The sequence below is a fragment of the uncultured Hyphomicrobium sp. genome (genome assembly GCF_902826555.1).
Classification (GTDB): domain Bacteria; phylum Pseudomonadota; class Alphaproteobacteria; order Rhizobiales; family Hyphomicrobiaceae; genus Hyphomicrobium_C.
The window spans coordinates 1-42,225 of record NZ_CADEFI010000031.1 but is presented as its reverse complement, the minus strand read 5'-3'; the positions used below and the strand labels follow the sequence as shown (position 1 = coordinate 42,225).

The following is a 42,225-nucleotide window of genomic DNA, read 5'->3' as shown; positions in this document are numbered from 1 at the left end:
CTCCGTGATGTCGGAGATGGGCGTCGCGGTCGAGAAGCACCACCACGAGGTCGCCTCCGCTCAGCACGAGCTCGGCATCAAGTTCGGCCCCATGATCACCATGGCCGACCACTTGCAGATCTACAAATATGTCGTGCACCAGGTTTCGCAGGCCTACGGCAAGACAGCGACCTTCATGCCGAAGCCGATCTTCGGTGACAACGGCTCCGGCATGCACGTCCACCAGTCGATCTGGAAGGGCAGCGAGCCGATGTTCGCCGGCAACAAGTACGCCGACCTCTCGGACATGTGCCTGTTTTACATCGGCGGCATCCTGAAGCACGCCAAGGCCATCAACGCCTTCACGAACCCGCTGACCAACTCCTACAAGCGCCTGGTCCCCGGCTACGAGGCCCCGGTGCTGCTGGCCTACTCGGCCCGCAACCGCTCGGCCTCGTGCCGCATCCCGGTCGTGACCAGCCCGAAAGCGAAGCGCATCGAGATCCGCTTCCCGGATCCCGGCGCCAACCCGTACCTCGCCTTCACCGCCATGCTGATGGCCGGCCTCGACGGCATCCAGAACAAGATCCATCCGGGCGACCCGATGGACAAGAACCTCTACGACCTGCCGCCGGCCGAGCTTTCCAAGATTCCGACCGTGGCGGGCAGCCTGCGCGAGGCGCTCGCCTCGCTCGACAAGGACCGCGGCTTCCTGAAGGCCGGCGGCGTGATGACGGACGACATGATCGACGCCTACATCGAGCTGCGCATGTCCGAGAACATGCGCTACGAGATGACACCGCATCCGATCGAGTTCGACATGTACTACTCGGTCTAAAGACCGCGACGCCCCGGGCTCAATCGGTCTGGGGCGCCGATCGCCGGTCTCGCAAGGATCTCGCGAGGGGAGCTAGACCATGATCATTCCGAGCCGCCGAGGCTCCAACGTGGATCATCGGTCGCGCAAGAAGAGGCCCGGCAGCAATGCCGGGCCTCTTCTTGTTTCGCCTGATCAATAGAACAGCAGGATACCGATGAAGACGCCCGCAAGCGTCAGCCGGTAGAAGCCGCGCTCATGCTGCAGCAGCCAGCCGGCGAAGCGGTGCGGCAGCTCCGCCCACGACACCCGCGCCAACCCCGACAGCACAACGCCGAGGACCATGCCGACGAGAAGCGAGCCGAGGTGCACGCCGGTTTGCGTCACGCCCATGGCCGCGTCGAGCGAAAACTCGCGCGTCGAGCCCGTGCCGACCACGGTTAGAACGCCCGCGGCGAGAAATCCGAAGGCGAGAAGCGACAGGAATCCAATTGCCGATCTCATGAAAGCCTCACGAAGCGTCGAGGGACGCCGCGGTGTGCAGTGCTCGAAGGACCGAGCTTGAAAAATCCGCTCGGCCGCATGCGGAGATCAATCGAAAATACGCCGACCTCTTCAATGTCCGGTTAACCGCACGGTGGACTTGCACATACTTCGTGAATTGACTCGCCCCTTGGCCAGGCGCAGACTTTGAGAACTTCCTGAAAGGAGGTCTAAGAAAATGTGGCCACCGGATCAGAATAAGCTGCTTGCGTCTTGATCCCGTCGCTCGCGGGCCGTGGCCGCGCCAGATCCTATAGATCATAGATCCTTATGATCTGACGCATGAGCCACGGGCTCCCATAGTCGAGACCGCCGGGAAATCGGCGAGCAGCACGAACAGAAAACCCGAACATTTGACGTGGATGCTTGGACGAGCTGCGGATTTCTTCGTTCGCGGCAGTGAGGTTTTTGACTCGGCCCTGGATCCTGATCAGCCCGAGCCCAGCACGGCTCGAATGCATCAGCGAAAAAGGATCTCGACGAACACCGGCGGAACCAGAGATCGGTCGCCGGACGAGATCGAGGGTCAGAGCGGTGCGGGCGCGCGAGCGACCCTGGCACCAGCCTCGAGAGCTGACCGACCGGGCAGGGAAGCCTGCGGAGCGCCGGGGATCCACGAATAAAAGATCGACGGCTAGGACAACAGAAAGGCGGACCAGTCCCGAGCATCGGAGAGGCAGAGCCTCGCGACCCCGAAGGCACGGGACCCCGCCGACAGCATAGTGCGCTGATCCTTGACCGTGATCTCGCGAGCCCGCTTCGGACCCCTCCGCCGGCGGGCTCGCGCATTTTGCGTTCCCCCAGCTCCCGAGACTCCCCGGACGTCGGTCCCCACGCAAAATTGCTGCGCGGGCGAACCGATCGCTCCTGCCAGCCGTCGCACGTCCTGGATTTGAATTACGGAAGTAATTATACGTACGTACCATGCCGGGATCCGGCTGGATTTTCACCGATGGAGCTTTTGAAATGAGGAAGTGGACGATGGCGGCGGCTCTCGTAGCAGTCATTCCGACTGCAGCGGCAGCCCAAGACGTTGAGGCAGGCGCTTCGATCTTCAAAAAATGCGCCGCATGTCATCAGATCGGCCCGACCGCGAAGAACGCCCTCGGACCCGAGCTCACCTGTGTGATCGGCCGCAAGGTCGCGTCCGTCGAAGGCTTCCAGTATTCCGAGGGGCTCAAGAAGGCTGCCTTCACAACCTGGGACGACGAGCACTTCCTGCAATGGGTCGAAAACAACAAGAAGCTCGTGCCGGGAACAAAAATGATCTTTCCGGCAGGGGTGAAGGATGAGACCGACCGCGCCAACCTGCTCGCCTACGTCAAATCCCAATGCGCGAAGTGAACGGAGACACGCCCACGACGAGTATATGTCGTTGAGCCGCCATGATTGAATGCGAGCGAGGTGCTGTCATGCGCCTCGCTCTGATCCTCCTGACCGCAGCTCTCGCATTCTCCAGCAACGCGCTCGCGCGCGCACCTTACGGCTGGCTCGCCCCCAGCGCCGCTCCCGCGGCAACCCTCGCCGGCCGCATCGCCCCGCCTGCGGGCTTCGAGCGGGTGCCGGCTGCGGACGGCTCGTTCGCCGCCTGGCTGCGCGGCCTTCCCATGCTCCCCGACGGCGCGCCCGTACTGACCTACACCGGCAAGCCCAAGTGGCGTCAGGACGTGCACGTCGCCGTCGTCGATATCGACATCGGCAAGCGCGATCTGCAGCAGTGTGCCGACGCCGTCATGCGCCTGCGCGCCGAATGGCTCTTCAGCCTCGGACGCGACCGCGACATCGCTTTTAACGATACCGACGGCAAGCGCCGCCGCTTCTCGGCCTATAGCCGCAAGGACCACACGGGCCTGCGCAAATACATGGACCTCGTGTTCGCCTACGCCGGCACCTACTCCCTAGAGCACGAGCTGGAGAAGGTCGCCCCGGAGACCATCGCCATCGGCGACGTGTTCATCAAGGGTGGATTCCCGGGCCACGCCGTGCTCGTCGCCGACATGGTCGAGAACAAGGCAACGGGCGAGAAGCGCTTCCTGCTTTTGCAGAGCTACATGCCAGCTCAGAGCATTCACGTCCTGAAGAACCCGGCCGCGGCCGACGGCTCGCCCTGGTACGCGACGCCCATCGGCGAGCAGCTCACGACTCCGGAATGGGTGTTCCTCCGCACCGCGCTGCGCCGCTGGCCCGAGCGCTGACCGACGACGCCTAGTAGCCGCCGCCGAAGAACGAGCTCAGAAAATCGTCGTTGGCGCTGGTCTGTCCGCGGGAAGCCTGCTTCACGGGCTTTTCCGCGAGATGGGCCTGATCGGGCACCACCGGCGCCAGATGATCGCGCCCCTTGGCAATCTTCTGCCATTGGCCGTCGAGCGCCTGGATCACACGCTTCTCGTGTCCGTAGATGTCGCTGAAGGTCTTGAGCGCACCGGTATCGTCCACCCACGCCGTGAAGTAAGCGATGTGCATCTTGATCTTCTTGTCCATCGCGATCTCGTTGTTCATCGGCCCGATCTTCGCCAGATCGTCGATCTTGGCGGCGTCCCAGCCCTTGTCCTCGGCAAGAATGATCTTTGCCACTTCGAGCGGATTACGCAGCCTCAGGCAGCCGTGACTGAGCGTCCGCTGCTTTGAATTGAACATCCACTTGTCAGGCGTGTCGTGCATGAAGATCGTGTGCTGGCTCGGAAACGAAAACTTCACGTAGCCCATGACGCTCTCGCGCCCCGCCGGCTGCACGACCTCGTACTCACGGATGTCGAGCGTCTTCCAATCCATGGTCCGCCAGTCGAGCCGGCGCCCGTCTTTGGTCTCCACCTCGAGTCCGTACTGGCGCATCAAGCCGCCGCCGCGCAACAGGCTGGGCCAGAGCTCGTTGACCTTGATGCTCTCCGGCACGCGCCACATGGGCCGGAACGTGATGCTCTTGAGCGGCCGCGTGAAGATGGAGCTTTGCTTGCCGATCTCGCCGACGACGATGCGCTCCGAATGGATCGACTTGCCGTCCTTGACCACGTCGATCATGTAGCTCGGCACGTTGGCGAAGAGGTGCACCTCGCCGAGGTCGTCGTGCATCCAGCGCCACATCTCCATGTTGGCGAGGATCCTCTTTGCCGCCGCGTTGGGCTTGCCGCCGGTCTTTCCGATCGCCTCCACGTACCTTTCCCGCAAGCGCTGGAACTGCGGATGCTGCGGATGCGTGCCGACAAGGTACGCAGCCTTGTCCGCTGCCGCGCCAAGCCCGTCGAGGACTTTGCCCGGGTCGAGCAGCTGCGGCTTGCGGTCGAGATTGGAGTTGAGCTGACCGGCCGGATCCATGATGCGCCCGCCGCGCGCATAGCGCGCATATTTCAAGACCGTCTGCGCCATCTCCACCTCTGCCGCCGCCTGAGCCTCGGGCGAGAGATCGGCGCTCGCGGTCTCGAGTTTCGGTGACGGAAAATCCACAGGATCGAGCCCCCAGTCGCCGGCCTTGCCAAACTCGACCGCGACCGCGTTGGCGTCGGCATTGAGCCCCTTGGCATCGACCCAGAGCGGCGCCCCCGCCCTCATGCCATAGAACGCGATCAACGCTTCGCGCTCCTTCTTGTCCTGCTCGGCACCGGTGTCGGGGATCGACGCGAGGCGCGCCTTGATCGCGAGGCCAACCGGGGTGTCCGGTACCGGCGACGGCGCGGCCGCAACAGGTGCGGAGCCGGCATCCGCTTTGGGCTCGGCCTCCGCGCCCCCCGCCGGCTCGGCTGGCGGCGTCGCATCGCTTTCGGGCGCCATCGATGATGCAGCAGGCTGCGCCGCTGCCGGCAGGCCGGTTTCCGCCTGGGCCGGCCACGACGAGCCGATGAGCAGAGCCAAAATCAGCGCTGGTAGCGGGAAGCGGCCCATCGCGGGTCTCCGAAAGCTCTTGTTACTTAAAACACTAGGCGATTCGGCCCGGTCCGCGATCCGGCCGTCCCCAACCCCAACGGTTCGCGCCCGTCGCCATGTGAATGACCCCAACCTACGGGTAGCCCAAAGTTGTGTCTGCATTGGGTTTTGCGAACCCCAGCGGAAACCGTGCCGCAAACAGCCGTGGGTTCCCTCGGCAAATCGGGCTTTTCCGCCTTGCAACCCGGCCCGACCTCCTCTACATCGCCCGTTTTCGCACGGGGCCGCCGTGAGTGGCCCCCTCGACGGATAAGCCGATGACCAAGCGCGGAGCGGAAGTAGGGATCATCATGGGCAGCCAGTCCGACTGGCCGACCATGAAGCAGGCGGCCGCCATCCTTGACGAGCTCGGCGTCGCATACGAGACCAGGATCGTCTCCGCCCATCGCACGCCCGACCGCCTCGTCTCCTATGCCCGCTCGGCAAAAGAGCGCGGCCTCAAGGTGATCATCGCCGGAGCCGGAGGCGCCGCGCACCTTCCTGGCATGACCGCCTCCATGACGCAGCTTCCCGTGCTCGGCGTTCCGATCCAGACCAAGGGCCTCAAAGGCATCGACAGCCTCTACTCGATCGTGCAGATGCCGGCAGGCATTCCGGTCGGCACCCTGGCCATCGGCGACGCCGGCGCGACCAATGCCGGGCTGCTCGCTGCGCAAATTCTGGCTCTAGCGGATCCCGGTCTCGCCGCCCGCATCGCCGCCCATCGCGAGAAACAGACCGCCGCCGTCGCGGAAAATCCGAAATCCGAATGACAGCTCTCGCGCCCGGATCGACCATCGGCATCATGGGCGGCGGCCAGTTGGGCCGCATGCTCTCGCTGGCCGCCGCCCAGCTCGGCCTCAAATGCCATATCTATTCCGATGTGCCCGGTGGCGCCTGCGACGTGGCCGCCGCATCGACCATCGGCCCCTACGAGGATGTCGACAAAGTCCGCGCTTTTGCCGCCTCCGTCGATGTCGTCACCTATGAGTTCGAGAACGTGCCTTTGCAGGCTGCGGCAGCAGCCGAAGCGGTCGCTCCGGTCCGTCCGGGACCGAAAGCCCTCGCCGTCGCCCAGGACCGGCTCGAGGAGAAGACCTTCATCAGCGCGCTCGGCATTCCCGTTGCCCCCTTTGCCGCCGTCGACAGCAGCTCCGCGTTCGAGACCGCGCTCGCCACCATCGGCCACGCGGGCATCCTGAAGACCCGCCGCCTCGGCTATGACGGCAAAGGCCAGGTCCGCATCCGGAGCGCCGCCGAGCTCGCCCCCGCCTTCGACGCTTTGCAGCGCGCGCCCTCCGTGCTCGAAGGCCTCGTCCCCTTCGCCTACGAGGTGTCGGTTCTGGTCGTACGCGCCGTCTCGGGTGAGGTCCGCTTCTACGACATCCCGCTGAACACCCATAAGGATGGCATCCTCGACACCTCGACCGTCCCCTCGCCGCTGCCGGCAGCCCACGCGACCCGCGCCACGGACATCGCCGGCGCCATCGCCGCCGCGCTCGACTACGTGGGTGTGCTGGGCGTGGAAATGTTCTATCTGCCCGACGCGCCGGAACCCCTGGTCGTAAACGAGATCGCGCCCCGCGTGCACAACTCCGGGCACTGGACCATGGACGCCTGCCTCGTGAGCCAGTTCGAAAACCACATCCGGGCTGTGGCCGATTGGCCCCTGGGTCCGACCGGCCGCCACGCCGACGTCACCATGACCAACCTGATCGGCGACGATGCGGCCCGCTGGCACGCCTTTGCGGCCGAGCCGAATGCCGCAGTCCACCTCTATGGCAAGCCGGAACCCCGCCCCGGCCGCAAGATGGGCCACGTCAACCGCCTCAGGAAGCGGTCATAACCCAAGAAAAAGCGCGAAATCCTTAAGCGGAGCCCGTGGACAAGCGCTGCGGCGTTTGATAGAAGCCAGCCAAATCATTCGCGCTCGGAGTGCCGGCGGCCACCGCCGGGGCTTTGGGGCGTGTTTATTTTCAATCAATTCAGATACCAGAGGTCACCGCTTGCAGGTACTCGTTCGCGACAACAACGTCGACCAGGCCCTCAAGGCGCTCAAGAAGAAGATGCAGCGCGAGGGTATTTTCCGTGAGATGAAGCTCCGGAACTACTTCGAGAAGCCCTCCGAGAAGAAAGCCCGCGAGAAGGCGGAGGCCGTGCGCCGCGCCCGCAAGCTCGCACGCAAGAAGCTCCAGCGCGAAGGCCTCCTGCCCGGCAAGCCCGCAGCAACGACGCGTGGCGGCCCCGGCGCCAAGGGCGCAGGCCGTGGCGGCCCCGGCGGCAGCCGTGGCCCGGGCGGCGGCGGCTTTGGCGGCGGCAGCAGCAACGGCAGCGGTGGCGGCTTCGGCAGCCGCTGATCGCGCCACGGCTCAGAGATCAATGTTCGCCGTCGGCTGATCGTCCGGCGGCGAATTTTTTTGTCTGCAACACGTCCGCCTTCTGGCTGCGCGCGCCAGCCTCGTCTAACGTTCGCGCATGACAAAGCTCTTCTTCGCCTCCCTCGTCACCCTCTCGCTCCTGACCGCCATGGTGACAGGAGTGGTGATTGCAGCCCTCGTCGCGGCCGGAAGCCTCGAGGTCGGCCCGGCAATGGTGATGGTGCTGATCATCAACACGGTGATCTTCTTCATCAGCCCGTGGCTCACGGATCTGATGCTGCGGTGGGTGAACAAGCTCGTCTATCTCGACGACGACGATCTCAAGGCGCGTCATCCGCACGTCCATGCCATCGTGCATGATGTTGCGCGCGAGTACGGCTTTACCGCGCCGTCCGTCGGCATCATCCCCGATCGCAATCCGACCGCCTTCACCTACGGCCTCTTCCGCTCCAACGCTCGCATCGTCCTCACCGACGGCATCTTCGAGTTCTTGAACGAGGACGAGACGCGCGCCGTCGTCGCCCATGAGCTCGGCCACATCGTTCACCGCGACTTCCTCGTCATGACCGTCGCCGGCACTCTCGTGCAGATGCTGTACGTCATCTACTCAAGCCTGACCCGCCGCTCGTCCGGCAGTTCGAACTCGAAAGGCAAGGGCAACCTCGCCATCGTCGGTTTTGCGGCCTACGCGATGTATCTGCTGGGCACCTATATCTTGCTCTACCTTTCCCGCACGCGCGAATATCTCGCCGATGCCTTCGCCGCCGAGCGCGTCGAAGCGCGGCATCTGTCGAACGCCCTGGTCAAGATCGCCTACGGCATCGCCGAGACCGCGGACACCGACGAGACGCGCGAGCTGCTCGCATCGACGCGCCATATGGGCGTCGTCGACTTCAAGGGCGCGAGCCACCTGGGGCTGGTCGTGGAAGCCGCCAAGATCAATCCCGATGCCACCGCGAACGCGATGCTGTTCGACATCTACAATCCATGGGCCAAGCTCGTGGAGTTGAATTCCACCCACCCGCTCACCGGCAAGCGCATCCACGCGCTCGCCGCCATCGCCGGCGAGAAGCGCCAGTCGTTCGCGGACATCGACATCGAGAAAGCCGCAACGCGCGCCAAGGTCGATCCGGCCGCGCTGTGGAGCAAGTTCGTGCGCGAGCTCACCCTGATCGCGATCCCGACTTTGATCCTGATCGTCGGCGGCTGGCTCGGCGCCACTTCGAATCTTCCGGCCCTCGCGCTTCTGGCCATTCCGGCGTCCGTGCTGGCCTGGGCGGCGCTGATCCCGATCACCTACCCGATTTCCCAGCCGGTCGACACCGATGTCGTAGCGCTGATGGGAGACGTCGCCGCCTCGCCCATCGTCGGCCGTCCCGTTCGCCTCAAGGGCGAGGTGATCGGCCGCGTCGATGCCGGATCCATCGTCGGCGAGGACACGATGTTTGCCGATCCGACCGGCCGCATGGCCGTCGACTTCCGTTCGCTGCTGGGTCCCATCGGCGATCTCTGGACGGGCTGGCGCCGCGTCAAGCCGCACATCGGCGCCAAAGGCGAGGTCACCGGATGGTTCCGCCGCAGCATGGGCGGCTACGTGATCCTGAGCGAGCTCAAGTCCAGCGCCGGCACCCTCAAGGCCTATCCCTATCTCGCCGGCGTGCTCTTCCCGCTGTTGGTCTTCGCTGTCCTGGCCTTGATCGGCATCGCCACCTTCGAGGGCTCGACGCTCTAGAGCGGACGCGCGACGACCGTGGGGCTCTAGCCCTGGCTTGCCCGCCGCCCCTCGCCGCCGAGCGTCTCGATCCACGCGTAGAGCGCATCGTACGACCCATACTTGTAGTGATCGTCGTGCCCCGCAGCCGGAAACGTTCTGAGCGTCTTCGGCGACTGCGCGAGCGCATGGATCTCGCGGCCCATTTCGATCGGCACGATATGATCCTTCTCGCCGTGGATTACCAGCAGCGGCGCGGCGACTTTCGCAATGTGCCGGCGCGTCTCGTAGCGGTCGGTCATGAACCAGCGGCCGGGAATGAAGGGATGATGGAGCCGCGCCAGGTCCACCATCGACGTATAGGGCGCATCGAGAACGACGCCCCTCACGCGCTTCTCGGCCGCCACCTGCACCGCGACGCCCGTGCCGAGCGACTCTCCGTAGATGATCACATCGAGCGGATCGACCGAGGCCGTCAGCGTGTTGAAGGCCTGTTTTGCGTCGGCGACATTCGCCGCTTCCGAGGGTTCGCCCGTGCTGCCGCCAAAGCCGCGATACGTCATCATGAAGACGCCGAGCCCCTGCGCCATGTACTTCCTGATGCGCTCGCTCCGCGTTTCGAGCGACCCGGCATTGCCGTGAAAATAGAGGATCGTCGGCCGTCCCGGCTTGGCCTTGGCGTACCACGCGATGACGCGCGCGCCATCCGGCGTCTCGAGCACCTGCTCGGCGACATTCGAGAGCCCGGCTTGAGCCGGCTTGGTGTAGGTCGTGTCGGGGAAATACATGAGATGGCGTTGAAGGGTCGGCACGATCAAAGCCAGCAGTCCCATCGCCAACGCCACTCCTGCCGCCGTTTTGAGGATCAGCCTCAAGCCCGCTCCGCCGCACTGTTTTGAACTGCGGGACGAGCCTACCACAGGCCGTCACACCGCGTACCTTAAGGCTCGGTTAACCAAAAGCTGTGCTTCCTAAACGCATATGCGTTAGCGGAGTATTTGTCATGCGTTCCCGTCACCGCGCGATCGGCGTCCAAGCGCTGATCCTCGCCTCTCTTGCCGCCATCCTCGCCGGTTGCAGCTCCGGCGGCTCCCAGGACACCCTCGCCAGCACCAGCCTCCGTCCCGAGCAAGGCGTCTACGGGAACGCACAGCGTCGCTATCCCGACGGCTCGACGAACGGCGGCTACTACACGAATGGCACCTCAGGCCGCCCCTATGCCGAGGCCCCGCGCCGCTACATCGATCCCGGCGAGCCCACCCCGCGCGAAGTCGCCGCCTACGACAGCGGCCATGGCCGGCTCGGACCGCCGAAGACCATCCAAACCGCCAGCCTCGGCCCGCGCCAACATGATCCGAATGCACGCTGGCAGCAGCCCGCTTCCGGCATCACGACCGGCTCCACCGGCCCCGCATACGGCTCGCGCTACCCTGGCAACGCACCTTATGTCGTAGAGGTTGCCGAAGGTGACACGCTCTATTCGCTGTCGCGCCGCTACAATGTGCCGATGGGCGATCTGATCACCGCCAACCGACTGTCGAGCGAGCGCATCACCATCGGCCAGCGTCTCGTCATTCCGACGCGCTACCGCTGAAGCTTTCGGGCCGGGACGCCGAGCGCCGCCGCAACGGGCTCGGATTCCGGCCTGTCGAAGCAGTTGAGGATATAGGCCTGGCGCTCCGGCCCAGGCAGATGCCCGAACTTCGACCCGTTGCTCCTCGCGAAGTACGGCGCCCACTCCTCGACGTCTTTGCGCACGAACAGGCCTGCCCACCGGCCATAGTTGGCCGACCAGCAATCCGCGTCGCGCTCGCTCTGCAGTGTCGGCTTGATCACGTGCCCGAGCACGTGATGAGCGCATTCGTGCATGAAGAAGAAGATCTGCAGCTTGGGCGGCAGGGCCCGCATGCGGTCAGGATCGAGCGAGATGATTGGCATGCGCGCAATGATCGACGCGCGTCCGACGTCGCCGAGCTCCGTCGTTTGCAGCGTCCGCACGACGGCGCCGCGGAAGTCGTAGCAGCGCATGGGGTTGCCGCCGATCACAGGCTCGAGCTCGAGCCCCTGGGCAGAGGCAGCCCCTCCGCCGAGCGCGAGCATCAGAAAGCCGATGAGGAGTGCCGAGGCCCTCATGCGCAGCCCTTTCGGATGAGATGGTGCCCTGAAGTCGTGACCACTGATACGAAGGCTAGAGTCTTCCCGATCTCTGACGCAAGGGGATAACTTCGCCGCACCCCGATCGGAAACGCCGCTCGGCCGACGCAAAGGGCCGAACGAGCGAGCCGAAATCCGGACTACTCCTTTTGCACCACAAGCCCGGGAACCGCCGTGCCTTGGGGCCCAATTTCCTTGAGCGCCTCCTGGCAGCTCCAGACATGGGAAAGCTTGCAGGGATTGGGGCCGCCGGCATTTTCACACCGTTGCGTCGCCTTCCACGCCTCCAGAACCTTGCCCGCCTGAGCGTCGAAAACGGCCAGCTCGGCGTCGTGGTATCTGTCCCTCAACGTAGCGGCGAGCGGCGTGGTCGCGAGGCCGTAGCAGACGAGCGCGGCGCCTGCGGCCTGTCCGTAGCGGGCGCCGTCGCTGGCGGCTCCGGATGTCGCCGTCCCGGCGTAGACCATCGATGAGGGAGCAAGCGCTGCAATCACCGCCACCAGAGCGGCGCATGGTAACGCACACAGAATTGAAGCTTTCGTAGCCATCCGATCCTCCCGACGCAGCGACCTCTTGCGACAACGCATCAAGGCGGCATCCGGATCACAGCGTCTACGCGAGGCCAGTGCCCGCCCCTTAGTGCGCCATCGCCTTCGCGATCTCCTCGGTCATCTTCTTGGCATCGCCGAGAACCATGACCGTGTTGTCGCGATAGAACACGGGATTGTCGATGCCGGCATAGCCCGACGCGAGCGACCGCTTGTTGAAGAACACCGTTGCGGCCTTCCACACCTGCAGCACCGGCATGCCGTAGATCGGCGAAGTCTTGTCGTCCTCGGCGGCGGGATTCACGACGTCGTTGGCGCCGATGACGTAGACGGCATCCGCCTGCGAGAATTCCGAGTTGATGTCCTCGAGCTCGAACACCTCGTCGTACGGAACATTGGCTTCCGCGAGCAGCACGTTCATGTGACCGGGCATGCGGCCCGCGACCGGATGGATCGCATACTTCACCTCGACGCCGGCCTTCTTCATGGCATCCGCCATTTCACGCAGCGCATGCTGAGCCTGGGCGACGGCCATGCCATAGCCGGGCACGATGATGACCTTGGAAGCGTTCTTCAGCACGTAGGCCGCATCCTCAGCCGATCCGAGCTTCACCGGCTTCTGCTCGCCGCCGCCGCCACCGGGTCCCGCCGTCTCGCCGCCGAACCCGCCCGCGATCACCGAGATGAAGCTGCGGTTCATGCCCTTGCACATGATGTAGCTGAGGATCGCGCCCGACGAGCCGACCAGCGCGCCGGTGATGATGAGCGCGATGTTGCCGAGCGTGAAGCCGATGCCCGCGGCCGCCCAGCCCGAATAGGAGTTGAGCATGGAGACCACGACCGGCATGTCCGCGCCGCCGATCGGAATGATGATGAGCACGCCGAAGAGGAGCGCGACGGCCGTGATGGCCCAGAACAGCGTCGCGTTGCCGCCCGAGATGCAGAATTGATAGATCAGCCACGCCAGGAGCAGGAACAGCGACAGGTTCACGATGTGGCGCAGCGGCAGGATGATCGGCGCTCCCGACATGCGTCCCGAAAGCTTGGCGAAAGCGATCACCGAGCCAGTGAACGTGATGGCGCCGATGGCGAGGCCGAGCCCCATCTCGACCAGGCTCGCAGGTGCAATTCCGCCAGGCTGTCCGATGCCGAAGGCTTCCGGCGCATAGAGCGCCGCCGCCGCGACGAACACGGCCGCGAGGCCGACGAGCGAGTGGAACGCCGCCACCAGCTCGGGCATCTGCGTCATCGGGATCTTCTTTGCGATCACCGCGCCGATGATGGCGCCGGTGCCGAGGCCGGCGGCGATCAACCCCCAGGTCAGCGCCTCCTGCGGGTTCGAGACCGCGAGCGTCGTCGCGATGGCGATGGTCATGCCGACCATGCCGTAGAGATTGCCCTTGCGGCTCGTCTCGGGATGCGAAAGCCCGCGCAGTGCCAGAATGAACAGCACGCCGGCGACGAGATAGAGGGAGGCGGCGATATTGGCAGTCATCTGCTATCCCTCTACTTCGCGGCTTTGTCTTTTTTCTTGTACATGGCGAGCATGCGGCTCGTGACGAGGAAGCCGCCGAAAATGTTGATCGACGCCATGACCAGCGCCAGGAAACCGAAGATGCGCGCCAGCGTCGTGCCTTCCATGACGAGCTCGACGCCGACCGCCAGCAGCGCGCCGACGACGATCACCGAGCTGATGGCGTTGGTGACGCTCATCAGCGGCGTATGCAGCGCTGGCGTGACGCTCCACACCACGTAGTAGCCGACGAAGATCGCCATCACGAACACCATGAGCCGGTAGATCGACGGATCGACCGGTCCTCCGATGCCCTCGCCCGACGCCATGGCCGCCGACGGCAGCAGCAGTGCCGCCAGAACGCCGAGTGCAATCGCTTTCGCTTTCATGGCTGGATCCCTCAGGCGGATGCGAGGTTGGGATGCACGATCTTGCCGTCTTTCGCGACCAGCGTGCCCTTGATGATCTCGTCGTCCCAGTTGACCTTGAGCGTCTTCTCCTTCTTGTCGAAGAAGAGCTCGAGAAACGCGTAGAGGTTCTTGGCGTAAAGGCTCGAGGCATTGACCGGCACGGAGCCCGCAAGATTGAGCGGCCCCACGATCTTGACGCCCGAGACCTCGACCGTCTGCCCCGGCACCGTACCCTCGACATTGCCGCCACGCTCGGCCGCAAGATCGACGATCACCGAGCCCGGCTTCATGGCCGCCAGCATCGCCGCGCTGACGAGCTTCGGCGCCGGCCGCCCGGGAATGAGCGCGGTCGTGATGACGATATCCTGGTTCTTGATGTGCTCGGCGACCAGTGCCGCCTGCTTGGCTTGATACTCGGCCGACATCGGCTTGGCATAACCGGCCGCCGTCTGCGCCTGCTTGAATTCATCGTCCTCGACGGCGATGAACTTGGCGCCGAGCGATTGCACCTGCTCCTTGGTGGCCGGACGCACGTCGGTTGCCGAGACGATGGACCCGAGCCGCCGCGCAGTGGCGATGGCCTGCAGGCCCGCCACGCCGACACCCATGATGAAGGTCTTCGCCGCAGGCACCGTACCGGCGGCCGTCATCATCATCGGCAGCGCCTGCCCGAACAGCGACGCGGCATCGACGACCGCCTTGTAGCCGGCGAGATTCGCCTGGCTCGACAGCACGTCCATGGACTGCGCACGGCTGATGCGCGGCATGAACTCCATCGAGAACAGATTTGCGCCCGTCCCGGCCAGCGGCTCGATGGCGGCCTTGTCGTAGGGATCCAGAATCGCGGCGACGATGGCGCCGGGCTTGAGCTGCCGGATCTCGTCGGCGGACGGGCGGCGCACTTTGAGCAGCATGTCCGCGCCCGAAAGCGCCTCCGCGGCGCCGGCGGCGATCTCCGCGCCTGCAGCCTTCAAGGCGTCGTCGGAAAAGCGCGAGCGTCCACCCGCACCTGCCTCGACCCGCACCTTGGCGCCGAGCGCCGAGAGCTTTTTCACCGTCTCCGGCGACACGGCGAAGCGTGGCTCATCCGGCGCTTCGGCCGTCACAGCTATGGTAACCATCGGACCATCCGTTGACACGCTCGCACACGAAAAACCCAAGCGATGAGTGGCACGCAAGCTGAGCGAACAGCTACGCCCGCCCGGTAAAATCCCCGATTATCGGAGGACAACCCGTTTCCGCAGCGGCGAGATGCGCCAGGGGTCGAACGTCAGCGCAGTCCGGATAGCGGAAACGCAGATGAGAAGATGAGGCTCAGGTGAGGAAGTACGCCATGCCCGACAGCAGAACGACCAGGAAGATGATGCCGGTCTTGGTCCAGGCGAGGAAGTTCTGATACGTGCGGTTATGCTCGGCGTAGTCCATGGCCGGATGACCGCCCGAAGTGTTGACCCCCATTAGTTCCTCCCGTGTTGTGCTTCGTTGTCACCTGCTTGGTAGCCCAAGCTTTGCGGCGCATCAAGCCCGAGGGACACCCCACGCCGGCCGGTTTTCAAGCTGCCGAGCCTAAATCTGGGCCCAATCGGGTGTCAGTACCCGTCCCGACCGACCAAAGGCGAAGCGGCCTTGTCCCAACACGGACCCTTAAGGACGGGACGGACAGCATGAGCGGAGAGATGTGCGACCGCATGTTCCGGCCGAACGCGAGAAGATGGCGCATCGCCTTCTCTGCCACCTGCTTTGCGCTGGCCGCTGCCGCGCCCGTCGCGGCGCTGGAGGAGCCGCCTGACGAGCTACCGGCCCTCAAGGCATGCGAGAAGCGCCTCTGTACCATGGTGCTCGAGAAGAAGCCCGTGGGCGACGACCTCACCTGCGACATCCAGAAGACCTGGGCCAAATCCTCGCTCGAGGGCGGCAAGAGCAAAGGCGTGTCCTGGGGCTTCGGCGACGCCCGCTGCACGGTTGATCTGAAGCTTCAGCGCAGCGACATTGTGGCGGCGCTGACCAAACCTTCGCACAAGGTGTTCGTCCCGGCTCATCAGGTCAAATGCGTCATCGAGCGCGACGGCGCGCTGAAGCCCTTGACGGCCCGCGTCGCACCGAAGCTCGAGTTCAAGAACGGCAAGGCCGACAAGGTCTGGATCAACCTCGAGGACATCGAGGGACCCGAGGACGTCAAATCCACTGTCTGGACCGCGGCTCAACTCGAGGACACGCTCGGCATTTTTCACCGCCCCATGATCAAGTCGATCAACAAGTTCCTCTTGAAGCAATGCGCGCAGCGCTATGGGCCGGGCGCCGAGGCGAAGGCAAAAGCCAAAGAGGAGAAGAAACTCGCCGCGGGCAAACCCGCAAAGACCGAAGCCTCCAAGGATCCTGTGAAGCCGCCCGGCAAGGACGCCGAGGTCAAGAAGCCCGAGAAGCCCGCCAAGGCCACGGCCACCACGCCCTGACGGCACTAAGCCGGCAGCGGAAAGAACGTGCCGTCGCTCCAAAGCCCTAATGCGCCGTCGGGGCCAGGCGCAGCCAGCTCGACGAGATCGTAGACGAGCGCCCGCGTCACCAGCGCCTCGAGCCTGCCGCGCACGTGCAGGTACGGCTTGAGCCCGTGATCGGGATCGCCCTCGACGAACCTGAGCGGATGATCCGCACCGCACTTGACCACATCGTCGACGTTGGTTCGGAACAGCAGCGCCTGCGCTTGCGCCACCCCCGTCACCTGCATCTCCACTGCCAGAAACGGCGCATCGGCGATGGCAACGTCCACTTTCTCGACCGGCGTCACGAGATAGTAGCGCCCGTCCTCATCGCGCCGCAAAACGCGCGCGAACAGGCGCACCAACCCCGGCCGCGCGATCACGCTCCCTTGATAGTGCCATTGCCCGTCACCGGTGATCGAAAGGCCGATGTCACCGCAGTAGGGCGGATCCCAGCGTTCGACGGGAGCGCTTCCCTTGACAGCGGCCTGTTTCAGGAGATCTTCGAGTTTGTCCATGCGCGTGTGCTGCGACCCCTCACCGTTCCCGCGAATTCACGTTCTGGAACATGACATTAATGCCGACACGGACGTATCTCCAGCCGGTCCCGCCCAAGCCGACAGACCAAAGCCGCTTTGGTTTTCGGCTCACAAACGCTCATATCAACTTATATGGTCGGCCCCCGGGGGCGTCTTACCGAGGTTTAACTTGACCGGAGCCCCGCTGAGCCAGTCACATTCGCAGGATATGCGCGTCCCGTCCTCGCCGACGCCGCAATCCCAGGAAAGCCGTAACCCCAGGAAAAGCTGAGAGCCGCGCAATCCATGAGCACCGTGATCCAGACCGACGAAGCCATCGTGCCGAAGCTTGAAGCCGCTGCCGAGCGCGTCAAGCGCGCCCACAAGGCGGCCGGATCCGTGATCTTCGGACAGGACGTCGTCATCGAGCGGACCCTGATCACCATCCTCTCCGGTGGACACGCGCTTCTGATCGGCGTTCCCGGACTCGCCAAGACACTGCTCGTCGAAACACTCGGCCGCGTGCTCGGCCTCGACGCCAAGCGCATTCAGTTCACCCCCGACCTCATGCCGTCCGACATCATCGGCTCCGAAGTTTTGGAGGATGTCCCCGGCCAGCGCCGCACGTTCCGCTTCATCAAGGGTCCCATTTTCACCCAGCTTCTGATGGCGGACGAGATCAACCGCGCGTCACCCAAGACGCAATCGGCCCTCCTCCAGGCCATGCAGGAGCATCACGTCACGGTCGCCGGCACGCGCCACGACGTCCCCCAGCCGTTCCACGTGCTCGCGACCCAGAACCCGCTTGAGCAGGAAGGCACCTACCCGCTTCCCGAGGCGCAGCTCGACCGCTTCCTGCTCGAGATCGACGTCACTTACCCGGATCTCGCCGCCGAGCGGCGCATGCTCTACGCCACCACCGGCACCGACGAGCGCAACGTCGAGAGCGTGCTCACCGCCGCCGAGCTCACGAGCATCCAGCGCCTCGTGCGCCAGATCCCCGTTCCCGACAAGGTTGTCGAAGCCATCCTGAAGCTCGTCCGCTCCGCCCGCCCGGGCACCGGCGCGAGCACCGAGACCGATCGCTTCGTCGCTTGGGGCCCCGGCCCGCGCGCGAGCCAGGCGTTGACGCTGGCGGTTCGCGCCAAGGCACTCATCGACGGCCGCCTCGCGCCATCGATCGACGACGTGATCGAGCTGGCCGAACCGGTCCTGAAACACCGCATGGCGCTCTCGTTTGCGGCCCGCGCCGAGGGCCAGGACTTGGCGTCGCTGATTTCCCGCCTCGCCCACGCGGTGGAGTGACGGGCATGGCGGCGCCCCGCGGGCACCTCCAATCGTCCGGGACCAGCGACGCGCGGGTGTTCACGCTCGAGCGCGATGCCCATGCGCTCGCCGACAAGCTCCCGGACCTGCTGCTCGAAGCCGACCGCATCGCTCAAACGGTCGCGCACGGCATTCACGGCCGCCGCCGGGCCGGGCCGGGCGAAACGTTCTGGCAATTCCGCACCTATGAATCCCAGGACGCCGCCCAGCTCATTGACTGGCGGCGCTCCGCGAGCTCCGATCATCTCTACGTGCGCGAGCGCGAATGGGAAGCTGCCCACACGCTCTGGCTCTGGCCCGACCTCTCTCCGTCGATGGCCTTCAGGAGCCACCTCGCACAGGTCACGAAGCGCGACCGCGCCCTGGTGCTGATGCTGGCCGCGGCCGAGCTTCTCGTGCGCGGCGGCGAACGCGTGGGCCTGCTGGGCCTCACCCAGCCCACCAGCAGCCGGCGCGCCTCGACGCGCCTCGCCGAGGCCATCGCCTCTCACGCCTCTTCGCCGCAGCTCGCTTCCGGCAGGCCGTCGCCGACGCGGATCAGCCGCTACTCCGGCGTCATTCTCATGAGCGACTTCCTCGACCCCATCGATGAGGTCCGCGAAAGCGTCGAGCTGCTGGCCGCGGGAGGAGCCTCGGGGCACCTTGTGCAGATCCTGGATCCGGCCGAAGAGACGCTGCCCTACGAAGGCCGCACCGAATTCCTCGCGTCCGAAGGCGGAGCGACCTGGATCGCGGACCGTGCGGAAAGCCTGCGCACCCGCTATCAGTCTCGCCTCAAGGCGCACCGCGACGCGCTGCAGGAGCTGGCCGTGCGCCTCGGCTGGTCGTTCATGGTTCATCACACCGACCGACCGCCGACGGAGCCGCTGCTCACGCTCGTCATGCGCCTCGAAGGGCGCGACCACGGCTACCGCTGGCAGGCTCCGGCCGCCACAGGGGGCACACAGGAAGCCGGAGGCGCATCATGACCCTCGGCGCGCTCGCGTTCCTCAATCCTTGGCTGCTGGCGGGCCTCGCCACGCTGCCGCTCATTTACTGGCTCCTCAAAACCGTCCCCCCGCGACCGAAGCAGGTCGAGTTTCCGGCAACGCGCATTCTCGTCGGCCTCGAGAACGAGGAAAAGACACCCGCAAAGACGCCATGGTGGCTGCTGCTGATCCGCCTCGCCGCCGCCGCTCTCGTCATTCTTGCCCTCGCCGAGCCCGTCCTCAATCCGGCGCGCGATCGTGCGATGACCGGCACCGGCCCGGTCGTCATCGTCATCGACAATGGCTGGGCTGCCGCTTCAGGGTGGTCGCGCCGCACGGCGCTCGCCGAGGAGATGCTCGCCGAGGCCCAGCGGCAGAACAGGCCCGCGATCGTGGCCGAGACCGCGCCGGCAACGAAATCGAGAACACTGACGCTGCAAACGCCAGGCGAGGCCCGCTCCACGCTGACCGCGCTCGAGCCGCGGCCTCATGCGCCCGATCGTAAAGGCACTCTCGCGGCGCTGACCGCCGTACTCGCACAGACCAACACCGCCACCGCCAATGTCCTCTGGCTCGCCGACGGCATCGATCACGACAGCGAAGCGGCGTCCTTCGCCGCGGGCCTTGAGAAAGCAGCCGGCCATGGCACGTTCGCCTTGGTGGAGGACGCGGGCGGCGACGAACCCCTCGGCATCACGGCCGGAGTAGGGCCCGACGGAAAACTGATGGCAACCGTGCTCCGCACCGGTGGCCCCGCACGCTCGGGACGCATCGATGCCTTCTCGGCCCGCGGCCAGCGGCTCGGAGAAGCGCCTTTCACGCTGACAAGTGGCGCCACCAAAGCGGACGTAGCCTTCGAGCTCCCGCTCGAGCTCAGAAACCAGGTCACCCGCCTCGAACTCACTTCAGAGCACTCGGCAGGCGCCGTAAGCCTCCTCGACGGACGCTCCCAATGGCAGCGCGTCGGCATGATCTCGGGCGAAAGCCAGGAGCAAGCCCAGCCTCTGCTCGCGCCGCTCTACTACCTGGAGAAAGCCGTCCAGCCCTATGCCGAGATCGTGCGCCCCAAAGATCACAACCTCGCCCAGGGCATCGACGCGGTCCTGAAACAGAAGGCGAGCGTGCTCGTGCTGGCCGACATCGGCACCTTGTCCGGCGAGGTGAAGGAGCAGGTGAAGCAGTGGGTCGAGCGCGGCGGCGTTCTCGTGCGCTTCGCCGGTCCCCGCCTCGAAAGCGGCGGCGACGACCTGCTGCCGGTGTCGCTGCGCATCGGCGGACGCACCCTGGGCGGGGCGCTCTCGTGGTCGACCCCGCAACCACTGGCCGACTTCGACGATACCAGCATCTTCGCCGGCCTCACCGTTCCCAAAGACGTGGCGGTCAAGCGCCAGGTCCTGGCCGATCCCGCGTTGCTGACCCCCGAGGTGAAGGTCTGGGCCCGCCTCGGCGACGGCACGCCTCTCGTCACCGCCACGACGCTCGGCACTGGGCAGATCGTGCTCTTCCACATCACGGCCAACTCCGATTGGTCGAACCTGCCCATGTCCGGCCTCTTCGTCGAAATGCTGCGGCGGATCACGGCACTCGGCAGCCTCGCCCCCCAGGGCACCGAGGAGACGGCTGAAACGGTCGCATCGGGCAACGCCGTTGCAGCAGCCCCGCCCGCAGCCGCATTCGCTCCGGTCCAGACCTTGGACGGGTTCGGCATTCTCCGCCCACCGCCTCCAACCGCCGAGGCCATTCCCGCAGCCGAGATCGTCAAGGTGAAGGCTAGCCTTGTGCATCCGCCAGGGTACTATGGAGCCCAGGGGAGTCCGCGGGCGTTGAACGTCCTCGATTCGAAGAGCGTTCTCGCGCCGCTTCCCCGCCCGACGGGAGCCGCGCGCATGCTCTATGAGACCCAGCCTTCGACACCGCTCGCACCCGCGCTGCTCACGACCGCCCTCGCCCTTCTCTTCGCCGACATCATCGCCGTGCTGGCACTGATGGGGGCCCTCGGAGCCATCGCCTCCTGGAGCAGGGCGCGCACGCGCACCGCCGCTGGCGCCGGCGCCCTGATCCTCGCGGTGTCGATCTCGGTCTCTGCGTTGCTCCCCCAACCCGCTCGTGCGCAGACCCCTGCCGACGACATTTCGCAGTTGCCCGGCGGCATGACCGCCCAGAAGGCCACCGACAACGTTACCCTCGGCTATGTTCTGACCGGCGACGCGAGCGCGGATGCCACCAGCAAAGCCGGGCTCGAAGGGCTCTCGCGCGTTCTCGCGCTCCGCACCGCCGTCGAGCCGGGAGACCCTATTGCCGTCGACATCGTGAAGGACGAGATCTCGTTCTTCCCGGTCCTGTACTGGCCGGTCATCGAAAGCGCGAGCGCACTGCCCCCGCCGGCCCTCGCCAAGATCGACGCCTACATGAAGCAGGGCGGCATGATCATCTTCGATACCCGCGACTTCGGTACCGGTATGCCCACCGGCTCGACGCTGGAGGGACGCAACGGCATGGCGCTGAAGCGCGTGCTGGGCTCGCTCGACGTGCCGCGCCTCGAGCCGGTGCCCGAGGACCACGTGCTGACCAAATCCTTCTATCTCCTGCGCGCGTTCCCGGGACGCTGGGACGGTGGCCAGCTCTGGGTCGAGGCCACATCCGACAGCGATGGCGACAACCGCAGGGCGCGCCGCGCCGACGGTGTGACCTCGATCATGATCACATCGAACGATTTCGCATCCGCCTGGGCGCTCGATGCATCCGGGCGCCCGCTTTATCCGGTGGTGCCCGGCGGCGAGAACCAGCGCGAGATGTCGCTGCGCACGGGCATCAACATCGTCATGCATGCGCTGACCGGCAACTACAAGGCTGATCAGGTGCACGTCCCCGCTCTGCTGGAGCGCCTCGGGCAATAACAATCGCGCCGGACGCTCGCGATGAGCGCCGCGTGAGGAGAACGGAATGAGCTGGTCGATCGAGTTTGCGCCGTTGGTCCCGGTCCCCCTCTTGTGGGCCGCCGGCATCGTTGCGGCATTGCTCGTCGTCGTGCTGCTGTTCCGCAAGAGCCGCGGCGCGCTCTGGCGCGGATTGGCGCTTGCCGCCCTCATCGCCGCACTCATGAACCCGACCCTGCGTGAGGAGGAGCGCGAAAGCCTCGCCAACATCGCCCTCGTGGTCGTCGACGAGAGCACCAGCCAGGCGCTCGACAAGCGGCCGGAGCAGAAGGCGGCGATCCGCACCGAGCTCGAGGCGCGCCTTGGCAAGATCAAGAACCTCGAGATCAAATGGGTGACGTCCGCCAAGAGCGAAACCGCCACCGGACAAGGCACGCAACTCTTCTCGGCCCTCAATTCGGCCCTGACCTCGACGCCGCCCGATCGCATCGCCGGTGTCGTTCTGATCACCGATGGACAGGTCCACGACATCCCGAAATCCGCCGCCGCCCTCGGCTTCGACGCACCGGTGCACGCGCTCCTCACCGGTACGCCGCACGAGTTCGACCGCCGCATCGAGACCATCGAGGCCCCGCGCTACGGGCTCGTCGGTCAATCGCGCGACATCCAGATCGCCGTGCGCGAGTCGGGCCGCGGCGCCGGAAGCGGAACCCCCGTGCAGTTGCGCGTCCGCCGCGAAGGACGCCCCGACGAGGTCCGCACCGCCGCCATCGACGAGCATGTCGCAATCGAGATGCCCTTCCCGCACGCCGGCACCAACATTCTCGAGGTCGAGCTCGAGCCCGCTGAGGGCGAGCTGACGCCGGCCAACAACCGCGTTGTCATTGTCGCCGAGGGCGTCCGCGAGAACCTGCGCGTGCTCCTCGTCTCGGGCAAGCCCCACGCCGGCGAGCGCACCTGGCGCAACCTGCTGAAATCCGATGCCGCCGTCGACCTCGTCCACTTCACCATTCTGCGCCCGCCGGAGAAGCAGGACGGCACCGCCATCAACCAGCTTTCGCTGATCGCCTTCCCGACCAAGGAGCTCTTCTCCGACAAGATCCGCGACTTCGACCTGATCATCTTCGACCGCTACGAGCATCGCGGCATCTTGCAGCTCGCCTATTACGACAACATCGCGCGCTACGTGGAGGGACACGGCGGCGCGGTGCTGATCGCCGCCGGTGACGACTACGCCGGCATGACGAGCCTCTATCGCACGCCGCTCTCACCCATACTTCCAGCCGCTCCCACGGGCCGCGTGCTGGAAGAGCCGTTCCGCGCCAAGATCACCGACGAGGGCTTCCGCCATCCGGTCACGCAGGGGCTTCCCGGAGCCAACGCCACCGGCCCCGACCACGCCGCCACCTGGGGGCACTGGTTCCGTCAGGCCGAGGTGCGCCCGAGCCGCGGACGCGTCGTCATGGAAGGCGCCGAGAACCAGCCGTTGCTCGTCCTCGATCGCATGGGCAAGGGCCGCGTCGCGCTCCTCACCTCCGATCACGCCTGGCTCTGGGCGCGGGGCTACGAAGGCGGCGGCCCGCACACCGACCTGCTGCGCCGCCTCTCGCACTGGCTGATGAAGGAACCGGACCTCGAGGAGGAGCGCCTGATCGCCTCCGCCCGCGGACTGAAGCTCACCATCGAGCGGCGCACGCTCGAGGATCAGGTGGCGCCTGTGACCATCTCCGCACCCGGCGGCGAGCGCAACGACGTGACGCTCGAGCAGGAGCGGCCCGGCGTCTGGAAATCGACCATCGATGTCAAGCTGCCCGGCCTCTACAAAGCCGAGACGCAGGCGCCATCGGGACAGCTCACCGCCGTCGCCCATGCCGGCATCGAGGATCCGCGCGAGATGAGCGAGGTGGTGGCGACCGACCAGAAACTGAAGCCGCTCATCGAGCAAACCGGGGGCGGCCTCTTCTGGACCCGCACCAATGCTGCCAGCGACGGCAACGCCGTGACGTTGCCGCGCGTCTCGCTGATGTCCGGCGCTCGCGTCCTGGCGGGTTCCGGCTGGATGGGCCTGCGTGACCGCGAAGCCTACGTCACCAAGGGCGTCAAGCTGACGCCGATGTTTACAGGCCTCCTCGCGCTTGCCGCGCTCCTGGCCCTCATGGCCACCGCCTGGTGGCGCGAAGGGCGTTAGCCCGCGGCCTGCCCGGTCTTGACGATGACGCGGTAGCCCTTGGCTTCGAGCTGCGCCAGCACGCCTTCGAGATGCGAACGGTCGCGCGTCTCGATGACGAGGTTGAGCTCCGTGCCGCGCGCCGGAAGATCCGTGAACACGCGCTGATGATAGACCTCTACGATGTTGGCGCCGGCTTGGCCGAGCACCGCCGACACGCGCGACAGCTCTCCCGGCCGGTCCGGGATGTCGATCGTGAGCCGCGACAGCCGTCCTTCGCGCGCCAGCTCCCGCGTCAACACGCTGGCAAGCAGCCGCGGATCGATGTTGCCGCCGGTGAGAGGCAACCCGAGCTTGCGCCCCTTCCAACGCTGGCGGTCGGCCATCACGGCGGCAAGCCCGGCCGCACCCGCACCTTCGACCACGGTCTTCTCGATCATCAGCAGTGCGAACGTCGCCCGCTCGAGGTCCGTCTCGCTGACGAGCACGATGTCGTCCACCAAGCGGGAGATGATCTCCGTCGTCAGCACGCCAGGATTGGCAACCGCGATGCCCTCGGCAAGTGTATCGCCGCGCGTCGGCAGATTCGTGCCCTTGATCTTGTTGTAGATCGATGGATAGAGCGCCGCTTCGACGCCGATCACTTCGATGCCGGGTTTGATCGCCTTCGCCGCCACCGCCATGCCGGCAACGAGGCCGCCACCTCCCACCGGCACGACAAGCACATCGAGGTCCGCCATCGCCTCGAGCATCTCGATCGCAACCGTCCCTTGCCCGGCGATGACGAGCGGATCATCGAATGGATGCACGAACACGAGCCCATGCTGCTCGCAGTACCCCCGCGCGAAACGCGCCGAGTCCTCGAGCGTCTTGCCTTCGAGGATCACATGCGCGCCCCAGCGCTTCGTGTTCTCGGCTTTGACCGCGGGCGTCCCCTCCGGCATCACGATCGTCGCCGGAATGCCGAGCCGCCCCGCATGATAGGAGACGCCCTGCGCATGATTGCCCGCCGACATGGCGATGACGCCGCGCTTGCGTTCGGCGTCCGAGAGCGCGGAGAGCCGCACGAGGGCGCCACGCTCCTTGTAGGCCGACGTGAACTGCAGGTTCTCGAACTTGAGACAGATGTCCGCGCCGAGATCGTGGCTCAAGGTGAAGCTTAGATCGCACGGCGTCCGCACCACCGCCCCTTCGATGACTTTCGCCGCGCGCTTCACGTCCTCGAACGTGACATCGGCAGCCTGCGTTCTATCGGCCATATGTCCTTGCCTTGCGTGGAGCGTCGGGTTTGAGAGCTGAGCCGCGGCCATGATCGCTCAGGCCCCGCGGCGCACTCCTTATGCATCAAAACCAATCGCGCTCGGGGTCGGAATTCGATACAACGGCCGCCGAACGAAAAACAGGGCTGGCAGAATGGCAAAGGTTGCATGGATCGGCTTGGGCGTCATGGGATACCCTATGGCGGGGCATTTGCTTGCCAAGGGCGCCCACGAGCTGGCGGTTTACAATCGCACGCGCGCCAAAGCCGAGGCCTGGGTCACGGCACACGGCACGGGCACCCATCACGCCACTCCGGCGGACGCGGCGAAAAATGCCGACTTCGTCTTCGCCTGCGTCGGCAACGATGACGACCTGCGGCAAGTGACACTCGGCCCCGACGGCGCCTTCTCGGCCATGCGGCGCGGCGCCATCTTCATCGACCACACCACCGCCTCGGCCGACGTGGCGCGCGAGCTCTCCGCCGCTGCCGCGGAGCGTGGCCTCGGCTTCATCGATGCGCCCGTGTCGGGCGGCCAGGCCGGCGCCGAAGCAGGCCAGCTCACCGTCATGTGCGGTGGCGACCCCACCGTGTACCGCGACGCAGAGCCGCTGATCCTCACCTTTGCCAAGGCGGCGCGGCTGATGGGCCCCGCGGGCAGCGGGCAGCTGACGAAGATGGTGAACCAGATCGCCATCGCAGGGCTCGTGCAGGGCCTCTCAGAGGCCATCGCCTTCGCCGAGAACGCGGGCCTCGACGTGCCGGCCGTCATCGACACCATCTCGAAGGGCGCCGCCCAGTCCTGGCAGATGGTGAACCGCTGGGAGACGATGCACGCACGCCGCTTCGATTTCGGGTTCGCCGTCGACTGGATGCGCAAGGACCTCGGCATCTGCCTCGCGGAAGCGCGCCGCAACGGCTCGGCGCTCCCGATCGCCACAACCGTCGACGGCCTTTATGCCGAGGTCCAGGACAACGGCGGCGGCCGCTGGGACACTTCGAGCCTCATCACCTTGCTGCCCTCCCCGGCTATCCAAGGCGCCAAGCGCGATCCGCATGCAAAATGATCTGATATCCTTCTGAGACTCGGGTCCCAACGACCGAGGCAATCGGGAGGAGAAGACATGCCCATTACGGCATTCTACGCATCGCTGTTGGCATTCCTGTACCTGCTGCTCTCGGCGCGCGTGATCACGCAGCGTCGCGAGGCCCGCATCGAGATCGGCACCGGCGAGAGCGCGGAGCTTCTGAGACGTACGCGCGTTCATGCAAACTTCGCCGAGTATGTCCCCATGGCACTCCTGCTGCTCGCCTTCGCGGAGAACCTGAAAGCGCCGTCAATCGTCATGCATCTTTTGGCGGTCGGCCTCGTCGCAGGACGCATCATCCACGCCTACGGGCTGTCGCAAACCCCGCACATCCTCAAATGGCGGAGCCTCGGCATGATGCTGACGTTGACCGTAATCGGGCTCGCAGCGTTCCTGTGCTTCGTCTACGGCGGGATCAACCTGATCGTCTGATCAACCGCTCTTGCGCTTGTCCGACACTGGCCGCGCAAAGGTCAGCGGCAGCGCCGTCGTATGCTTGATCTCCTCCATCGCGAAGGCCGACGATACCTTTGCGATCTCGATGTTGGAGATGAGCTTTTTGTAGAAGATGTCGTAGGCGTGAATGTCGGGCACCGCCACGCGCAAGAGATAATCCACGTCGCCCGACATGCGGTAGAACTCGACCACCTCGGGAAACTCCGCGACCGCCCGATGAAAGCGCTCGAGCCAGGCCAGACTGTGCTGGTCGGTCTTGATCGAGATGAAAACGGTGACGCCCGCGTTCACCTTCATCGGATCCAGAACTGCCACCCGCCGCTTGATGACTCCGAGTTCCTCGAGCTTCTGAATGCGCCGCCAGCAGGGCGTCGTCGAAAGCCCGACCTCCTTGCCGATCTCCGCCACCGGCCGCGTGCAATCCTCCTGCAGGATCGCGAGAATTTTGACGTCCATGTCGTCGAGCATAAGGAACCGCACGGTTGAAATGGAATTCCCGATATTCGGGCTTCCGTAACATCAGTTTGTTCGCCCATCCGGGTCAAGCGATTTGCTCGGTTTATTTTTGCCTGCACGTTGGGTAAGCCCCGCAACTTCCCGCCGCAGCACCGGCAACAGCTCGTCCTCGAACCACGGATTACGGGTGAGCCAGGCGTTGTTGCGCCAGGACGGATGAGGCAGCGGAAAGAACCGCGGGCGGCCGGGAAGCGCGAGAACGCGCCGAAAATCGCGCACCGTTTCGCCAAGGCTCGCACCGCACTGCTCCGCCAGATGCCAGCGTTGCGCATAGATGCCGACCAGCAGCACGAGATCGAGTTGCGGAAGCATCCGGAACAGCCGAGGCCGCCACAGCGGCGCACATTCCCGCCTGGGCGGCAGATCGCCGCCCTTCGCATTCAAACCCGGAAAACAGAACCCCATGGGCACGATGGCGACGCGCTCCGTGTCATAAAACACGTCCTCGCCGATCCCCATCCAGGACCTGAGACGAACGCCGGACGGATCGGTGAAGGGCAAGCCCGAGGCATGCACGCGGGTTCCCGGCGCCTGCCCGACAACGGCCAGCCGCGCCGTCCCGGACACGCGCAGAACCGGACGCGGCTCATGCGGAAGCGGCGCGCCGGTGGGCGCCTCCACGCACCGCCGGCACCGCCGGATCTCGCCTACGAGGCGGTCGAGCACACGCGTCACGCGAAAAGGTCTTCCCTTGGATCCCCGAGCCCTTAGAGCTCCAGTTGCAGGCCGTCCTCGGCGAGGTTCACCTGAGGATGGCGCATGGCATCCCGGTTGGCGAGCGCTTCCGGACCGAGATGGGTCAGCAGCACCCGCCTGGCCCCGAGCTTCGGAAGATTGGTTTCGATCGTTCGCCAGTTGAGATGATAGCGGGCCTCCCGCTCGAAGGCGAAGCATTCGCAGATGAAGAGATCGGCCCCCTGCGCCGTCGGCACCAGGGTGTCCACCCATTCCGTGTCGCCTGAAAACGCCAGTACCTTGCCGTCCACCTCGAACCTCAGCGCATACGAGGTCGCGCCCGACGGATGGCTGACCACGAACGGCGTCGCCGCGACACCCGCCTCGTCGAGCCGTTCGAAATCGCGATAGGTGCGGAACGTGAGGTTGAAACGCCGTTCAGAGCGTGTCGAGCCGGGGAAAAGTGCCTCGGCCGCTGTCGTGAAGCGCTCTTCGATGCCGGCCGGGCCGACCACGGTGAGCGGGGCGGTACGCCCCGCCACATGCACGGCGTGGATCAGCCACCACACCAGCCCACCGAAGTGATCGCCGTGGAGATGCGACACGAAGATTGTAGATACCGAATTTGGATCAATGCCTTGGCGGAAAATGCCCGTCAGGGACGTGGCCCCGCAGTCGATCAGGAACTGGCCCCCGCTCCACGTGATGTGAAAGCAGGTCTGCAGCCGGCCCCCGGAACCGAAGGCGTCGCTTGATCCAACGATTGTGACTTTCATGTCGGCTTCCCGCGCGCTTCGCCGCCTTTTTTGCTTCACCCTGCAGCGCTGCGCGCCGTCCGACTGTTCCCAAGGGAACAGGCCAGGCCGCCCGGATTGTCTCGGGTAAACCCATCGTTAGCGAATTCTGGGGAGAGTAGCCCCTGGGCAGAGCCAACGACCTATCATTCTCGCATGCCGTGCCACAAGCCCTCGTGCCGCCGGTTGCGAGATGAATTGGCCGTCGTGAGATCTGCACGGCGGACGGAATGGACAAAGAAACCAGAGCCAAAATTCTCGCCGATTTGAGAACGCGTCACGCAGCCCGCAAACGCGCTGGCGAGGACGTGAAGGCCGCGCGCGACCGCCTCATGCGCGGCAGCGACATCAAGCCCGAGTTCGAGTTCGAGCTCATGGGCATCTTTGCCAGAAACGAGCTTTCCGCCGCCGTCACGATCTGGGCGCTCGCGGCCATCTTCGCCTTGGCCTCCATGTTCTGGGCACCGTGGGCGGAGGGCTGCTTGTGGCTCCTGCTCGTGATCGCCTCGAAGGTCGTCCTGCTCGAGCTTTGCCGCCGCTTCGTCGCTCAGGCCAAGATCGACGACGACCTTCGTCCCTGGCGTCGCAAGTTCTTCTTGGCCGAGCTGTTCTCGGGATTTGTATGGGCGGCATTCGCGCTCGTCGGCATCAACTCGCCGGATCAGGTCGTCCAGTCGGCGGTATTTTCCTCGCACGTCTTCATCTTCGCGTCGCTGATCGTGCTGCTTGCAGTCCGCATGACCTTCACGTCGACGATGATGAGCCTGCTCTACGTCGGCACCGTGCCGATGACGCTCGCCGTCTCCGCACGCCTCATCATGCTGCACGAGCCGTTCTATTACGCACTCGCGACCATGGCGGTCGGCGTCCACGTCTACTTCGTGTTTCTCGCCAAAGGCCTGCAGCAGACGACGCTGCAGATGCTGGCCTTCCGCGCGCAGAAGGACATCCTTATCGCCGAGCTCGACGAGGAAAGACTGGTGAGCGACGAAGCGCGCAAGCGTGCCGAGGCCGGCAGCAAGGCCAAGTCGCGCTTCCTCGCCACGATGAGCCATGAGCTCAGAACGCCGCTCAACGCTATCATGGGCTTTTCCGAGGTCATGAAGGATGAAATGTTCGGCGAGCACACGGCACCCATCTACCGCGAGTATTCGAACGACATATACGAGAGCGGCCGCCATCTGCTTCAGCTCATCAACGAGATCCTGGATCTGTCGCGCATCGAGGCCGGCCGCTACGAGCTTGTCGAAGAGCGTGCCCACCTGGGCGACATCGCACAGGATTGCCAGCGCCTCCTGATGCTGAGAGCCACCGGCAAAGGACTGCAGGTTCACCTCGCCGTCGCCCCGGATCTGCCTCAGGTCTGGATCGATGTCCGCGCCATGCGCCAGATCTGCCTCAACCTGCTGTCGAACGCGATCAAGTTCACTCCCAAGGGCGGCTCGGTCGCCATCACGGTGGTCCAGACCGCGGACGGCGGCCAGACCCTCATTGTCCGCGACACCGGTCCCGGCATTCCGGCAGACGAAATCCCGAAGGTGCTGCAGGCCTTCGGTCAGGGCTCGCTCGCCCACGAAACGGCCGAAGGCGGCACCGGCCTCGGCCTGCCGATCGTCCAGAGCCTGATCGAGCTGCATGGCGGCACGTTCGATCTCAAATCCGAGCTGCGCAAAGGGACAGAGGTCAGCGTCACCCTTCCGCCCCAGCGCGTCCTGGCAAAAGTCGCCCCGCTCCAGCCCCTCGGGGCCGAACGCCATCGCCAGCCGCCCGCGTCGAACCGCCAGCCGCGCCTGCGCGTTGCGCCGAATCCGACCACACCCACCTCGCGCCCGCCGCGCGTCGCTTGAAGCCATGCCCCTCGCTTCCGGACCCCAAGTGGAGAAGCAGAAGCAATAGAGGGGGCACGCGGCGGCGGAGGGAGCCACGATTCCCTCACACTTTTGGGAGAGGGCCAGGGAGAGGGGCGCACAGGCCACGTTCCCGAATGACGGAGCATCGGAAGTACCCTGCGAGCCCGTTTGCCGCGCCACTCCCCATTGAGCACCCGCCCCGGACTGCCTAGATTGCCGCCGATGGAAACACCCTGCATCAAGGTCTGCGTTATCGATCCCGCGAGCGGCCTCTGCGAAGGCTGCCGCCGCTCGCGCCATGAGATCGCCTGCTGGAGCTCCTATACCGACGCCGAGCGCCGCAGGATCATGGTGGAGCTCAAAAGCCGCCAGCCCGGCGCCAAGGTTCGGAAAGCTCCCTGATGCTTGCAATCCTGTTCGCCGTCCTCGTCGGACTCGTGGTGCTGTTCCTGTCGCTCAGCGGTGACACGGATCGCCTGACGGCCATCGCCGGCGATCACGCCGGATACATCATCGGCCTGCTGGCTCTGGGCGGTCTTTATCTCGTCTTTTCCGCCGGCGACTACCAGGGCCGCGCGCGCGACGCCATCCGTCACGCCCTCATCTGGCTGGCGGTGGGCCTCGCACTGATCGTCGGCTACGCCTATCGCGAAGAGCTGAGGACGGTCGCGTATCGCGTTGCCGGCGAGGTTCTTCCCCCGGGACACACCCTCCTCGTCGAAACCGCACCGACGGGCGAGCAGGCCGTGCGCCTGCGCCGCCAGGAGAACGGCCACTTCGTGGCACGCGGCACCACCAATGGCGTCGGCATGTCCCTCCTCGTTGACACCGGCGCCTCGACCGTCGTCCTGAAGCCCGCCGACGCCGAGCGCGCCGGCATCGACATCAAAGCCCTGTCGTTCACCACTCCGGTGTCGACGGCCAACGGCACCACATATGCGGCCCCTGTCCGCTTGAAATCGGTCTCGGTCGGCCCCCTCGAGGTGCGCGACGTCGAGGCCTTGGTCGCCCAGCCGGGCGCATTGACCGAGAACCTGCTCGGTATGAGTTTCTTAAAGCGTTTGCGCTCCTATGAGTTTTCCGGCGATTTCCTGACCCTCCGGGGTTGAAGCGCCACCATTTGGAGAGCCCGCGACATGGCCCTTTCCCCCGGCACGCGCTCCCTGCTCGGCGAGCTGGCGAGCTGGACCGCCGCGGCTGCCATTCTCGTTGCCGGCATCGTTCACTACGACACGTTGCGCTCGACGCTGGTCGCGGCCGTAGGCGTGGACCAGGCTCCGGTCAGCGATAAAGCGGCAATCGAGGCGCGCCCCGCCACGCCGCCCAGCGCAAGCGGCAGCGAGGAGCTTAAGGCGCACGCCGATGGCCACTACTACGCCCGCGCCGAGATCAACGGCCGCTCCCTCGACGTCATGGTCGACACCGGAGCCTCTATGGTTGCATTGACATACGAGGACGCCGAGCGCGCCGGCTTGAGACTTCGCCCGTCCGATTTCACCGCCCGCGTCTCGACGGCCAACGGCTATGCCGCAGTCGCGCCCGTCACCCTGGACCGCGTGAGCATCGGGCGCATCACCGTCCGCAATGTGCACGCCGCCGTCACCGAGCGCGGCCGCATGGATAAAACCCTGCTTGGCATGAGCTTTCTATCCCGGCTCGAGCGCGTGGACATTAGCGCAGGCCGCCTGCTCCTGGTCGAATGACATCCCCGCGGCCCGACCATCCGCACTCCTGAACGTTCAAGCCGGCCAGGCGTTTACCCATAAAAGCGTATGACAAAAGAGCGCGCCGTCCGAGCTTGGACGGGGACCCCGGAGTGCGCATAAACTGCGCGTACACGAACTTACGAGGGCCGCACCGCTTTTCGCCGCAATCCATTTGCATGACCGCGCCGCCCGTTCCCCGCAGCACACATTCGGCACCCAGAGACAAAGGCCCGTCGATGTTCCCCAAGCCCCGCGCCGACCTCAAGCCCAACACCGCTGACTTCGAGCGCCTGCCGCTCGTCAAGCCCACCGGCTTTCGCGAGTACGACGCACGCTGGCTGTTCCCGCAGGAAATCAATCTGATGGGCCTCAATGCCGTGGGGCTCGGCATGGCCGCTCTCTTCGACGAGCGCGGTGTCCCGAAGCGCATCGTCGTCGGCCACGACTATCGCTGGTATTCGGCGTCCGTGAAGCAGGCGCTGATCACCGGCCTTCTCGCCGGCGGCTTCGAGGTGCACGACATCGGCCTCGCGCTCTCGCCCATGGCCTACTTCGCCCAGTTCGAGCTCGACGTCGAAGGCGTGGCCATGGTCACCGCCTCCCACAACGACAACGGCTGGACCGGAATCAAGATGGGCCTTGCCCGCCCGCTGACGTTCGGCCCCGACGAGATGAGCCGCCTGAAGGAGATCGTGCTTTCGGGCGCGGTCAAACCGCGGTCCGGCGGCATCTACAAATTCGTGCCCGACCTTGCCGAGCGCTATGCAAAAGCGCTGACCAGCCGGGCGAAGATAAAGCGCCCCCTCAAGGTGATCGCCGCATGCGGCAACGGCACGGCCGGCGCCTTCGCACCGAAAATTCTCGAGGCCCTGGGAATTGAGGTGGTGCCGCTCGACGCCGAGCTCGACCACAGCTTCCCGCGCTACAATCCCAACCCCGAGGACATGAAGATGCTGCATGCCATCGCCGAGGCGGTGGTGGCCCACAAGGCGGACGTCGGTCTCGGCTTCGATGGTGACGGCGACCGCTGCGGCGTCGTCGACAACGAGGGTCACGAGATCTTCGCCGACACGGTTGGCGTCATGCTGGCCCGCGACCTGTCGCAACTGCATAAAAATCCGGTCTTTGTCGCAGACGTGAAATCCACCGGCCTCTTCATGACCGACCCCGTTCTCCAGGCCGCCGGCGCCAAGGCGCTCTATTGGAAGACCGGTCACTCCTACATGAAGCGCTACACCTTCGAGCAGAAGGCGCTTGCTGGCTTCGAGAAGAGCGGACACTTCTTCTTTCAGCCGCCACTCGGCCGCGGTTACGACGACGGCCTCGTCGCCGCCATCGCCGTTTGCGACATGCTCGACCGAGCCGAGGGCAAGACCATCGCTGATCTGCGCCGCGCGCTGCCCAAGACCTATCAGTCGCCGACCATGTCGCCGCACTGCGACGATGAGAAGAAGTACGGCATCGTCGAGAAGGTGGTGGCCGACTACGAAGGCATCGCCAGGAGCGGCGGCACCGTGGCCGGCCAGAAGATCCGCGACCTGGTCACCGTCAATGGCGTGCGCGTAACGCTTGAAGACGGCACCTGGGGGCTCGTGCGCGCCTCCTCCAACAAGCCGGAGCTCGTCATCGTCGTCGAGAGCCCCGTTTCGGAAGAGAATAAGATCGCCATCTTCCGCGACATCGAAGCCCGCCTCGCCAAGTTCCCCGAGGTCGGCGAGTACAATCAGAAAATCTGACCGCGCTATCACGCCGACGTTCGACGCCGACCGGAACCCTAAAGCGTCGAAAGGAAGAGCCTGAGCGCCACGGCGGCGAGAAGGGCCGCGAACGCCAGCTCGAGCTTGCGCCGCGACAGACCATGCGCAACGCGCACCCCGAGGGGCGCGGCGACAACGCTCATCGGAATGATGATCGCCGCGCCGAGCACGCTGACGAACCCGAGCGAGACGGGCGGCAGCTCGGGGTTGCCCCATCCCGCCCACATGTAGCCGATCAGCCCGGGGATCGCGATAAACGGTCCGAAACCGCTCGACGTGGCGACAGCCTTGAGAATGGGCCAGCCGCAAAGCGTAAACAGCGATACCAGAAACATCCCGCCGCCGATGCTCATCAGCGTCGAGATGAGGCCGACCGCAAACGCGGCAAGACGAATCAATCCGCTGTCCGGCACGTCGTCCGCAAGACGCCAGTCATCCCGGCCCAGCGCCATCTTGAGAGCGAACAATCCGCCGAACACGATCCACACCCACTTCAGCGCCGTGCCGGAGACGGAGGAAACGAGCGCGATCCCGATCACGACACCCAGAACGACGAACGGGGCCAACCGCTTGAGCACGGCGGTATCGACCGCGCCGCGTTCGAGATGTCCGCGAAACGACAAGATCGCCGTCGGAACGATGACGGCGAACGACGTCCCGAGCGCCAAGTGCATGCGGATGCTGTCCGGCACACCGAGAAGTGTGAAAACCTCGAACAGCACCGGCACCAGAATGCCGCCGCCGCCGACACCGAGAAGTCCTGCGAGGAAGCCGGCCGCCAGCCCGCCGGCGAGAAGGGCGAGGACGAGCCACGCCAGATCACCGTTGGCCAGCCAGGGATCCACGGCGCCGCTCCCTACCCGGCAGCCATGGCATCGGCCGCGATCGCACAACCACGTCCCTCGACGAGCGCGATCGCCTCGACCAGAACATCGAGCCCGGGCCCCTCGCCAACGCCGTGTTCGGAGAGATGGCGGCGGAACTGCCGTGCCCGCGGCTGTCCGTGATAGAGCCCGAGGATGTGCCGCGAGACGGAATTGAGCCGGCCGCCGTCTACCAGATGCGCGTGCACATAGGGCACGAGCTGATCGAGCACCTCGCCACGGGCGAGCGGCGGCGAGGTCACGCCGAAAAATGCCTGATCCACACCGGCAAGCACGTAAGGAGTCTGATAGGCCGCACGCCCCAGCATCACGCCATCGACGTGCGCGAGGTGCTCAGCAGCAGCCTCCAGCGTTTCGATGCCGCCGTTGATGACGATTTTGAGATCGGGCCGCGCCGCCTTGAGCCGGTAGACACGGGCGTAGTCGAGCGGCGGAATCTCACGGTTCTCCTTTGGCGAAAGACCATCGAGCCACGCCTTGCGGGCATGCACGATGAACGTCGTCACGCCGGCGTCGGCGACCGTTGCGATGAAGCGTGAAAGATCTGCCTCGCTGTCCTGGTCGTCGATGCCGATCCGGCATTTCACGGTCACCGGCACGCGCACGCGATCTCCCATGGCGCGCACGCACGCCGCCACGAGATCCGGCTCGGCCATCAGACATGCACCGAACCGGCCCTCCTGCACGCGCGAAGAGGGACAGCCGATATTGAGATTGATCTCGTCGTAGCCGAAGGCTTCGCCAACGGCCGCCGCCTCAGCGAGCTTCACCGGATTCGAACCGCCGAGCTGCAGCGCCAGCGGCCGCTCCGCCGCGCTGAACCCCATGAGCCGCGCACGGTCGCCATGAATAACGGCATCCGCCGTCACCATCTCCGTGTAGAGCCGCGCGCCCTTGCTCATGATGCGGTGGAAGAAGCGGCAGTGCCGGTCCGTCCAATCCATCATCGGGGCGACGCAGAACCTATGATCTTGATTTCTCACGTATTTTGACGCAGTCTCAAAGGGCAAAGAGTGAACGTGTGCACTCGCGTGTGCACTCGTTTTCACGGAACGTCCCGCGAATTCTGCGCGTCACTGCACAGGATTCGCACACGCGGCGAGTGAGTGCACACGATGGCCACCTTCGCAAGACTGAAGTCCGGACACTGGCGTGCCCAAGTTCGTCGCAAGGGGCGCTATGCGTCCGACACATTTCTCCGCCGTCGGGATGCTGAGACCTGGTCGCTCGAGGTCGAGCGCGCGATAGATCTCGGCCAGACCACGCCGACCAAATCCACGAAGGCGCCGATGACCTTCGGAGACTTGATCCGCATCCACGAGAGCGACCTTCAAGAGGTCGGCAAGGCGATCCGCCGATCGAAAGCGGCTGTGCTGGCCGCATTGAAAGAGACCCTTGGCAATACCCGCCTGAAAGATCTGACGCGTGAGCGGTTGATCGAGTATGGCCGCCGGCGCTTCAAGCAAGGAGCGGGTCCCGTAACTCTGTCCATCGACTTTTCCTATATCCGGACCATCCTGACCCATGCCGCTGCCTTGCACGGTGTGAAGGTATCCGCAGAGGAAGTGCGTCTTGCCCGCGTCGCGCTCAGCCGACTTGGCCTTATTGGAAAGGGCAACGAGCGGGATCGGCGGCCGACCGATGACGAGATCGAGGCGCTCATCACCTACTTTGAGAGCAACTCCCGACAATTGATTCCGATGGGGCGGATCATCCGCTTCGCCATAGCAACCGCCATGCGCCAGGACGAATTGTGCCGCATCGAATGGACCGATGTCGACCTACAGAGAAAGACTGTCACGGTAAAGGATCGCAAGGACCCGCGCCGTAAGGACGGCAACCACCAAAAAGTGCCTCTCTTGAATCTCACCGGCTTTGACGCTTGGACCATCCTGCTCGAGCAGAAAATTGTCACCCGTGGCGTTGGCCGCGTCTTTCCCCACAACGGGAAGTCAGTCGGAACCGCGTTCCGCAGAGCTTGCCGAGAATTAGAGATCGAGGATCTACACTTTCATGACCTCCGCCACGAAGGGACAAGCCGTCTGTTTGAGGTAGGCCTATCGATTGAGAGGGTCGCGCTGGTCACAGGTCACAAGGATTGGCGAATGTTACGTCGCTACACCAACCTCAAGCCAGAGGATCTGCACCGCCTACAGAAGCAGGCTCAACTGTCCGAAGGCGAGCACATTGCATCCGTATTGAGCAAGTAGGGCGTAGGGCGATGCCAGCGTTTGCCGTACCGGTTGTAGATGTCCTTCTCGGGACCGGATTTGAGTAAGGAGAGCTTGCGCGTCGCTTCCGTCGCGTCCGTGCCAAACGGGTCGAGGGCATCGGCAGCAAGCGCCTCCATGCCGTGGGTAGCAGGGCGCGTGACGAAAGCGGATGAGACGCGGCAGAAGGCGCGATTGATAAGGCGAGTGATGACCCATGGGATAAAGCTCGCTCTTCGCGTTCTGGCTCTCAGCCATGATGAGGTATTGCGCTAGGGAAGCGCGCAATCACTCCTGGTGTCGCTCAAGGTCGCTCTGGTCTGCTCCCGCCGCTCAGTTCTCGCTCGGAGCGACGTTCTTCTTTCATCAGAACCACACTCATGCCTCGCCTCCTTCTTTTGCCTCAAGCGCATGAGACCCATTCTTGAGGCTTCCCCCCACGACCTCAATTGGGATAAGCGGGTAAACGCGTGCTCATGAGGCGGAGCCAACCAGCGGTGCCCTTCTGAGCAACAATGATCCGCGCCTCTCACGCCTTGGTACAGGATCCCTCAGATCCCCTCGGAGCCGCCGTCGCTCGCTTGCCCCGACCGGCGAGCGGCGGCGGCGGAGAGGGGCATCCCCTTGGTGAGCCAGAGCGCGCCGCTGCGCACAAGACCGTATTGACCTCTCTGCTCTGCTCTGCTCTGCTCTGCTCTGCTCTGCTCTGCTCTGCACTTCACTTGCGGAAACGACCGCAACCCGCATGGGCCGAGACCGCTTGCGGGCTCGGTCGCGCGCCGGGGCGCGCGATAGGGCGTGACCCGACCAACGGGAGGGAGCCGCCTAAAGGGCAGCGCATACTGGTCTAGCGCTTCCACACAGCCAACGGATTAGGGCGCGGCGCCCCCTATTGAGAGCTTTGCACCTTGCTTTGCATTTCGCTTGTGCGCGACGGCGTGACGAGATGGCGTTGGGGACGACAAATTCAAGTCGGCGTCAAACAGCACACAGACCGCGAACAGGAATTTTGAGCGGTAGCGTCATCGGCACTTTGCTGACGTCTGCCAAGTGCCCGTCGTTGTGAGCCTTGACGCTCGAATGACGTCAGTCCTTTATCCTGATCTCAGTCCCTACGCTCTGCCTGTCACCAATTCCTTCATGCAAGTGCATGCGAGTTCATGTTCACGCGTCATCACGCGAACTCATTCCGGGAGCGCACACGCACTGTCCATAGTCTCGAGTGCGCGGCCCGGCGTGAGAGACGGATCGGGGGTCAGCACACCCTGCTCTCAAGTTAAGCAAAAGCCCTCGTGCCGGGAGGGCACGAGGGCGAAGGGGAGAGCGTGAGCTCTTACTCTTGCGGGTTCCAGATCAGCGCATAGACGCTGTCATCGTCCTGGCCTGCCGCCCGGCCGAGGTTCGCGTAGAGCGTCCTCGACCCGAACTCCGGAGCGGCAATCGAAAGCGCGACGTACTCCTTGCCGGAGGTTTGACCCTTGCGGATCCACCCGGCGCCGATCTCGATGCCTTGCGACATCACCCGATAGTCGGGCTGGTTCGGCGACGACTTGTCCGAGACCGGCAGGAGTGCGATCTCGGCGCGGATCGACAGGGTTCTGAGCTCGCCTTCAAAGCGGCCATCTTCGCGCTTCGTGACAGATCCGATGGTAGCCATGTGACTGGTCCTTTCTATTGTCCGGCGAGAGACCATCTCCCGCCGGCGTGCAGGACCCAGCGGCCGGCTCAAGCCCGAGGAACCATCTTGGCCGGAGCGGGAGGACCCGAGCCCAAGGTTTTTTTGCAGCGGAAGCGGCGCGAGGAGCCGATCGGCAGAGCGGCGGGGAACAAAAACCGAGAGCGCGAGGGTTTTCTCCCAGGGCGCCGCCGGCCGTAGTTTGCACGACAAGGGGCGGGGGTGGCTGAGCGGACACGAAAGCAGGGATCGTCACGCCAGCTCGGATTAGATGGGAGCGCACCTCTGGACGCGAGGACGAGAGAAAACCTATCCGCAGGTCAGCACAAGCCAAACGGCTCGGAATAGGCGTCGAAGCCGTCCAGCCCCGGAGATGTTGCAGCATAAGGGAATAGGCTCTCTGTCCGCGTGGGACGCCAATGGACGGCGAAGGACTGCCACACTTTTAATGCCGAAGGGACGTGAGGCCGGGGAGGGACGAACCAAGGCAACGGGCCAGGGCAGGAGACGAACAACCGCCACCTTGATCTGGCCCGCAAGAGCAAGCGCATGCCTCGCCTTCGCGCCTTGGCCCCTCTGCGAGGACATTCGATCTCAACTAGGTTAACGCAAGCAGATTGCGGAACGAAGAGCTTCGCACGTCATCAGAGGCGACTTCTGCCCATTCGCTCAGGTGCCGATTATTGGAACGGCTTGTCGGAGGCCTCTCCGCAACACCGCCCCGTGCGACGCTCAAGGAGCATCTGAGGGTAGAATGAGACGACAGTGTCGCCCCGCCGGTTCTCTCCCACCGCTCCGACAACAAGGAGACCCCAGTCCGGGCGTGAGGTCTCGATCTTGCGCTCGGCCCAGGCACGAAACGTAATCGTCTCGCCCATGCCAACAGGCAAGTGCCACCGCAGGTGCTTCACTCCCACGGCGGGTCCGAGCAGAGGCACCGGCTTGGCCTGCCGTCGAAGTCGTGCGGCCTGATGCTCGTAGTAGCGCACGATGCAGTGCATCCATACTGCTGTCACATGCCACGCGAGCGCTGTCTCATTGCCACCGTATGTCATGCCCGGATGGATGGTCTCGTCATACGCACTTCCAGGCCCGTAACGTGCGCGGAAATCGGCGATCCTATCCATCGTGAAGGCGTACTCGCCAAGCGCGATCTCGTCCCCCGGTGCAACATCCTCAAAGTACTTGATAGCGTGATCGCCCGGTCGAGGGAGCACGCGCGCTGCCCGCCCTTTGCGTATTGGGCAGTCTTTCGGAATCTCGCGACGGGGATCTGTGGGCGGCGCGATCAGACAGCTCATCCGCCACTGCATCACGACCTCCCCGTGCTGATTGCGCACCCCGATGTCTGCTCCCCTGACCCTCGCTCCGCTACCACAGGAACAGGCGGCCTCCCGGGACCAGCGGATCCTGCCGCTCAATACGTCGCCCGGACGCACGGGCTTCAGCCAGATGATGTCATCGAGACCCGCAGTTTCCAAAACGCCCGAGTGACGAGCGATCGCCTCCTCGAGCAGACGCATGATGAGCGTGCATGTATGCCATCCGGACGCCGACAACCCGCCGAGCAGCGTCGCACGCGCAGCCTCCTCATCGGTGTGGAACGGCTGAGCGTCGAACTCGGAGGCGAAACGGACGATGTCATTCTGCGAGACATCTACACTGCCGAGATCGAGCTGCCCCCCGGTTTGGATGTCGTCCCAAAACGAGCAAGACATAGGGCTTCTCCCAAGAGATCACCAATTATTCCGCTCTATAGGAGGAGCCAAAGGGTCACTCGGCACTTAACAAACATCAAGCCGCTCGCAGAGAAAGTGCAGTCTCCATGTCTCACCCACGGCCTTATGCAAGGGCACCATGTGCACCCAGAACGGCCCCTGCCAGTGTCGCGAGGCTGAGCGAGAGGAGAAACCAATGAAGCCGCACCACGAGGCGAAATGTGCCGTCGGGATCGATTGCCGCGCGCTTGCGGAGCCAGCGGTGCAGAAAAAGAGGCTCGGCGATAAACAAGACGAAAGTGAAAATCACCCAGATCCCGACCATGGCATGCATCCACCAGAAGGCCGGATCGAGAAAGCGGTCAAATGCAGAAAGCCGCCACGTCATGTAGAAACCTGTAAGGCCGGCAACGGCCGTCGAGATTCGCGCCTGCCGGCCGAAGCGGCCCTCAATGACCTCGAACATCCGCAGACGCTCGGAAGCCTCAGCCAGGCGATCGATGGCGGGAAGGATAACAGTGGTCACCATGGCCACGCCGCCAATCCAATGGACGATGGCAAGAACGTGGAAGGCGCGCGCGACGGTAAGGTCGTCCATTTTTTAGGCCCGGTCGAATAACGGATCACTTCCCCCATAGATGACGCATGGAACTGCCCCGCCAATATTGACCAATGTCAGGTCAGCCCTACGGCATTAGCCAGATATCTGGCTGCCAGATCAGCCTAATTCGGCGTAAGTTTATATTTGGCATGGCACGCTGTGCAGTTGGCGAGGATATCGCCGAGCTGCTTCAACATTTGAGATTTGGATTCGCCCGCTGCGGCAGAGCGGGACAGAGCATCGAATTTCTGATGCGTGTCCATACTGAGCATAAGGAACTCTGGCGGCAGACGAACCGCAACTGAAGCTGGGACCCCGCTCAACATCCCCACCCCACCGTTTTTTGCGCTCTCTGATACGGCGACACGCTTGTTGTGGTGCAATGCTTCGACGATCCCTTGAACGCTTGCGAGATAGCGCTGCATGCCCTGACGCAGATGCTCGCTCTCCTTAACGGAGAGCCGGATGGCGACGCGCTCCTCGGAACCACGAAGAGAGCTATTGAGTTGATTGCCGCAGGCTCCCAGGACAAAACTCGTCGCGAGCATGATCACGGCGCACCGGCCCGTCGGCATTACAACTGGCGAGAGGTCTGCAACTATTTGCAGGGTCGGGCTTCGACGGCGCATCCCCACCCACTTCCAGCTTCTTCACATTTGACCGATTTGCTCGCGGCACGCGAAAACCTCGCCCAGTCGCTTCCATATTCGAGGTCCACAAACCCTGACCAGGATGCGATTGCCTCGACCTCGGCC

The 42,225-nt window shown here is 64.7% G+C and carries 41 protein-coding genes; 21 read left to right on the top strand and 20 right to left on the bottom strand.

Annotated elements, in window-relative coordinates; all coding sequences use genetic code 11:
• Positions 1 to 817: type I glutamate--ammonia ligase (gene glnA / locus QZV93_RS13060; protein ID WP_295559063.1), on the top strand; the 817-nt coding region annotated here is incomplete at its 5' end.
• A 174-nt stretch (positions 818 to 991) separates the two neighbouring features.
• On the opposite strand, the gene QZV93_RS13055 is transcribed toward glnA, so the two are convergent.
• Positions 992 to 1,300, bottom strand: coding sequence for a hypothetical protein (locus tag QZV93_RS13055; protein ID WP_295559062.1), 309 nt, complete (start codon positions 1,298 to 1,300; stop codon positions 992 to 994).
• A 1,005-nt stretch (positions 1,301 to 2,305) separates the two neighbouring features.
• On the opposite strand from QZV93_RS13055, the gene QZV93_RS13050 reads away from it, so the two are divergent.
• The gene (locus QZV93_RS13050) at positions 2,306 to 2,683 is read left to right on the top strand and encodes a cytochrome c family protein (RefSeq protein ID WP_295559061.1); all 378 of its coding nucleotides are present in this window, start codon (positions 2,306 to 2,308) and stop codon (positions 2,681 to 2,683) included.
• 68 nt (positions 2,684 to 2,751) lie between these two features.
• Entirely contained in the window at positions 2,752 to 3,534 is a 783-nt protein-coding gene (locus QZV93_RS13045; RefSeq protein WP_295559060.1) for a DUF4846 domain-containing protein, read from the top strand.
• Positions 3,535 to 3,544: 10 nt separating this feature from the next.
• Here the strand turns inward: QZV93_RS13045 and QZV93_RS13040 are convergent, their stop codons facing one another.
• Entirely contained in the window at positions 3,545 to 5,215 is a 1,671-nt protein-coding gene (locus QZV93_RS13040) for a L,D-transpeptidase family protein (RefSeq protein ID WP_295559059.1), read from the bottom strand.
• Between the two features lie 299 nt (positions 5,216 to 5,514).
• Between QZV93_RS13040 and purE the strand changes: the two genes are divergently transcribed.
• From purE to QZV93_RS13020, 4 genes are all read left to right on the top strand, one after another.
• Positions 5,515 to 6,009, top strand: coding sequence for a 5-(carboxyamino)imidazole ribonucleotide mutase (purE, locus tag QZV93_RS13035; RefSeq protein ID WP_295559058.1), 495 nt, complete (start codon positions 5,515 to 5,517; stop codon positions 6,007 to 6,009).
• A complete protein-coding gene (locus QZV93_RS13030; protein WP_295559057.1) occupies positions 6,006 to 7,082 on the top strand; it encodes a 5-(carboxyamino)imidazole ribonucleotide synthase in 1,077 nt (358 codons plus the stop codon). Before purE ends, QZV93_RS13030 begins: the two co-directional genes overlap by 4 nt.
• Positions 7,083 to 7,242: 160 nt before the next feature.
• On the top strand, positions 7,243 to 7,593 hold the full coding sequence (rpsU, locus tag QZV93_RS13025; RefSeq protein ID WP_295559056.1) for a 30S ribosomal protein S21: 351 nt from the start codon (positions 7,243 to 7,245) through the stop codon (positions 7,591 to 7,593).
• A 118-nt stretch (positions 7,594 to 7,711) separates the two neighbouring features.
• A complete protein-coding gene (locus QZV93_RS13020; RefSeq protein ID WP_295559055.1) occupies positions 7,712 to 9,346 on the top strand; it encodes a zinc metalloprotease HtpX in 1,635 nt (544 codons plus the stop codon).
• A 26-nt stretch (positions 9,347 to 9,372) separates the two neighbouring features.
• Here QZV93_RS13020 and QZV93_RS13015 read toward each other — a convergent pair whose 3' ends face one another.
• Positions 9,373 to 10,158 carry an alpha/beta fold hydrolase gene (locus tag QZV93_RS13015; protein ID WP_295559054.1) on the bottom strand — a complete coding sequence of 262 codons (786 nt, stop codon included), beginning with the start codon at positions 10,156 to 10,158 and terminating at the stop codon, positions 9,373 to 9,375.
• 170 nt (positions 10,159 to 10,328) lie between these two features.
• On the opposite strand from QZV93_RS13015, the gene QZV93_RS13010 reads away from it, so the two are divergent.
• Positions 10,329 to 10,919 (top strand): LysM peptidoglycan-binding domain-containing protein, encoded by a 591-nt coding sequence (locus tag QZV93_RS13010; RefSeq protein ID WP_295559053.1) that lies wholly within the window; start codon positions 10,329 to 10,331, stop codon positions 10,917 to 10,919.
• Here the strand turns inward: QZV93_RS13010 and QZV93_RS13005 are convergent.
• The 6 genes from QZV93_RS13005 to QZV93_RS12980 form a co-directional block, all read right to left on the bottom strand.
• Positions 10,910 to 11,458: a hypothetical protein gene (locus tag QZV93_RS13005; protein WP_295559052.1), complete on the bottom strand. Its 549-nt coding sequence runs from the start codon at positions 11,456 to 11,458 to the stop codon at positions 10,910 to 10,912. The genes QZV93_RS13010 and QZV93_RS13005 overlap by 10 nt on opposite strands.
• Before the next feature lie 161 nt (positions 11,459 to 11,619).
• Positions 11,620 to 12,027, bottom strand: a complete 408-nt coding sequence (locus QZV93_RS13000; RefSeq protein ID WP_295559051.1) for a hypothetical protein — start codon at positions 12,025 to 12,027, stop codon at positions 11,620 to 11,622.
• Between the two features lie 88 nt (positions 12,028 to 12,115).
• Positions 12,116 to 13,522: an NAD(P)(+) transhydrogenase (Re/Si-specific) subunit beta gene (locus QZV93_RS12995; RefSeq protein ID WP_295559050.1), complete on the bottom strand. Its 1,407-nt coding sequence runs from the start codon at positions 13,520 to 13,522 to the stop codon at positions 12,116 to 12,118.
• 11 nt (positions 13,523 to 13,533) lie between these two features.
• A complete protein-coding gene (locus QZV93_RS12990) occupies positions 13,534 to 13,869 on the bottom strand; it encodes a proton-translocating transhydrogenase family protein (RefSeq protein ID WP_295559065.1) in 336 nt (111 codons plus the stop codon).
• A gap of 71 nt (positions 13,870 to 13,940) precedes the next feature.
• Entirely contained in the window at positions 13,941 to 15,071 is a 1,131-nt protein-coding gene (locus tag QZV93_RS12985) for a Re/Si-specific NAD(P)(+) transhydrogenase subunit alpha (RefSeq protein ID WP_295559049.1), read from the bottom strand.
• Between the two features lie 193 nt (positions 15,072 to 15,264).
• Positions 15,265 to 15,408 carry an aa3-type cytochrome c oxidase subunit IV gene (locus tag QZV93_RS12980; RefSeq protein ID WP_295559048.1) on the bottom strand — a complete coding sequence of 48 codons (144 nt, stop codon included), beginning with the start codon at positions 15,406 to 15,408 and terminating at the stop codon, positions 15,265 to 15,267.
• A 206-nt stretch (positions 15,409 to 15,614) separates the two neighbouring features.
• Here QZV93_RS12980 and QZV93_RS12975 point away from each other — a divergent pair, with 206 nt between their 5' ends.
• Entirely contained in the window at positions 15,615 to 16,403 is a 789-nt protein-coding gene (locus QZV93_RS12975) for a hypothetical protein (protein ID WP_295559047.1), read from the top strand.
• A gap of 5 nt (positions 16,404 to 16,408) precedes the next feature.
• Here the strand turns inward: QZV93_RS12975 and QZV93_RS12970 are convergent, their stop codons facing one another.
• Positions 16,409 to 16,945: a DUF1285 domain-containing protein gene (locus QZV93_RS12970; protein ID WP_295559046.1), complete on the bottom strand. Its 537-nt coding sequence runs from the start codon at positions 16,943 to 16,945 to the stop codon at positions 16,409 to 16,411.
• A 306-nt stretch (positions 16,946 to 17,251) separates the two neighbouring features.
• Here QZV93_RS12970 and QZV93_RS12965 point away from each other — a divergent pair, with 306 nt between their 5' ends.
• Genes QZV93_RS12965 through QZV93_RS12950 form a run of 4 tightly spaced genes read left to right on the top strand, consistent with a single transcriptional unit; the run spans position 17,252 to position 24,303 of the window.
• Positions 17,252 to 18,250, top strand: a complete 999-nt coding sequence (locus QZV93_RS12965; RefSeq protein ID WP_295559045.1) for a MoxR family ATPase — start codon at positions 17,252 to 17,254, stop codon at positions 18,248 to 18,250.
• A 5-nt stretch (positions 18,251 to 18,255) separates the two neighbouring features.
• Positions 18,256 to 19,239, top strand: a complete 984-nt coding sequence (locus QZV93_RS12960; protein ID WP_295559044.1) for a DUF58 domain-containing protein — start codon at positions 18,256 to 18,258, stop codon at positions 19,237 to 19,239.
• Complete coding sequence (locus QZV93_RS12955; RefSeq protein ID WP_295559043.1) at positions 19,236 to 22,136, top strand: DUF4159 domain-containing protein; 2,901 nt, start codon at positions 19,236 to 19,238, stop codon at positions 22,134 to 22,136. Before QZV93_RS12960 ends, QZV93_RS12955 begins: the two co-directional genes overlap by 4 nt.
• A gap of 46 nt (positions 22,137 to 22,182) precedes the next feature.
• Complete coding sequence (locus QZV93_RS12950; protein WP_295559040.1) at positions 22,183 to 24,303, top strand: hypothetical protein; 2,121 nt, start codon at positions 22,183 to 22,185, stop codon at positions 24,301 to 24,303.
• Here QZV93_RS12950 and QZV93_RS12945 read toward each other — a convergent pair.
• Positions 24,300 to 25,541, bottom strand: coding sequence for a threonine ammonia-lyase (locus QZV93_RS12945; RefSeq protein WP_295559038.1), 1,242 nt, complete (start codon positions 25,539 to 25,541; stop codon positions 24,300 to 24,302). The genes QZV93_RS12950 and QZV93_RS12945 overlap by 4 nt on opposite strands.
• A gap of 154 nt (positions 25,542 to 25,695) precedes the next feature.
• Between QZV93_RS12945 and QZV93_RS12940 the strand changes: the two genes are divergently transcribed.
• Together QZV93_RS12940 and QZV93_RS12935 are read left to right on the top strand one after the other, a co-directional pair.
• Positions 25,696 to 26,607: an NAD(P)-dependent oxidoreductase gene (locus QZV93_RS12940; RefSeq protein ID WP_295559036.1), complete on the top strand. Its 912-nt coding sequence runs from the start codon at positions 25,696 to 25,698 to the stop codon at positions 26,605 to 26,607.
• 57 nt (positions 26,608 to 26,664) lie between these two features.
• Positions 26,665 to 27,060: an MAPEG family protein gene (locus QZV93_RS12935; protein WP_295559034.1), complete on the top strand. Its 396-nt coding sequence runs from the start codon at positions 26,665 to 26,667 to the stop codon at positions 27,058 to 27,060.
• On the opposite strand, the gene QZV93_RS12930 is transcribed toward QZV93_RS12935, so the two are convergent.
• The 3 genes from QZV93_RS12930 to QZV93_RS12920 are packed head-to-tail and all read right to left on the bottom strand — an operon-like array spanning position 27,061 to position 29,051.
• Positions 27,061 to 27,552, bottom strand: coding sequence for an Lrp/AsnC family transcriptional regulator (locus QZV93_RS12930; RefSeq protein WP_295559064.1), 492 nt, complete (start codon positions 27,550 to 27,552; stop codon positions 27,061 to 27,063).
• Between the two features lie 51 nt (positions 27,553 to 27,603).
• Positions 27,604 to 28,275, bottom strand: a complete 672-nt coding sequence (locus QZV93_RS12925; RefSeq protein ID WP_295559032.1) for a uracil-DNA glycosylase family protein — start codon at positions 28,273 to 28,275, stop codon at positions 27,604 to 27,606.
• Positions 28,276 to 28,307: 32 nt separating this feature from the next.
• Complete coding sequence (locus tag QZV93_RS12920) at positions 28,308 to 29,051, bottom strand: MBL fold metallo-hydrolase (RefSeq protein WP_295559031.1); 744 nt, start codon at positions 29,049 to 29,051, stop codon at positions 28,308 to 28,310.
• Positions 29,052 to 29,299: 248 nt separating this feature from the next.
• Between QZV93_RS12920 and QZV93_RS12915 the strand changes: the two genes are divergently transcribed.
• The 5 genes from QZV93_RS12915 (at position 29,300) to QZV93_RS12895 (ending at position 34,361) form a co-directional block, all read left to right on the top strand.
• Complete coding sequence (locus tag QZV93_RS12915) at positions 29,300 to 30,916, top strand: ATP-binding protein (RefSeq protein WP_295559029.1); 1,617 nt, start codon at positions 29,300 to 29,302, stop codon at positions 30,914 to 30,916.
• 225 nt (positions 30,917 to 31,141) lie between these two features.
• On the top strand, positions 31,142 to 31,321 hold the full coding sequence (locus QZV93_RS12910) for a DUF1289 domain-containing protein (protein ID WP_295559027.1): 180 nt from the start codon (positions 31,142 to 31,144) through the stop codon (positions 31,319 to 31,321).
• Positions 31,321 to 32,028 (top strand): TIGR02281 family clan AA aspartic protease, encoded by a 708-nt coding sequence (locus QZV93_RS12905; protein WP_295559025.1) that lies wholly within the window; start codon positions 31,321 to 31,323, stop codon positions 32,026 to 32,028. Before QZV93_RS12910 ends, QZV93_RS12905 begins: the two co-directional genes overlap by 1 nt.
• 27 nt (positions 32,029 to 32,055) lie before the next feature.
• Positions 32,056 to 32,622: a TIGR02281 family clan AA aspartic protease gene (locus QZV93_RS12900; protein WP_295559023.1), complete on the top strand. Its 567-nt coding sequence runs from the start codon at positions 32,056 to 32,058 to the stop codon at positions 32,620 to 32,622.
• A 239-nt stretch (positions 32,623 to 32,861) separates the two neighbouring features.
• On the top strand, positions 32,862 to 34,361 hold the full coding sequence (locus tag QZV93_RS12895) for a phosphomannomutase/phosphoglucomutase (RefSeq protein ID WP_295559021.1): 1,500 nt from the start codon (positions 32,862 to 32,864) through the stop codon (positions 34,359 to 34,361).
• 38 nt (positions 34,362 to 34,399) lie between these two features.
• On the opposite strand, the gene QZV93_RS12890 is transcribed toward QZV93_RS12895, so the two are convergent.
• Positions 34,400 to 35,227 carry a sulfite exporter TauE/SafE family protein gene (locus QZV93_RS12890; RefSeq protein WP_295559020.1) on the bottom strand — a complete coding sequence of 276 codons (828 nt, stop codon included), beginning with the start codon at positions 35,225 to 35,227 and terminating at the stop codon, positions 34,400 to 34,402.
• An 11-nt stretch (positions 35,228 to 35,238) separates the two neighbouring features.
• Positions 35,239 to 36,249, bottom strand: a complete 1,011-nt coding sequence (gene dusA, locus QZV93_RS12885) for a tRNA dihydrouridine(20/20a) synthase DusA (RefSeq protein ID WP_295559019.1) — start codon at positions 36,247 to 36,249, stop codon at positions 35,239 to 35,241.
• Between the two features lie 132 nt (positions 36,250 to 36,381).
• Between dusA and QZV93_RS12880 the strand changes: the two genes are divergently transcribed.
• Positions 36,382 to 37,476 carry a site-specific integrase gene (locus QZV93_RS12880; protein ID WP_295559018.1) on the top strand — a complete coding sequence of 365 codons (1,095 nt, stop codon included), beginning with the start codon at positions 36,382 to 36,384 and terminating at the stop codon, positions 37,474 to 37,476.
• Between the two features lie 1,333 nt (positions 37,477 to 38,809).
• Here QZV93_RS12880 and QZV93_RS12875 read toward each other — a convergent pair.
• From QZV93_RS12875 to QZV93_RS12860, 4 genes are all read right to left on the bottom strand, one after another.
• Complete coding sequence (locus tag QZV93_RS12875; protein WP_295559016.1) at positions 38,810 to 39,133, bottom strand: DUF736 family protein; 324 nt, start codon at positions 39,131 to 39,133, stop codon at positions 38,810 to 38,812.
• 698 nt (positions 39,134 to 39,831) lie between these two features.
• Positions 39,832 to 40,869: a MaoC/PaaZ C-terminal domain-containing protein gene (locus tag QZV93_RS12870; RefSeq protein ID WP_295559014.1), complete on the bottom strand. Its 1,038-nt coding sequence runs from the start codon at positions 40,867 to 40,869 to the stop codon at positions 39,832 to 39,834.
• A 124-nt stretch (positions 40,870 to 40,993) separates the two neighbouring features.
• On the bottom strand, positions 40,994 to 41,467 hold the full coding sequence (locus QZV93_RS12865; RefSeq protein ID WP_295559012.1) for a hypothetical protein: 474 nt from the start codon (positions 41,465 to 41,467) through the stop codon (positions 40,994 to 40,996).
• 125 nt (positions 41,468 to 41,592) lie between these two features.
• Positions 41,593 to 42,024, bottom strand: a complete 432-nt coding sequence (locus QZV93_RS12860) for a hypothetical protein (protein ID WP_295559010.1) — start codon at positions 42,022 to 42,024, stop codon at positions 41,593 to 41,595.
• Between the last annotated feature and the right edge of the window lie 201 nt (positions 42,025 to 42,225).

What these genes read in the sequence shown, in the direction of transcription:
- QZV93_RS13055 (WP_295559062.1), bottom strand. Translation starts at nt 1,300, where the DNA reads ATGAGATCGGCAATTGGATTCCTGTCGCTTCTCGCCTTCGGATTTCTC.
- QZV93_RS13050 (WP_295559061.1), top strand. Translation starts at nt 2,306, where the DNA reads ATGAGGAAGTGGACGATGGCGGCGGCTCTCGTAGCAGTCATTCCGACT.
- QZV93_RS13045 (WP_295559060.1), top strand. Translation starts at nt 2,752, where the DNA reads ATGCGCCTCGCTCTGATCCTCCTGACCGCAGCTCTCGCATTCTCCAGC.
- QZV93_RS13040 (WP_295559059.1), bottom strand. Translation starts at nt 5,215, where the DNA reads ATGGGCCGCTTCCCGCTACCAGCGCTGATTTTGGCTCTGCTCATCGGC.
- purE (WP_295559058.1), top strand. Translation starts at nt 5,515, where the DNA reads ATGACCAAGCGCGGAGCGGAAGTAGGGATCATCATGGGCAGCCAGTCC.
- QZV93_RS13030 (WP_295559057.1), top strand. Translation starts at nt 6,006, where the DNA reads ATGACAGCTCTCGCGCCCGGATCGACCATCGGCATCATGGGCGGCGGC.
- QZV93_RS13020 (WP_295559055.1), top strand. Translation starts at nt 7,712, where the DNA reads ATGACAAAGCTCTTCTTCGCCTCCCTCGTCACCCTCTCGCTCCTGACC.
- QZV93_RS13015 (WP_295559054.1), bottom strand. Translation starts at nt 10,158, where the DNA reads ATGGGACTGCTGGCTTTGATCGTGCCGACCCTTCAACGCCATCTCATG.
- QZV93_RS13010 (WP_295559053.1), top strand. Translation starts at nt 10,329, where the DNA reads ATGCGTTCCCGTCACCGCGCGATCGGCGTCCAAGCGCTGATCCTCGCC.
- QZV93_RS13005 (WP_295559052.1), bottom strand. Translation starts at nt 11,458, where the DNA reads ATGAGGGCCTCGGCACTCCTCATCGGCTTTCTGATGCTCGCGCTCGGC.
- QZV93_RS13000 (WP_295559051.1), bottom strand. Translation starts at nt 12,027, where the DNA reads ATGGCTACGAAAGCTTCAATTCTGTGTGCGTTACCATGCGCCGCTCTG.
- QZV93_RS12995 (WP_295559050.1), bottom strand. Translation starts at nt 13,522, where the DNA reads ATGACTGCCAATATCGCCGCCTCCCTCTATCTCGTCGCCGGCGTGCTG.
- QZV93_RS12990 (WP_295559065.1), bottom strand. Translation starts at nt 13,869, where the DNA reads ATGGCGTCGGGCGAGGGCATCGGAGGACCGGTCGATCCGTCGATCTAC.
- QZV93_RS12985 (WP_295559049.1), bottom strand. Translation starts at nt 15,071, where the DNA reads ATGGTTACCATAGCTGTGACGGCCGAAGCGCCGGATGAGCCACGCTTC.
- QZV93_RS12980 (WP_295559048.1), bottom strand. Translation starts at nt 15,408, where the DNA reads ATGGGGGTCAACACTTCGGGCGGTCATCCGGCCATGGACTACGCCGAG.
- QZV93_RS12975 (WP_295559047.1), top strand. Translation starts at nt 15,615, where the DNA reads ATGAGCGGAGAGATGTGCGACCGCATGTTCCGGCCGAACGCGAGAAGA.
- QZV93_RS12970 (WP_295559046.1), bottom strand. Translation starts at nt 16,945, where the DNA reads ATGGACAAACTCGAAGATCTCCTGAAACAGGCCGCTGTCAAGGGAAGC.
- QZV93_RS12965 (WP_295559045.1), top strand. Translation starts at nt 17,252, where the DNA reads ATGAGCACCGTGATCCAGACCGACGAAGCCATCGTGCCGAAGCTTGAA.
- QZV93_RS12960 (WP_295559044.1), top strand. Translation starts at nt 18,256, where the DNA reads ATGGCGGCGCCCCGCGGGCACCTCCAATCGTCCGGGACCAGCGACGCG.
- QZV93_RS12955 (WP_295559043.1), top strand. Translation starts at nt 19,236, where the DNA reads ATGACCCTCGGCGCGCTCGCGTTCCTCAATCCTTGGCTGCTGGCGGGC.
- QZV93_RS12950 (WP_295559040.1), top strand. Translation starts at nt 22,183, where the DNA reads ATGAGCTGGTCGATCGAGTTTGCGCCGTTGGTCCCGGTCCCCCTCTTG.
- QZV93_RS12945 (WP_295559038.1), bottom strand. Translation starts at nt 25,541, where the DNA reads ATGGCCGATAGAACGCAGGCTGCCGATGTCACGTTCGAGGACGTGAAG.
- QZV93_RS12940 (WP_295559036.1), top strand. Translation starts at nt 25,696, where the DNA reads ATGGCAAAGGTTGCATGGATCGGCTTGGGCGTCATGGGATACCCTATG.
- QZV93_RS12935 (WP_295559034.1), top strand. Translation starts at nt 26,665, where the DNA reads ATGCCCATTACGGCATTCTACGCATCGCTGTTGGCATTCCTGTACCTG.
- QZV93_RS12930 (WP_295559064.1), bottom strand. Translation starts at nt 27,552, where the DNA reads ATGCTCGACGACATGGACGTCAAAATTCTCGCGATCCTGCAGGAGGAT.
- QZV93_RS12920 (WP_295559031.1), bottom strand. Translation starts at nt 29,051, where the DNA reads ATGAAAGTCACAATCGTTGGATCAAGCGACGCCTTCGGTTCCGGGGGC.
- QZV93_RS12915 (WP_295559029.1), top strand. Translation starts at nt 29,300, where the DNA reads ATGGACAAAGAAACCAGAGCCAAAATTCTCGCCGATTTGAGAACGCGT.
- QZV93_RS12910 (WP_295559027.1), top strand. Translation starts at nt 31,142, where the DNA reads ATGGAAACACCCTGCATCAAGGTCTGCGTTATCGATCCCGCGAGCGGC.
- QZV93_RS12905 (WP_295559025.1), top strand. Translation starts at nt 31,321, where the DNA reads ATGCTTGCAATCCTGTTCGCCGTCCTCGTCGGACTCGTGGTGCTGTTC.
- QZV93_RS12900 (WP_295559023.1), top strand. Translation starts at nt 32,056, where the DNA reads ATGGCCCTTTCCCCCGGCACGCGCTCCCTGCTCGGCGAGCTGGCGAGC.
- QZV93_RS12895 (WP_295559021.1), top strand. Translation starts at nt 32,862, where the DNA reads ATGTTCCCCAAGCCCCGCGCCGACCTCAAGCCCAACACCGCTGACTTC.
- QZV93_RS12880 (WP_295559018.1), top strand. Translation starts at nt 36,382, where the DNA reads ATGGCCACCTTCGCAAGACTGAAGTCCGGACACTGGCGTGCCCAAGTT.
- QZV93_RS12875 (WP_295559016.1), bottom strand. Translation starts at nt 39,133, where the DNA reads ATGGCTACCATCGGATCTGTCACGAAGCGCGAAGATGGCCGCTTTGAA.
- QZV93_RS12870 (WP_295559014.1), bottom strand. Translation starts at nt 40,869, where the DNA reads ATGTCTTGCTCGTTTTGGGACGACATCCAAACCGGGGGGCAGCTCGAT.
- QZV93_RS12865 (WP_295559012.1), bottom strand. Translation starts at nt 41,467, where the DNA reads ATGGACGACCTTACCGTCGCGCGCGCCTTCCACGTTCTTGCCATCGTC.